The sequence below is a fragment of the Lampropedia aestuarii genome (assembly GCF_004803635.1).
In the GTDB taxonomy this organism is placed as follows: Bacteria; Pseudomonadota; Gammaproteobacteria; order Burkholderiales; family Burkholderiaceae_C; genus Lampropedia; species Lampropedia aestuarii.
The window spans coordinates 288,358-331,795 of sequence record NZ_SSWX01000001.1 but is presented as its reverse complement, the minus strand read 5'-3'; the positions used below and the strand labels follow the sequence as shown (position 1 = coordinate 331,795).

Annotated in this window: 46 protein-coding genes and 1 riboswitch (1 of these 47 cut by a window edge); of the genes, 24 read left to right on the top strand and 22 right to left on the bottom strand. The window is 56.8% G+C overall.

Annotation, left to right across the window (positions count from 1 at the left end; genetic code table 11):
• From E8K88_RS01425 to E8K88_RS01415, 3 genes are all read left to right on the top strand, one after another.
• Positions 1 to 458: integrase core domain-containing protein (locus E8K88_RS01425; RefSeq protein ID WP_168797214.1), on the top strand; the 458-nt coding region annotated here is incomplete at its 5' end.
• A gap of 354 nt (positions 459 to 812) precedes the next feature.
• On the top strand, positions 813 to 1,517 hold the full coding sequence (locus E8K88_RS01420; protein ID WP_136404840.1) for a VIT1/CCC1 transporter family protein: 705 nt from the start codon (positions 813 to 815) through the stop codon (positions 1,515 to 1,517).
• Between the two features lie 182 nt (positions 1,518 to 1,699).
• Entirely contained in the window at positions 1,700 to 1,903 is a 204-nt protein-coding gene (locus tag E8K88_RS01415) for a hypothetical protein (RefSeq protein ID WP_136404839.1), read from the top strand.
• A 36-nt stretch (positions 1,904 to 1,939) separates the two neighbouring features.
• Here the strand turns inward: E8K88_RS01415 and E8K88_RS01410 are convergent, their stop codons facing one another.
• The gene (locus E8K88_RS01410) at positions 1,940 to 2,278 is read right to left on the bottom strand and encodes an AzlD domain-containing protein (RefSeq protein WP_136404838.1); all 339 of its coding nucleotides are present in this window, start codon (positions 2,276 to 2,278) and stop codon (positions 1,940 to 1,942) included.
• Positions 2,275 to 2,994 (bottom strand): AzlC family ABC transporter permease, encoded by a 720-nt coding sequence (locus tag E8K88_RS01405; RefSeq protein ID WP_136404837.1) that lies wholly within the window; start codon positions 2,992 to 2,994, stop codon positions 2,275 to 2,277. Before E8K88_RS01405 ends, E8K88_RS01410 begins: the two co-directional genes overlap by 4 nt.
• 777 nt (positions 2,995 to 3,771) lie before the next feature.
• Between E8K88_RS01405 and E8K88_RS01400 the strand changes: the two genes are divergently transcribed.
• Entirely contained in the window at positions 3,772 to 6,018 is a 2,247-nt protein-coding gene (locus tag E8K88_RS01400; protein ID WP_168797213.1) for a catecholate siderophore receptor Fiu, read from the top strand.
• 24 nt (positions 6,019 to 6,042) lie between these two features.
• Entirely contained in the window at positions 6,043 to 6,717 is a 675-nt protein-coding gene (locus E8K88_RS01395; protein WP_136404835.1) for a Fe2+-dependent dioxygenase, read from the top strand.
• Positions 6,718 to 7,069: 352 nt separating this feature from the next.
• Here E8K88_RS01395 and E8K88_RS01390 read toward each other — a convergent pair whose 3' ends face one another.
• Entirely contained in the window at positions 7,070 to 7,852 is a 783-nt protein-coding gene (locus E8K88_RS01390; RefSeq protein ID WP_136404834.1) for an AraC family transcriptional regulator, read from the bottom strand.
• A 104-nt stretch (positions 7,853 to 7,956) separates the two neighbouring features.
• Between E8K88_RS01390 and E8K88_RS01385 the strand changes: the two genes are divergently transcribed.
• Complete coding sequence (locus tag E8K88_RS01385) at positions 7,957 to 8,763, top strand: sulfite exporter TauE/SafE family protein (protein WP_136404833.1); 807 nt, start codon at positions 7,957 to 7,959, stop codon at positions 8,761 to 8,763.
• Between the two features lie 106 nt (positions 8,764 to 8,869).
• A complete protein-coding gene (gene mutL, locus E8K88_RS01380; protein WP_136404832.1) occupies positions 8,870 to 10,930 on the top strand; it encodes a DNA mismatch repair endonuclease MutL in 2,061 nt (686 codons plus the stop codon).
• A gap of 184 nt (positions 10,931 to 11,114) precedes the next feature.
• Here the strand turns inward: mutL and E8K88_RS01375 are convergent, their stop codons facing one another.
• The 8 genes from E8K88_RS01375 to E8K88_RS01340 form a co-directional block, all read right to left on the bottom strand.
• Positions 11,115 to 11,564 carry a GNAT family N-acetyltransferase gene (locus E8K88_RS01375; protein ID WP_136404831.1) on the bottom strand — a complete coding sequence of 150 codons (450 nt, stop codon included), beginning with the start codon at positions 11,562 to 11,564 and terminating at the stop codon, positions 11,115 to 11,117.
• Positions 11,565 to 11,591: 27 nt separating this feature from the next.
• Positions 11,592 to 11,780 (bottom strand): YqaE/Pmp3 family membrane protein, encoded by a 189-nt coding sequence (locus E8K88_RS01370; RefSeq protein ID WP_136404830.1) that lies wholly within the window; start codon positions 11,778 to 11,780, stop codon positions 11,592 to 11,594.
• Positions 11,781 to 11,988: 208 nt separating this feature from the next.
• Positions 11,989 to 12,318: a low molecular weight protein tyrosine phosphatase family protein gene (locus E8K88_RS01365; protein WP_136404829.1), complete on the bottom strand. Its 330-nt coding sequence runs from the start codon at positions 12,316 to 12,318 to the stop codon at positions 11,989 to 11,991.
• Between the two features lie 85 nt (positions 12,319 to 12,403).
• The gene (locus E8K88_RS01360; protein WP_168797212.1) at positions 12,404 to 12,760 is read right to left on the bottom strand and encodes a putative signal transducing protein; all 357 of its coding nucleotides are present in this window, start codon (positions 12,758 to 12,760) and stop codon (positions 12,404 to 12,406) included.
• Between the two features lie 254 nt (positions 12,761 to 13,014).
• A complete protein-coding gene (locus E8K88_RS01355) occupies positions 13,015 to 13,764 on the bottom strand; it encodes a hypothetical protein (RefSeq protein WP_136404827.1) in 750 nt (249 codons plus the stop codon).
• 107 nt (positions 13,765 to 13,871) lie between these two features.
• Entirely contained in the window at positions 13,872 to 14,636 is a 765-nt protein-coding gene (locus E8K88_RS01350) for a hypothetical protein (protein ID WP_136404826.1), read from the bottom strand.
• 373 nt (positions 14,637 to 15,009) lie between these two features.
• Entirely contained in the window at positions 15,010 to 15,570 is a 561-nt protein-coding gene (locus E8K88_RS01345; RefSeq protein ID WP_136404825.1) for a GNAT family N-acetyltransferase, read from the bottom strand.
• A gap of 1,016 nt (positions 15,571 to 16,586) precedes the next feature.
• A complete protein-coding gene (locus E8K88_RS01340) occupies positions 16,587 to 17,138 on the bottom strand; it encodes a nucleoside 2-deoxyribosyltransferase (RefSeq protein WP_136404824.1) in 552 nt (183 codons plus the stop codon).
• A gap of 243 nt (positions 17,139 to 17,381) precedes the next feature.
• Between E8K88_RS01340 and tal the strand changes: the two genes are divergently transcribed.
• The 6 genes from tal to E8K88_RS01310 all read left to right on the top strand — a co-directional run bounded on the left by tal (position 17,382) and on the right by E8K88_RS01310 (position 23,334).
• Entirely contained in the window at positions 17,382 to 18,332 is a 951-nt protein-coding gene (gene tal / locus E8K88_RS01335; RefSeq protein WP_136404823.1) for a transaldolase, read from the top strand.
• Between the two features lie 30 nt (positions 18,333 to 18,362).
• Positions 18,363 to 20,024: a glucose-6-phosphate isomerase gene (gene pgi / locus E8K88_RS01330; protein ID WP_136404822.1), complete on the top strand. Its 1,662-nt coding sequence runs from the start codon at positions 18,363 to 18,365 to the stop codon at positions 20,022 to 20,024.
• A 102-nt stretch (positions 20,025 to 20,126) separates the two neighbouring features.
• On the top strand, positions 20,127 to 21,134 hold the full coding sequence (locus tag E8K88_RS01325; protein WP_420813547.1) for a KpsF/GutQ family sugar-phosphate isomerase: 1,008 nt from the start codon (positions 20,127 to 20,129) through the stop codon (positions 21,132 to 21,134).
• Positions 21,135 to 21,226: 92 nt separating this feature from the next.
• A complete protein-coding gene (locus E8K88_RS01320) occupies positions 21,227 to 21,826 on the top strand; it encodes a KdsC family phosphatase (RefSeq protein ID WP_136404821.1) in 600 nt (199 codons plus the stop codon).
• Positions 21,823 to 22,437, top strand: coding sequence for an LPS export ABC transporter periplasmic protein LptC (lptC, locus tag E8K88_RS01315; RefSeq protein WP_136404820.1), 615 nt, complete (start codon positions 21,823 to 21,825; stop codon positions 22,435 to 22,437). Before E8K88_RS01320 ends, lptC begins: the two co-directional genes overlap by 4 nt.
• Before the next feature lie 63 nt (positions 22,438 to 22,500).
• Positions 22,501 to 23,334, top strand: coding sequence for an SDR family oxidoreductase (locus tag E8K88_RS01310; RefSeq protein ID WP_136404819.1), 834 nt, complete (start codon positions 22,501 to 22,503; stop codon positions 23,332 to 23,334).
• A gap of 18 nt (positions 23,335 to 23,352) precedes the next feature.
• Here the strand turns inward: E8K88_RS01310 and E8K88_RS01305 are convergent, their stop codons facing one another.
• Complete coding sequence (locus E8K88_RS01305; RefSeq protein ID WP_136404818.1) at positions 23,353 to 24,360, bottom strand: zinc-dependent alcohol dehydrogenase family protein; 1,008 nt, start codon at positions 24,358 to 24,360, stop codon at positions 23,353 to 23,355.
• Between the two features lie 164 nt (positions 24,361 to 24,524).
• On the opposite strand from E8K88_RS01305, the gene E8K88_RS01300 reads away from it, so the two are divergent.
• Positions 24,525 to 24,962: a winged helix-turn-helix transcriptional regulator gene (locus tag E8K88_RS01300; RefSeq protein WP_136404817.1), complete on the top strand. Its 438-nt coding sequence runs from the start codon at positions 24,525 to 24,527 to the stop codon at positions 24,960 to 24,962.
• A 9-nt stretch (positions 24,963 to 24,971) separates the two neighbouring features.
• Here the strand turns inward: E8K88_RS01300 and E8K88_RS01295 are convergent, their stop codons facing one another.
• The 3 genes from E8K88_RS01295 to E8K88_RS01285 all read right to left on the bottom strand — a co-directional run bounded on the left by E8K88_RS01295 (position 24,972) and on the right by E8K88_RS01285 (position 27,684).
• The gene (locus tag E8K88_RS01295) at positions 24,972 to 26,237 is read right to left on the bottom strand and encodes a multifunctional CCA addition/repair protein (protein WP_136404871.1); all 1,266 of its coding nucleotides are present in this window, start codon (positions 26,235 to 26,237) and stop codon (positions 24,972 to 24,974) included.
• A gap of 103 nt (positions 26,238 to 26,340) precedes the next feature.
• The gene (locus tag E8K88_RS01290; protein ID WP_136404816.1) at positions 26,341 to 27,042 is read right to left on the bottom strand and encodes a glutathione S-transferase; all 702 of its coding nucleotides are present in this window, start codon (positions 27,040 to 27,042) and stop codon (positions 26,341 to 26,343) included.
• A gap of 69 nt (positions 27,043 to 27,111) precedes the next feature.
• Positions 27,112 to 27,684, bottom strand: a complete 573-nt coding sequence (locus E8K88_RS01285) for a 5-formyltetrahydrofolate cyclo-ligase (protein WP_136404815.1) — start codon at positions 27,682 to 27,684, stop codon at positions 27,112 to 27,114.
• 15 nt (positions 27,685 to 27,699) lie between these two features.
• Here E8K88_RS01285 and E8K88_RS01280 point away from each other — a divergent pair, with 15 nt between their 5' ends.
• From E8K88_RS01280 to E8K88_RS01265, 4 genes are all read left to right on the top strand, one after another.
• Positions 27,700 to 29,694, top strand: coding sequence for a lytic transglycosylase domain-containing protein (locus E8K88_RS01280; RefSeq protein ID WP_136404814.1), 1,995 nt, complete (start codon positions 27,700 to 27,702; stop codon positions 29,692 to 29,694).
• Between the two features lie 951 nt (positions 29,695 to 30,645).
• On the top strand, positions 30,646 to 31,890 hold the full coding sequence (locus E8K88_RS01275) for a Bcr/CflA family efflux MFS transporter (protein WP_205879996.1): 1,245 nt from the start codon (positions 30,646 to 30,648) through the stop codon (positions 31,888 to 31,890).
• Positions 31,891 to 31,915: 25 nt separating this feature from the next.
• Complete coding sequence (locus E8K88_RS01270; RefSeq protein ID WP_136404813.1) at positions 31,916 to 32,527, top strand: TetR/AcrR family transcriptional regulator; 612 nt, start codon at positions 31,916 to 31,918, stop codon at positions 32,525 to 32,527.
• A 128-nt stretch (positions 32,528 to 32,655) separates the two neighbouring features.
• Positions 32,656 to 32,835, top strand: a riboswitch (FMN riboswitch).
• A gap of 139 nt (positions 32,836 to 32,974) precedes the next feature.
• Positions 32,975 to 33,655, top strand: coding sequence for a 6,7-dimethyl-8-ribityllumazine synthase (locus E8K88_RS01265; protein WP_136404812.1), 681 nt, complete (start codon positions 32,975 to 32,977; stop codon positions 33,653 to 33,655).
• Here E8K88_RS01265 and hmuQ read toward each other — a convergent pair.
• The 5 genes from hmuQ to ribBA form a co-directional block, all read right to left on the bottom strand.
• On the bottom strand, positions 33,625 to 33,933 hold the full coding sequence (gene hmuQ / locus E8K88_RS01260; RefSeq protein WP_136404811.1) for a heme-degrading protein HmuQ: 309 nt from the start codon (positions 33,931 to 33,933) through the stop codon (positions 33,625 to 33,627). The genes E8K88_RS01265 and hmuQ overlap by 31 nt on opposite strands.
• A 19-nt stretch (positions 33,934 to 33,952) precedes the next feature.
• A complete protein-coding gene (locus E8K88_RS01255) occupies positions 33,953 to 35,131 on the bottom strand; it encodes a pyridoxal phosphate-dependent aminotransferase (RefSeq protein ID WP_136404869.1) in 1,179 nt (392 codons plus the stop codon).
• A 232-nt stretch (positions 35,132 to 35,363) separates the two neighbouring features.
• Entirely contained in the window at positions 35,364 to 35,885 is a 522-nt protein-coding gene (nusB, locus tag E8K88_RS01250) for a transcription antitermination factor NusB (RefSeq protein ID WP_240754253.1), read from the bottom strand.
• Entirely contained in the window at positions 35,842 to 36,306 is a 465-nt protein-coding gene (ribH, locus tag E8K88_RS01245) for a 6,7-dimethyl-8-ribityllumazine synthase (RefSeq protein ID WP_136404809.1), read from the bottom strand. The genes nusB and ribH overlap by 44 nt, the downstream gene beginning before the upstream one ends.
• 3 nt (positions 36,307 to 36,309) lie before the next feature.
• Complete coding sequence (gene ribBA / locus E8K88_RS01240) at positions 36,310 to 37,434, bottom strand: bifunctional 3,4-dihydroxy-2-butanone-4-phosphate synthase/GTP cyclohydrolase II (RefSeq protein ID WP_136404808.1); 1,125 nt, start codon at positions 37,432 to 37,434, stop codon at positions 36,310 to 36,312.
• Between the two features lie 282 nt (positions 37,435 to 37,716).
• Between ribBA and E8K88_RS01235 the strand changes: the two genes are divergently transcribed.
• The 6 genes from E8K88_RS01235 to tatC all read left to right on the top strand — a co-directional run bounded on the left by E8K88_RS01235 (position 37,717) and on the right by tatC (position 41,977).
• Positions 37,717 to 38,133 (top strand): DUF4870 family protein, encoded by a 417-nt coding sequence (locus E8K88_RS01235; protein WP_420813550.1) that lies wholly within the window; start codon positions 37,717 to 37,719, stop codon positions 38,131 to 38,133.
• Positions 38,134 to 38,137: 4 nt separating this feature from the next.
• On the top strand, positions 38,138 to 39,187 hold the full coding sequence (locus tag E8K88_RS01230; protein WP_136404807.1) for a patatin-like phospholipase family protein: 1,050 nt from the start codon (positions 38,138 to 38,140) through the stop codon (positions 39,185 to 39,187).
• 171 nt (positions 39,188 to 39,358) lie between these two features.
• The gene (locus E8K88_RS01225) at positions 39,359 to 39,727 is read left to right on the top strand and encodes a histidine triad nucleotide-binding protein (RefSeq protein ID WP_136404806.1); all 369 of its coding nucleotides are present in this window, start codon (positions 39,359 to 39,361) and stop codon (positions 39,725 to 39,727) included.
• A gap of 415 nt (positions 39,728 to 40,142) precedes the next feature.
• Positions 40,143 to 40,379, top strand: a complete 237-nt coding sequence (tatA, locus tag E8K88_RS01220; protein ID WP_136404805.1) for a Sec-independent protein translocase subunit TatA — start codon at positions 40,143 to 40,145, stop codon at positions 40,377 to 40,379.
• 217 nt (positions 40,380 to 40,596) lie between these two features.
• On the top strand, positions 40,597 to 41,133 hold the full coding sequence (gene tatB / locus E8K88_RS01215) for a Sec-independent protein translocase protein TatB (RefSeq protein WP_136404804.1): 537 nt from the start codon (positions 40,597 to 40,599) through the stop codon (positions 41,131 to 41,133).
• A gap of 61 nt (positions 41,134 to 41,194) precedes the next feature.
• Entirely contained in the window at positions 41,195 to 41,977 is a 783-nt protein-coding gene (tatC, locus tag E8K88_RS01210) for a twin-arginine translocase subunit TatC (protein ID WP_136404803.1), read from the top strand.
• A 211-nt stretch (positions 41,978 to 42,188) separates the two neighbouring features.
• Here the strand turns inward: tatC and E8K88_RS01205 are convergent, their stop codons facing one another.
• Together E8K88_RS01205 and E8K88_RS01200 are read right to left on the bottom strand one after the other, a co-directional pair.
• Positions 42,189 to 42,518, bottom strand: coding sequence for a hypothetical protein (locus E8K88_RS01205; protein ID WP_136404802.1), 330 nt, complete (start codon positions 42,516 to 42,518; stop codon positions 42,189 to 42,191).
• 32 nt (positions 42,519 to 42,550) lie between these two features.
• A protein-coding gene (locus tag E8K88_RS01200) for a trypsin-like peptidase domain-containing protein (RefSeq protein WP_136404801.1) crosses the window boundary here: on the bottom strand, positions 42,551 to 43,438 show its 3' portion. It continues 258 nt past the right edge of the window; only the last 888 of its 1,146 coding nucleotides appear in the window; the start codon falls outside the window, past its right edge — the gene reads right to left on this strand; it ends in the stop codon at positions 42,551 to 42,553.

Genomic DNA, 43,438 nt, shown 5'->3' with positions numbered 1-43,438 from the left:
CCGGCAAGGATGGCTGGGCCTCATTGGCCCTAGTCATTGATTGCTACAGTCGCCAGCTACTAGGCTGGCATCTGAGCAAAAGCGGCAAATCTAAAACGGCTGAATCGGCCCTAGAGCAAGCGATAATCAGCCGCTATGGGTGTTTGGGTAAAGTGGCTAAACCCTTCTTGCTCAGATCGGATAACGGCCTTGTATTTACCAGCCGTAGCTACACCGCACTGGCTAAAAGCTACGGGTTGCAGCAGGAGTTCATTGCCCCTTACAGCCCTGAGCAAAACGGCATGGTCGAGAGAGTCATTCGTACGCTCAAAGACCAATGCGTACACCGCCACCGATTTGATAGCTTGCAGCACGCCAGTCGGGTCATTGCAGACTGGATTGGCTTTTACAACAACCAACGCCCACACCAAGCGCTGGGTATGAAAACTCCTGCTGAGGCTTATGCTTTAGCGGCCTGACCTGTGCAGAAAAGGCTGGGTCAATACAGGTGTCCATTAACAATATCTGGCGGCGATCAGCGCTCGCGTCGCCCAAGTCTGTGAATTGGTTCAAGATCGCCGCTCGCACATTGTGCTCCACAGCGTGTCTTTCAAAGGGCCGTGCTTTGACTTCTTTAGAGCCGACGAGCCCATTGCAGGAGCCTACTCTGCTTGTGAGGCGCCATTTGTACAACAAGGCGGTCTGCAAAAGACACCTTGCCAATACCGCACGCTTGCCCGCAAAGGTGGTGTCGCAGCGTTGCCCAAAACGCTATAACGTGGCTTATCGTGGTATTTTTCGATAATTTCATATCCTTACATGGGGCCTAAGCAATGCAAAACTACCAGTCCGCGCACGAGGAGCCGCATTTTGTCACCCGCAGCGGCTGGCTGCGAGCAGCAGTGTTGGGTGCGAATGATGGCATCGTGTCCATTTCATCGCTGATTGTGGGGGTCGCGATTGCCAATCCATCGCCCTCCGCTGTGCTGGTGGCAGGCACAGCAGGTTTGGCTGCAGGTGCCATGTCAATGGCTGCAGGGGAGTATGTGTCAGTCAGCTCGCAATTGGATCTGGAGCGCGCCGATATTGCGCGTGAAGCGGCGGCTATGCGTGAGGCACCTGAAGCTGAGCAGGCAGAACTGGCCTCGATTTGGGAAGGCCGAGGCCTTAGCCCAGCGACTGCCAGGCTTGTTGCACAAGAATTGTCGCAAGGCGACCCACTTGCTGCGCATGTGCGAGATGAGTTGGGCTTGTCAGAGGTGCATAGCGCCAACCCTTTGCAAGCGGCATTGGCATCTGGACTGACCTTCACGGTGGCTGGTGCGGTTCCGATGCTGGCAGCAGTCCTTGCGCCATCAGACAAGATTGCGCTTGTGGTGGTGGTGGCCACGCTCATCGCTCTTGCGCTTTTGGGCGCTCTTGGTGCGCGTGCGGGTGGCGCACAAATGCTACGGCCAACACTGCGTGTCGTTTTCTGGGGCGCGGCGGCGATGGCGATTACGGCGGCAATAGGTCGAATTTTTGGGGTCGAGCTCTAGGTTCGCTGTAAGCTCGCCCTTTGGGTCGAGAGTGAGTGGCTGCTGGCCTGGCATTGCCAAGCGCCAAGAAAATGCTGATCCCCAACTGAGTGCAATCGACGTGTTATTGCTGCGACGTTATGGCGCAGGCGAAGAGGGCGATGTGATTGCAAGCGGCCGTGTTGCACCATGCGCGCGCTACGATGGCTGCCCGCAAACCGAACTGGCCGGACACTATGGTCTGGCATGACGACCAGGTGCACGATGGTTGTTGGAAAAAGCAAGGCGTTGCGCATCTGCTCTGGGCCCAGCATCTGGCGACCCGTTTGGACAAGTTCCAAAGCAAGGGCGACAAGGGCTATGCACTCAGCCACCTCTTGCTTGATTTGGGTGTCCCGTTGCGTTGATACGCGCCGCTGGCCCATCGCGCAGCAAAGGCCTGCTTACAAGCCGAGGTAAGACAGCAGGCCATAGGCGATTGCGCCGACCAAGGTCGGCAAGGCAATGCCGCCGCCCGCCATGCGTCGGGTGATGGCGGTGCATGCCAAGGCGATGACCAGCATGGCCACGCGGCCTGGGCGTGCATCGGTGCTCAGCTGGCCCCACAGAGAGACAGTTAACAAGGCTGCAATGGCAGCTGGCCCCACACCGGTCAGCCATTTTTGCAGCCTGGCTGCATTGGGGGCTGAGCGCTGGTTTTTGCGTGCCTGCCAAAGTGGTAGCCAGCGCAGTAAAAAAGTGCCAATGCCACAAAGGGCGATGGTGATCAGCACGCTACTCATGGTGTGGTCCTGTGTGTGTCAATGCCTTGGCCAAGCGCACCCGCCACAATGGCTAGCGCCAGCGCGTGGTAGCTTTTGAGAAAGAAGCCCAGACCTAGTGCGGTAACGGCTGCGATCAGCACGGGCACGCGCCAGCGGCGGATGCCGGTCTCTAACAGCAAGGCAAAAAACAGGGCGGGTAGCACAAAGTCCAAACCATCGCGCACGGCGCTGGGCCAGTTGGCCACTTCGCGCACAAAGCTCACGCCCAGCACAGTGCCGCCCACCCATGTGGCATAGGCGCCCAGTTGCAGGCCTAACAGCCATAGGTCGCGCTGCTCTGGCGCAATCTGTGCTTGCTTGCTCATCGCTGTCGCAAAGACCTCATCGGTCAGGCCAAACGCCAACCAAGGGCTGGCCAGTTGGCCGTTGGACTTCTGTGCACAGGCCAAGTCCTGTGCCACGAGCGCAGGCCCATACAGCATATGGCGGGCATTCATCAGCAAAACAGTGGGCAAGGCGGTCCACAAGCCCGCGCCTGCTGCCAACAAAGAGATCAGCAAAAACTGGCTGGCGCCGGCATAGACCAATAACGAGGTCAATACGGCTACGCGGGCATCCAGTCCTGCTTGGACTGCGGCCACGCCAAAGGAGAATGCGATCGGCAGGTAGCCTGCGACAATCGAGAAACTGGCGAGCATGCCGGCTGAGATGGCTTGAATGTGGGGGCGCTTCATAGACAGGAGGTATCAAAACCACAATAGACATGCCATTGTCAGGCACAGAACGGCTGCTTGTAGCGCAATGTCTTCAACTGTTGTGATGGGTTTGGCGCCAGGACACACTGTGAATCCTTGATTGCGGTGTTTGCAAGAGCCGGCTCATAACCGGCGTGCAGCCGCGCAAGGCAAAAAAAGAGGCTGAGTAAGGCGTCTGCAGCAGGTTATAGGCCTGTTTGTGCACTACCGGTAATGCGGTTTTGCACGGAGATTTTTGAACAGGCTCTAAGCACTCTACCGAGAGCCATTCTCGACTTTGCATTGCATTGATTGTTAACTATGTTGAAGGTCGTGATTGGCTTGAAGCAAAATGCTAGGCATTTATTCTTAATGAGAATTATTAACAATCAAACGGCCTAACCCGATGCTATTCTTTTTGCTTACATGCAGGGAAGGCCCAGCCAAACTTCCACAATCGGCATGCAATCTACGATGCATGCCGATTGTGATTAGCCAGTAGTTCCCTGTCTTACCTACCTGTGCATTGTCTTGCTGCCTAGCGTTTAGGCGGTGCATGGGGTCTTAGAGCCTGTTTACGATTTTTCATAGTCGCGCAAGGCACAAAAAGAGGCAGTGCAAGGCGCCTGTTGCAGCTCAGACATGAGTATGAGCACAACGGGCAACGCTGCAATGCGCTTTTTTGTACTCCAACGCGGTCAGCGAAAAGATCGTAAACAGGTTCTTAACTATCCGCCCACTGAGGCGGCTATTTTTTTGATTGAAAGACTTGGTTCTATGGCTTACATCAAAGGGCGCAAACACCAGACTGTGCGCGGTGTAACGGGCTCAGCCGCCTATGGCTTGCTAACGGGGATGGCGCTGAGTTTGCCGGTGCTGGCGCAGCCAAATGCGGCAAATCCCAATGCGACGCAGGCCGAGCAAACTCTGTCGGAAGTCCAGGTCATAGGCGATGAAAATATTGGCTACAAGGTCAATGCGCTGTCCTCAGACAAGTTCACCCAGCCTGTGCTCGATACCACGCAAACGGTGACCATCGTGCCTCAGCAGGTGATGCGCGAACAAACGGCCAGTACGCTGACCGACGTGCTGCGTAATGTGTCGGGTATGGGCACGTTTTCTGCGGGTGAAGGAGCAGGCCCTCCATCGATGGGCGACGCAATCATCATGCGAGGCTTTGATGCGAAAGACAGCATCTATGTCGACAATGTGCGCGATACCGGTACTATTTCGCGCGATGTGTTCAATACCGAGGCGGTGGAGGTTTTCAAAGGCCCGGCTGGCACAGATGCGGGCCGCAGCGCGCCTAATGGCGCGATCAATTTGGTCACCAAGCAAGCCAGAAAGGGCAACTTCAGCGATCTATCGATCGGCGCTGGCACTGCGCGTTACAAACGCAGTACGCTCGATCTGAACCGCGAGCTCGATGGCTTGCCCAATGCCGCCTTTCGATTGAACCTGATGGGGGAGGATGCTGGCGTGGCTGGACGCGATCGCATCACCAACCGCCGTTGGGGCATTGCGCCAGCGCTGGCCATGGGGCTTGGTACACCCACACGCACCTATCTGAACGTGCAGCACGTGCGGCAAAACAATGTGCCTGATGCTGGCATTCCGACCGTGGGATTGTCCGGTTTTAGCGGCAATTACGCGCCGCTAGGGAACATGCCCGAGCCACGTCGAAAAAATTTCTATGGCTCCAGCAGTGACCGTGACAAGAGCGAGTCGACGATGGCGACCTTGCGCTTTGAGCATGATCTGGCTTCTGGCGCTGCGCTGCGCAACACCACACGCTGGGCCAAAACATCGCAGGATTTTTTGGCGACGTTCTCGGCGTTTCCGGTCATGCCTATCAGTCCCGATCCAAACGCGTTGATGCTGCAAAGACAGATGTTCAGCAAAGATGTGAGCAATGAGATCTATACCAACCAGACCAACCTCAATACCGAGTTTCAAACCGGGGCGCTAACGCACGAGGTCAGCATGGGGCTGGAGCTCACGCGTGAGCAGCAAATCAATTATGGCCAGCAGCGCACACCAACGGCTTTGCCACCGATCAATGCGCAAAATCCGTCGTATGGCCCAGGCGCGAACATTGTGCGCACTGGTGAGAACACGCGCGGACGCACCGATACACTGGCCTTGTATGCGTTTGATACCATCAAGCTCGATGCACGCTGGCAGCTCAATGGCGGGCTGCGCCTGGACCGCTACAAAACCACTTTCCGCTCGGTCAATGACAGCATTTCAGCCAGCGACAATTTGCTGACCTGGAAGGCCGGCGTGCTGTACAAACCCGCGAGTAACGGCAGTATGTATGCGAACTATGCGGTTGCCCAGCAGCCGCCTGGCAGCAGCACCTTCAGTTTGGTCAATAGTATGACGACGATGGATTTGGTGCGCGGCATTGTCACCGATGCCAATATGAAGCCGCAGAAAGCCAAAACTGTGGAGTTGGGCACCAAGTGGGAGTTGTTCAATCGCAGCTTACTGCTGACAGGTGCGCTGTTTCGCACCGATGTTGACAACGAGGTCGAGATCGACAGCAGCGGCGAATTCAACCAAATTGGCAAAAAACGGGTGCAAGGCCTGGAGCTGTCGGCCAGCGGGAGCATCACCCGGGACTGGGACATGTTGGCCAGTTATACCTACCAAAAAACCAAGGTGGTGCGCGGTGTCTCGGCGGTAGCCGACGGCAGCAGCGGCCTTGGCTATGCGCCGAAAAACTCCTTGTCGCTGTGGAGCACCTACCGCATTTCTGGTGCTGCGACGGTGGGCGCTGGCGGGCGCTATGACAGCGGTTTCAAACGCTGGGTGCGTGACTATCCATCGCCTGAGCAAACCCCCTCGTACTGGACCATGGATGCGATGGCCAGCTACCGTTTCAATGCGCAGACAGACCTGCAGCTCAATGTGTTCAATCTGTTTGACAAGCAGTATGTGGCAGCTATCAACCACCTGGGGCTGCGCTATATTCCGGGTTTAGGGCGTTCTGCACGCGTGACCCTGAACTTCCAGTTCTAACTGTGCCTGAAAGCGAGTACCCCGATGATGCTGCATATTGCGAATGTGCTCAGTGCTGAGCAGGTGCACGCGCTGCGTCAGACCATTGACAGCGGTCCTTGGTCGGATGGGCGTGCCAGCGTGGGCGAGCAAGGCGCGCGCGTCAAACACAACCGCCAGCTGCCGCTTGACCATCCAGTGGCGCAGCAGGCGGGCGCGACGGTGCTGGCAGCCTTGCAGGCAAGCCCCCATTTTTTTGCTGCCGCACTGCCGCTGCGCATTGGCGCACCATTGTTCAATCGCTACGAGGGCGGAGAAACCTATGGCCTGCATGTGGATGGCGCAGCCCGGCGTGAGCAAAGCGGCTGGTTGCGCACCGATGTGTCTTGTACGGTCTTTTTGTCCGAGCCTGACAGTTACGAAGGCGGCGAGTTGGAGGTGGTGGACACCTATGGCTCGCACTTTGTGAAGCTGCCTGCTGGCGATGCGATCTTGTATCCGTCCAGCAGCCTGCACCAGGTTCTGCCCGTAACCAGTGGCGTGCGCGTGGCATCGGTGGTGTGGTTGCAGTCGATGCTGCGTGACGACGCGCAGCGCCGTCAAATATACGAGTTGGACCAGTCGATTCAAAGTTTGCGCAGCCAATACGGTGATGGGCCGGAGGTTTTGTCGCTGACCAACCTCTACCACAACCTGCTGCGTATGTGGTCGCAGATGTAGGGGGCCGGTTCTACCGCGCGGGCCGACAGTGGGCAAGCTGCGCTCCACGATCAATCGGTGTGCTGCACGGGCAATGCACCTAAGCTGCAGGATGTTTCTCCACATTCGCAGTGGAAAAAGGTGTGGATAACTCGTTGTAGAACGCGGGATGTCCCTATAGAGCAGGCTGTCGTGCTTAAAGATTGGGCAATGCTGCGTGTATGGGCAATGCCTGGTACAGCAAAGGCCGCTTTTTCAGTTCCCTGGCAAGGTGCCTGCGCTGCTACCCAGCATGTCTTGGCTGGGTCAGAGCAGCCGTCCAATCAGGCTCTTAGATGTAGATGTGGTCTCTGCTTCGCGCAGATGCCAAAACTCAGCTGCTCGCCTGGTTTTCCGTGCGGATGAATTGGGCTGGGCTTTTGCCGAGTTTTTTGCGGAACATGGTCGAGAACGCGCTGGGGCTTTCGTAGCCTAACTCCAATGCAATGTGCGTGACCGAGGCACCTGCGCTGAGTTGTGGCAAGGCGGCTAGCAAACAGGCTTGCTGGCGCCATGCACCAAAAGCCATGCCGGTTTGTTGGTGGAAAAAACGCGTGAAGCTGCGCAGGCTTTTGTGCAGCTGCGCAGCCCAGTCCTGGGGACAGGACTGGATGTTCGGGGCTTTGAGAAAGGCTTTGCACAGCAGCGCCAGCTCAGGGTCATGGGGCATAGGCGCAAACAAGGGCATGGTCTGGGCCAAACGTATTTCATGCAGTAGCAAACTGATCAGCGCGCCATCGCGGCCCTGCTCGTCATACAGCGCAGGCAGCTCCACACAGGCCAGTAGCAATTGGTGCAGCAGTGGTGCCACCACCAGCGCCTCGCACTGCGCGCTGCTGCGCGGCGCACTGGCGGGCTCAATATACAGACTGCGGGTGCTGACGCCATGCATGCGCACGCGGTGGGGCTTGCCTGCAGGAATCCACACCCCGCTATAGGGCGGGATGGCCCAGCTGCCATCCTCGGTGTCGACCTCCATGACGCCGCGCATGCCATACAGCAGTTGAGCGCGCCGGTGTGAGTGGGTCTCTAGCAAGGTGCCGGGCGGGTAGTCTGTGCCAATGGCGAGGACACTGCGCGCCAGCGCATCGACGCTGGCCAATGGGGTGTTGAGCATTGGGAATGGTTTGGCCGAAATGAAAGGATGAATGGCATTTTATAGAAAGCAGGCCAATTCGCGATCGCCTATCGTATGCCTTTCAACAACGTAGCGGTGCTGGCATGTATTGGTTTTTGGTCTTGTTCGGTGTTTTGGCGGGGGTGACGACCGCGCTGTTTGGATTCGGTGGCGGTTTTGTTGCTGTGCCTGTGCTGTATGCGCTGCTGATGCTCAATAGCAATGCAGACAGCCAGGTGGCTGCACAGGCCATGCACATTGCGGTTGCGACTTCAACGTGCGTCATGGTGTTTGGTGCGGCACTGGCCACTTGGCGCCACCAATGCCATCACACGATTGTTTGGGGCCGGGTGCGTCCTTTGCTGATGCCAATAGCGCTGGGCGCTGGATTAGGGGCCTGGGGTGCGCTAGGTGTTGATGGCATTTGGATGCGCAGGGCGTTCATCGCTTATTTGGCCTTGACGATTCTTGATGGTCTATTGAGGCGCGGTTTTATGCACACGCGCAGCGACAGTCTGACCCCGCTGGGACCTGGGGCAACATGGGGGCTTGGGGCAGTCATTGGTGCCGTGGCAGCAGGCTTAGGGGTAGGCGGCAGTGTGATGACCGTGCCCCTGATGCGCCGCCGTGGTGCCAGCATGACTGCAGCCACCGCTGCGGCCAATCCCCTGTCATTGCCGGTGGCAATTGTGGGCACGATCACCTATGCCTGTCTTGCGCGGGGCGTGGGCGGGCTTGATGCCTGGCATTGGGGGTATGTTGATTTGCGTGCCTGCATGGCGATGGTGGCCGGATCATGGTTGGGTATTCGTGCCTCGTCGCGGTGGATTGGCGCCATTCCAGATGCTGTGCACGCCAAGGTTTACCTGGGCTTGTTATGCTTGGTTTTATGCGTCATGGTGTGGGCATAGAGCGCGGCTTGTCTCTAGGGCGGGCTGTTGTGCCGGCTTTGCGCGCAACCGATTGAGGGCGAGGTTCTACAATAGGCCTTTGCATTGGCCGAGCACTGTTTCTTTTATGCGCATTCCAACCTCTGTCTACCGCCCCATTCACGCATTGCCTGATACCTTGATCAGCCAGATTGCCGCAGGCGAGGTGGTGGAGCGGCCTGCATCGGTGGTGCGTGAGCTGCTTGATAACGCACTGGACGCAGGTGCTACACAATTGCAGCTGCGCCTGATGGCTGGCGGTATCCGCCACATTGTGATTGAAGATGATGGGCGTGGCATGCCCGAGGACGATCTGGCTTTGTCTATCCACCGCCATGCGACCAGCAAAATCCGCTCGCTCGACGATCTGGAGTCGGTGATGACGATGGGCTTTCGTGGCGAGGCGTTGGCAGCGATTGGCTCGGTCTCTGAGCTGCGCATCACCTCGCGCACGCCGCACAGTGAGACGGCCATGATGCTGGATGCCTCCAGTGGCGAAATGGAGCCGGCAGCCCGTGCAGTGGGCACCACAGTCGAGGTCAAAGAGCTGTTTTTTTCCACGCCAGCGCGGCGCAAATTCCTCAAATCAGAAGCCACTGAGTTTGCCCATTGCGTTGAGGCGGTACGCCGCCACGCATTGGCCAGGCCCGATGTGGGCTTTGCCATCTGGCATGGAGGCAAGCTGCAGCACCAATGGCGCGGCGCGGATTTGGCCAGTGCCAAGCAGCCGACAGCAGTAGATGCAGACGAAGCAGGCTTTTTTGAGGGGCTGGGCGATGCTTTTAAAGAAGTCGACCAAGCCCAGTGGGACCGGCGCATTGCCGATGTGATGGGCGCTGAATTCATGGAGTTTTCGGTGCCAGTCGACCACCAGGAGGCTGGTGTGCATGTGTATGGCAGGGCCGGTATGCCGACCCATTCGCGCAACCGGGCTGACCAGCAGTATTGCTTTGTCAATGGCCGTTATGTGCGCGAGAAAACCATCACGCATGCAGCGCGCTCGGCTTACGAAGACGTGCTGCACGGCCACCGCCAGCCAGTGTATGTGTTGTATATAGAGATTGACCCACAGCTGGTTGATGTGAACGTGCACCCAACCAAGATTGAGGTGCGTTTTCGCGATGGCCGCATCGTGCATGCGGCCGTGCGCCATGCGCTTGAAAAAGCGATTGCGCCCTCGCGCGCGGCTTCGGGAGCGTTGGACGGAGGCGATGCGGCCGACACAGCCGGCCACAGTTCTGCACTGGTTTCGGGCAATATAGGCTGGCAGGGCGGGGCCTCGCAGCAGGGGCTGAGCTTTGCCGCAGACATTGCCAAAACACGCCAAACACTGGATGCCTTGTGGGGCACAGGTGGGGCGGCCTCGCGGGCGGATGCGGGCCAGACGGCCGATTTTCAAGCGCAGCACATGGCAGCGAGTCCGTATGCCAGTTTCGGTGTGGCAGGCGATACGGCAAGGGCCGTGCAAGAGTCTGCCCAGCACTGGGGCGAGCAGGCGCAAGCCAGCGAGGCCGTGGCTTGGCCGACTGAGGCAGCGCACGATTTTGCCTCTATGCAAGCTCAGGAGTGGCCGCTTGGCAAAGCGCTGGCCCAGCTACACGGCGTTTATATTCTGGCGCAAAACCGCCTGGGTCTGATCATTGTCGACATGCATGCGGCCCACGAGCGCATCGTGTACGAGCGCCTCAAAACCCTGTTGCATGACGCCAGCATCCCCTGCCAGCCTTTACTGATTCCGGCGACCTTTGTGGCCACGGCTCTGGAGATGGCCACCGCTGAAAAGCATGCGGAGACCCTGTTGACCCTGGGGCTGGAAGTCACCGCCTTGAATGCGAGCAAACTGGCTGTGCGCTCGATGCCCTCTGAGTTGCGCGCGGCAGATCCGGCAGAGCTGGCGCGCAGTGTGCTGGCAGAGCTGGCACAGCATGAGCACACCACGGTGCTGCAGCGTGCGCGCGATGAGGTCTTGTCCACAATGGCCTGCCATGGCTCGGTGCGGGCCAATCGCCAGTTGACGCTTGAGGAAATGAATGCCTTGCTGCGCCAAATGGAGGCGACCGAGCGTTCAGACCAATGCAACCATGGCAGACCAACTTGGCGGCAGCTAAGCATGTCGGCGCTGGACCAATTGTTTTTGAGAGGCCGTTAAATGGCGACTGCAGAGCTGATTGCGGCTGGCCCGTTAGCCCTATAAGTTTGCCGCAGTCTGAACATCCGAGCGCTGATGAGGCCACTGTGGCGCAATGTAGCACAGTGGCAACTGCCAGTGGGGCGATGCCCTGGAGACGGCCGATGTTAAAGCCGTATGGGGCCTGCCAAGGCTGGGTGCATGGCTAGGCGCGGGAGGTGCCGCGCAAACGCAGATGCAGCAGCGGATACGGCTTGCCTTGCCCATCAAGCGCAGAGCGGCCAACCACTTCAAAACCCTGATGCAGGTAAAAACCCAGGGCCTTGGGATTGGCTTCGTTGACATCAACCTGCTCAACACCTGCATGGTCGATCGCATCTTGTAGCAAGGCTTTGCCTGCGCCTTGGCCGAATGCGTGTGGTGCGACAAACAGCATTTCCAGTTTGCCGTCCACGACGCCGCTGAACGCAATGATGGCATTGTGTGGGTCTGTCAGGACCCGCAGATTCACTGCAGGCAGCCAGTCATTGAGCAGTTGCGGGCGCAATGCCAATAGCTCTGCTTCGGGCAGGAAGTCGTGCGTGGCCCTTACGGAGTCTTCCCAGAGATTGGTGATGGTCTCGAATTCAGAGGGCAGGGCGCTGCGAATGGTCAAAGTGGTGCTCCTGGGTGCTGCGCTGGTTTATTTGCGCAGTGCAGCTTCAATTTTTTTATCTGTTTTGTATTGGCTCAATGAATACACGGCCCAAATAGCAGCAGGAATCCAGCCGATCAAGGTGATTTGCAGGATCAAGCAAATGATGCCTGCCAGTGGGCGGCCAATCGTGAAAAACACCATGAAGGGCAGAAAAATAGCGAGTAGCAAACGCATGAAAATGATCCTTAAGACGTATTTTTAAGATGCACAAAGGCACTGGCCTGTAGTGTAAAGCGTGCGTAGGCATCTGTTTGGATGCACCAAGCCGTCAAGTGTATTTCAAACACCAAAAGGGCAGTGGCGAGCGGGGGGAGGGCAGAACAAGGCGCTGTTCTACGCCCTGTTAGAGCGTAAACACGTTCTTAGAACCATTGCGCTGAATCTATTGGCGGCGTAAATGTGGTGTGACTTTGGCTTTCAGCAATTCGATCAAAGCCGGCTCCAGATAGTCGTAGTTATCGGCAATGTCCAGCGAGATGATGCGCTGGCCATTCAGATGGTTTTTGAATTTTTTCAGGAGCTTGCTGCGGTGCGCGCGCTCCATCACAAAAATCAGGTCTGCCCATTGCAATTGTTCGGGATGCAGGTAGACGTCGGCCGATTCATGTAAGCCCGCTGAGTCGCATTCGAGTCCGTCATACTGCGCAAACACATGCTCGGCAGTTGGGCTGCGCAAACGGTTTTGGGAGCAAAGAAACAGGATGCGTTGCATACATTCAGGGACAGGGACAGGGACAGGGACAGGGACAGGGACAGGGACAGGGACAGGGGCAAGGCTTGCGAGCGGTTTGGTGGTATCAGCTATTGGCTGACCACAGCACCCAGATAACGAGCAGGAGCAAGACCAAACAAACAGAGAAATTCATCACCCAGGTGGGCAGTGGGCTTGGCCCATTCTTGAGCGCTTCCCATTGCTGGTGGAAGGCGAGCGGGTCCTCAGGGTGCTGTACTTGGTAATGCGGATCTTGCAGCAGCGCGCGAGCCTCATCGAACTGGCTGTCGATGCCGACCCAGATGTCGACCGTCAGAAACGTGCCCATCATCAGGCGGTTGGAATCGACATTGCTGAGAACCAACGGAATGCCATTGCTTTCAAAATGCGTGACGATGTCCTCGGCCTCTTGCCGACTGTGGACAGAGCATAGGTGTTTCATAGGCAGGGTCGCATCAGTTAAGTATTTGCTCGGATGGCTATGCTTTGTAAGCAGTAGCCTATGCCCAAGCTTTGTTACTGTCAACAAAGGAGGCTTAAACAGCCTGCAGTGGGGTTGTATGCAGTGCAACATTCGCCAACATGGCTTGCCAGCTAGCGCGCAGCATGTCTTCTGATTGCATGGCCACTTTTGATTGAGGCTGGGGACATACAGCGTGTCTTTGCTGTGATGGCGCGGGCTTGATGGGCCGTGCTTTATTTTTTTGCTTTCTCTTCTTCTTTTTTGCCATTTTTGGCAGGGACGGGCAGTCCTTTGACCATCAAAATGCTTGCATCATCTTCGTCGAGAATGACGTCGATGCGCTTGCCTGTGCTCGCTCCGATATAAGGCGCAGCCGCCGCGAGCATCACGGGAAAAAGACGTTCAAGGTCGTTGACGGCGCTGGTCTGGCGCATGGCAATGCGCCAGATTTCAATGGGGTTGCCCATGGCGCTTTTTTCTTTCGCATCAAAAGCTGAAAGCACTGCATAGCTTGTGTAAGTAGTGCGCAGCTCTGTTTCCTGGCGGTAGCCAATCACGCCATACGCAGGTTTGTAGCTGGTGGTCGTGGAGGTTTCCCCCGATGGTGAGACCGAGGTGACGGTCGTGGATGATGCCTGCGCGCCGGTCTTGCCCTGAATCGGGCGGTCATGAATGATGGTCTCGGTCTGCGGCGCGCTGATGCCATAGCGCAGCTCAATGCGCAACGTGGCCTGGTCTGCGCTTGGAGCGGGCACAAAACCATGGGCTATGAGTGTGCGATTGGTATCCGCAATCGAGCCTGGCAGAGGCGCTTGCACTGGATCGTTTGGCTCATTATTGACGCCAAGCATATAGCTGGTGTGCTGCCCAGCCTGCGGCGAGGTCAGCGCATCGACTTGCACTGTGAAGCGCGGTATGCGGGGCGCGCAGGCAGACAGGGCCAACATTGTTGCGCAGTACAGCGCCAACCTCAAAAACAACATGTGGCCTCCTCAGCCGAATGACATGGCAGATTTGGCAACTGTGTGTGCCTGGCCAAGCTCTTGTTGATGCCTATGGATATAGCCTGCCGTATGCCATGCCTGATGCATTACTTGCGAGGTTTGTCTGCCTCACGCGGATCTTGCTTGTCCTGCCCAGGAAGTGGCAGTCCCTTGACTGTTAGCACTGCCAGATCGTCCTCCGTGAGGACTACGTCCATCTTCTTGCCTGTGCTGTTGCCGATATAAGGCGCGCCTGCTGCCAGCAGGATCGGAAATAGCTGCCGAATATCGTCTGTCACGCCTGTGTTGGCCATGTGGATGCGCCATAGCTCATTGGCTTTGGGGTTGACACTGGGGGCTTTGAGGTCATAGCCAATCAATTCGACAAAGCTTGCAAATGTGGTGGTTGTTTTGGTTGCTGTGCGGTAGCCAATGATAGCCTGGGCGGTGCGGTAGGTGGTGGTTGAGACAATCTCGCCCGTTTTAGAGACGCTGGTCTTGGTCTCAGAGGACTCCAGCACACCCGTATCGCCGCGCAATGGGATCTCATAGCTGGTTGTCTCCTGCAGAGGCTCGCTAATGCCATAGGCCAGGCCAATGCTTACACCCGCTTCTTTAGCGGTTTTGGCAGGCACAAAGCCCTGCGCCAGCAGAGCCCGCTGCACATAGCTGGCAAACTCTTGAAACTGCAAACTGCGCGGGTCCACCGCGTCGTTTTCAGAAACCAGAAGATAGGTCTTGTTCGTCGCTGCCTGAGGCGACGCAATCGCATCGACTTGAACGACAAAGAGTGGCTGTGACGGCTGAAAGCTGCCGCAAGCAGCCAGCGTCAAGCAGATTGCAGTACACAGCATCAATCTCACAAACGACATCGTAGACTCCGCAACGGTTCAAGGAATTGGAAGCGGCCATCGTACTGAGTTGAGCGCTCAAATGCAATCGAGCAGCTCTCAAAACCTCGATTTTGACAATATTTGTTGAATGAAATCAAGGGGCTGCAAGTGGTGGAGTCGAGTTTTTAGGGGTTATGAGAGGCTTTGTTCCACCAATTTTCGCTTGTTGCTGAGGTCAATTCTGCGCATGGGGGTAATCCCCCCGCAAAACCATCATTTTGAGAAGTAGAGCTATGGAGCCTTGGTCAACCGCTGTTTGGGGGTGATGCCGAAGCCATCGACACCACGCGTGTTTTCAACACCCAGAAATCCTGCTTGTTGGCAGGCCAACTCGCCATGCGGTGGTGGTGTTTCAAGGCATTGATGCCGCGCGATCACTGGCGAGCATGCCGTAGAGCGCTGAATCAGACACGACACCATTGACCTCCCAGCGCTGTCTTAAATAGCCTTCTTTGGCAAAGCCAAGGCGCTCTAAAGTTTTTCCAGATGCCACATTGTCAGGATCAATCTCTGCTTCGATTCTGCGCAAGCGCAAGCTGTCAAATCCATAGTTCAGCAAGGCTTGGCTAGCCTCTGGGACAAAACCCAAACCCCAATGCGCTGCGCCAATGGCAAAGCCAATTTCAGCCCGCTTGGAGGTAGCGGCATAGCTGAAAAGCATGCATTTGCCGATCAACTCTGCGCTGTCTTTGCGCACAATGCCCAAGGTCAAGGATTCTTGTTTGTCCATGGCTTCGGCACTGCTGTTGATGAAATCTTGCGCTGTCTTCAAATCGCTCCAGGGTCCTGTATTCCAGTAGCGCATGACTTGGGGGTCTGAAAAAATCGCCAACAAGGCTGGTGCGTCTTGTGGTGTAAGTGGGCGCAGTATTAGGCGTGCGGTGTGGATGTTGGGGGTAAACAGCGTGCTCATCGGTTGGTGATTTGGTTGCTCTCAATCTCCCTTAATGGGCCAAATGGATTGGAGCGTGAAGGGGTGGTTGCATCAATGGCAAATTGCGAGGCCGTCAGCAAACCGGGCGTGTTGAGTGCCTGGTTGCTATTCTGCCAATTCGTTATTCGGAACTTTAGACGATCCAGCTTGATTTACACATGCGTTGAGCATACCTTAGCCCACTCCAGGATTGATGCAACAAAGCCATTCAGTGGCATTGTTGTGCGCCCATACGGTGGGGCAAGAGCTGTCTTTGGAGACGCCCACAGTCCTTGTAGCGGATTGGCAATGGCGAGCTACACCGCGCTAGGCCGCTTGCGGGCCACACAGTAGTAAAGCAGGCAAGATGCAGCCAACAAGCCAAAATAGATGCAGCCGATAGTGAAGTTTTCTGTGCCCACGGACCGCATCAAGGTTGCGGCGTCTGGCGCAATACATAGGCCAAATACCAGCGAAGGAAAAAACACAAGCGCAGAGAAAATTGTGATGCTGCGCTTTGGTTTTAAAAAGGCCAGCACGAGTAGAAGCACGCAGACGAGTGCCAATACAGGGATGCCAACAACCAAGGTCAGCAGTCCATCGAGGCCTCCGCCGCTGCCGCCAGCATAAGCGGGCCAGCTTGCAGCAAGGATGGTCAGTGGTAATGGACGTAAAAGCAAGTGCATGGGGGCCTCGCAGTCATGGGAGGTTCATTATCGTCTGTGATGCACTATTGATCCGGCCTCTGGCAGTGTGAAGTCACGCCTTATTGGAGCAAAGCTCAAAAATCCCAGCTTTACTGGCTGGGCCAATCGGGATGTTCTGAGGGGAGGTTCTGAGGCTCCGGCTCTGCTGAGTTGGGCAGCAGGGATGCGGCCCAGCCATGTTGCCTAAATGCAGTCGACTTGTGCACAACTGCCGCATTGGCTGCAGCTCTCTCATTGCCATGGCTTACAGCAACGCGCAACGGGTAGGGCGCGCATGTGTTGGTCATGCCGTCTTTTGACTGATGGGGGTTAGCGCAGCGGCTGTGGTGCGGTCTGCAGGTGCTTGGCCAATGCGGCCACAGCCTGCGCAGCGGTTTCTGTGACCTCAATGCAAGCGCAGGCCAGCATCAGATTCAGCGGCAGGCCAAAGTTTTCTATTTCGGCTTGCTGTGCGTCGTGCACGGCATCAGTGGCCAAAGCCAATTGCTGTCTGACGCGCTGGCGGTAGTCTTGGGCCAAGCCTTGGCCCCAGGCCACGACCGGTTTGCCTTGGGCGATGGCATAGCCGACTTCAAATACGGTGCCAGCATCGGGCTCGCAGCCACGAAAATCTCCCAGGTGCGCAAGCACCGCATCACACTGGCCAATCAGTTGCACATTCGCTTGGTAAATGGCGTGGGCATTGGCACTGGCGCATGCGCCCAGTGCAAGCACATTGTCAAGCGGGCTGTGGCCCTGCAAACCGTGCTGTAGGCAAGCGGCTTTCAATGCGGCGTAACGCTGTGGGTGGTCGCTAAAAAAGACGTCCGGACCGGCCAAATAGACAGCGATGGCCTTGGGGGAGGGCTGGGCAGTGGGCATGGCTAATACATTTCGCAATAAGGTTGGCTGGGGGCGTCGGGGCTGTACGCAAACTGGTTTTGAGGTTGAGTGAAAGGGCAGTTGTCAAAAATCAGCGCAGCCCCATCACGCACTCAGTTGCCGCTGGGGTCTGTGCGGTGGCCCAAACTGGTGTCAAGGATTGTGACTCCATGGGAGAGATGGCCGTTTGCGGATAAACTTGGCGTTTTGTCACCTCAACGGCTTGGCCGTACCCATTGGCATATGTCTAATCAACTTCAGGCACTCAAACAATCAACTACCGTGGTCGCAGATACCGGCGATTTCCATCAATTGCAGGCCTTTCAGCCGCAAGATGCCACGACAAACCCGTCGTTGATTCTCAAGGCCGTGCAAAAACCCGAGTATGCCAGTCTGGTCGATGAGGTGATGGCCAAAACCCAGGGCCTGCCGATCGACGAGCGCATGGACCAGTTGATTGTGTGCTTTGGCACTGAGATTTTGAAGATTATTCCGGGCCGCGTGTCTACCGAAGTGGACGCGCGTTTGAGTTTTGATACCAATGCCACGCTGACACGCGGCGAGCGCATCGTGGAGCTGTACCGCGCAGCCGGTGTTGACACCTCGCGCGTGCTGATCAAGGTCGCCGCGACTTGGGAAGGCATTCAAGCCGCACGCTTGTTGGAGCAGCGCGGCATTCCGACCAATCTGACTTTGCTGTTCTCGTTTGCACAAGCAGTCGCTTGCGCCGATGCCAAAGTGCAGCTGATTTCGCCGTTTGTTGGGCGTATTTACGATTGGTACAAAAAACAAGCGGGCAGCCAGTGGGATGAAGCGGCCAAAGCCGGTGTCAATGACCCCGGCGTGCAGTCGGTGCGCGGTATTTATGAGTATTACAAACACTTCGGCATTAAAACCGAAATCATGGGCGCGAGCTTTCGCAACGTTGGCCAAATCGTCGCGCTGGCCGGTTGCGACTTGCTGACCATCAGCCCCGACTTGCTGCAACAACTTGCCGATAGCCAAGCGCCTGCACCTCAATTGCTGGATGTTGAAGCTGCCAAGGCGAAAACACACACATTCGTTCAGTACGATGAGGCGCAGTTCCGCTTTGCGTTGAACGAAGACGCAATGGCTACTGAGAAACTGGCTGAAGGCATTCGCGCCTTTGCCGCTGATGCGGTCAAACTTGAAGCCATTTTGCAAGCGCGTTGAATACGCGCTTATTGCCATGAGTGTGCATTCATGACTGCTCCCCAGCCTGCGCTGGCCGACTGTGTGCAACCGACTGAGGCTTTATTGAATCCATCGACCCCCCGTTGTGACCAAACCGCGCAGTGGCCCTTATTGGCCGCGCATTTCGCCAGTACTGGGCGTGGTTTTGATGTGCGCCAGGCACTGAGCGAAGACCTCAGCCGCTTCAAACGCATGGGTGTGCAAGCGCCGTTTATTCGCGCTGATTTCTCACGCAACCTGCTCAGTGCCAGCACGCAACAATTGTTGCTCGAGATGGCCCAGTCCTGCCGCTTGCAAGACTCGATTGAAGCCTTGTTCACCGGCGCGCAGCTCAATACGACCGAGCAGCGCGCGGCTTGGCATGTGCTGCTGCGCTGCCCAGCCGATTACGCCGCTGAAAATGGCGCGATGGCCGAGGCGCTGCAGGAAATGCGTGCCTCGCAAGCGGCATTTTTGGCGTTTGCCGAGCGTGTGCGCCATGACGACACGGTCACCGATGTGGTCAATATTGGCATTGGCGGCTCTGATTTAGGGCCTGCTGTGGTCGTGCAGGCTTTGGAGGCCTACTGCAGCCAAGGCAAGCGCATGCATTTCGTCTCCAATATGGATGGCGATGACCTGGGCTTGAAGCTGCGCCAGCTGGACCCGGATCGCACGGTGTTCTTGCTGGCCTCGAAATCGTTTGGCACGGCCGAGACGATCGTCAATGCACAGGTCGCCCGTGCCTGGATGTTGGCTGCACACGATTTTGACTGCGACCCACAGCAACGTGCCTTGCCCGAAGATGTGCCGGAAGCATTGCGCCAACTGGTTGCCCGCCGCTTTGTGGCGATGACCAGCAATGCCAGCGCTGCGCAGGCATTTGGTGTGGAGACCATTTTTCCGTTTGCTGACTGGGTCGGTGGGCGTTTTTCGCTGTGGTCCAGCATTGGCCTGTCGATTGCGATTGCCATTGGTGCTGAGCAGTTCCAGGCTTTGCTCTCTGGCGCGCATGCGATGGACCTGCATTTTCGCCATGCGCCGTTTGAGCGCAATTTGCCGGTGCAGTTGGCGCTGCTCGATATCTGGTATCGCAACTTTTTTGGCTTTACCTCGCGCTGCATTGCGCCCTATAGCCACGGCTTGCGCCGCCTGCCTGCGTATTTGCAGCAGCTGGAGATGGAGAGCAATGGCAAAGGCAGTGACTGGTCGGGCCAGCCCTTGTCTTTGCCTACCGCACCGGTGGTCTGGGGCGAGGCGGGCACAAACTGCCAGCACGCGTTTTTCCAGCTGATCCACCAGGGCCAGCAAGTCATTCCGGTTGAATTCATTGTGCCGCATGCCAAGGGCCTGGGGACTGAGGAGCAACACCGCGCCTTGCAAGCCAATGCCGTGGCACAAGCGCGTGCCTTGACGCAAGGCAAGCACAGCGGCGCCGCGCACACGCATTGCCCAGGCAACCGACCGAGCACGATGATGGTGATTGACCGTTTGGACCCTGCCTCGGTGGGTGCTTTGATTGCCTTGTACGAGCACCGCACCTTTGTCGCTGGCCGCTTGTGGGGTATCAACAGCTTTGACCAATGGGGCGTGGAGCTGGGCAAGAACCTGGCCAAAGACATCCTCAACGATGCTGACCCAGCCCGTTTGCAGGCTGATGGGCACCAGGACGTGATGGCCTGGTTGCTGTGAATGAGGGCGCAGGTGCTGCGGGCAGGGCCTGCAGCCTGTGCTTGGCAATGAACCTGGCCATGGCTTCGCGCTATGGTGCCCCTTCCCGTTAAAATGCACGCTATGAGTCACACCCCAACCCATGCTTCTTTTGCTTCTTTCGATGCCGCACGCGCGCTTGAAATGGGGCGCAATGCAGTCCAGATCGAAATTGAACAGCTGCAGGCAGTGCGCCAGCGCATGGGGGACGCGTTCACGCAGGCCGTGCAGACCATTTTGAATGGTCAAGCACGTGTGGTGGTCACTGGTATGGGCAAAAGCGGCCATATTGGCCGCAAGATTGCCGCGACTTTGGCCTCTACTGGCACGCCAGCATTTTTTCTGCATCCGGCCGAAGCCAGCCACGGCGATTTGGGCATGGTCACCGGCGCCGATGTGGTGCTGGCCATCTCCAACAGCGGCGAGAGCGAAGAGCTGGTGAATATTTTGCCGGTGATCAAACGCCTGGGGGCCAGGGTCATCGCCATGACGGGCAAAACCCAGTCAGCCTTGGCACGCCATGCTGACATCGTGCTCGACACCCAGGTCAGCCAAGAGGCCGACCCATTGAATTTGGCCCCTACGGCCAGCACCACGGTGCAATTGGCGCTGGGCGACGCTTTGGCCGTTGCAGTGCTGGATGCGCGCGGTTTCAGAGCTGAGGACTTTGCCCGTTCGCACCCAGGCGGCTCCTTGGGGCGGCGCTTGCTAACCCATGTGCGCGATGTGATGCGCCAAGGCGCCGATGTGCCCAGCGTGCCTGAGAGCGCCAGCTTTGGCGAGCTGATGCACGAAATCTCTCGCAAAGGCCTGGGCGCTACTGCGGTGGTGGGCGCGCAAGGCCAGTTGCTGGGCATTTACACCGATGGCGATTTGCGCCGCAATATTGAAGCGGGCATGGATTTGCGCACCCTGACGGCAGGCCAGGTCATGCATGCCAAGCCGCGCACAATTGAGGCTGATGCCTTGGCCACGCAAGCGGCGCAGATGATGGAGCAACACCGCATCACCTGCTTGCTTGTGACGGGTGAGGCGGGTGCCCTGGTTGGGGCTTTGCATGTGGGCGATTTGATGCGCGCCAAGGTCATTTAAGCTGCGCCAGAAGGCTTGGCCGCCAAGGCCACGCTTGCGTTTATGATGAGACGATTGCGATCTCGCCTGATTGAAAAAATACACTGACCACTATGCCAGCCATTAGCATTGCACGCCGCTTTGATGAAAACCTGTTGAACCGGGCCTTGCCGGTGCGCGTCGTTTTTTTTGATGTGGATGGTGTGCTCACCGATGGTGGCCTGTATTTCGGCCCAGAGGGCGAGGCGATCAAACGCTTTCATACGCTGGACGGCCATGGCATCAAACTGCTGAGCCAGGCCGGTATTACGCCGGCGGTGATCACAGGGCGCGACAGTGCGGCCTTGCGTTTGCGGCTCAAAGCCCTCGGCGTGGTGCATGCTGTTTATGGCACGGAAAACAAGCTGCCAGCCGCCCAGGCGCTGCTGGATCAGCTGGGTCTGACCTGGCAGCAAGCGGCGTGCATGGGCGATGATTGGCCGGATTTGCCAGTGCTCACGCACTGTGCGTTGGCCTGTGCACCGCCGAACGCCCATGTCGAAGTACTTGGCGTAGCCGATTACGTCACGCAAGCCGAAGGCGGGCGCGGTGCCGTGCGCGAGTTCTGTGACTTGCTGCTGATGGCCAGTGGCCATTACGGCGCAAGCTTGCAGCAGGCCTTGGCTGGCCATGCGGCCGTGCCTGTGGCCACGGATGCGCAAGGAGCAGTATGAGCCAGAAACCCAAGCGGAGTTTGCGTTACCGCTTAGACCGGTTGTCGGTCTATGGACCCGTGCTGGTGATGGCCGCGCTGGCGCTGGGCACGTATTGGCTGGCGCGCAGCGTGCCTTCGGCCGCACAGCCCAGCGTCGAACCAATACCGGTTGACGAGCCCGACTACACGATTACCGAATTTGCCACCCGCAGCTACGATGGCACTGGGCGATTGACGGTGGAGTTGTTTGGCGATACGGCCAAGCATTACCCAGCCAAGGATTTGTTGGTTGTAGACCGCCTGCGTATGCGCGCGGTGACCGAAGATGGCCGCATCATCACCGCGACGGCCAATTCGGGCACCACCAATGGCGATAGTTCAGAAGTGCAATTGCATGGCAATGCCGTGGTGGTGCAATTGGCCACGGCCACCTCGCCACGCCTGGAGTTCAGGGGCGAAGAATTGCAGGTCTGGCCTGATGAGGAACGGGTTGTCAGTGATTTGCCGGTTGAGCTGTTTCGCGGTGCTGATCGCATGACAGGGCAGACGCTGGTGTATGACAAAAAACAGCAGACGACCGAAATTGATGGCCGTGTGCGCAGCACGATTCAACCGGCTGCACGGCCCTGATGGTGGCCAGTGCCGCTTCTGGCCCCATTGGTGGCCTGTCTGCTCGATAAAGGCTTGTGATCTATGAATACTGCTTCCGCTTCTGCCCACGTTTCGTCCGCACTGAGCCCCAGCAAGCAGCGCAAGCCGCTGGTGTTCATCACGGGTGCCTCCAGTGGTTTGGGTCAGGCATTGGCGCAAGAGTACGCGCAGCGAGGTTGGCGTCTGGCTCTGGTGGCTCGGCGCCTGGAGGTGATGGAGCAATGGCGCACGGCGCACGGTTTGTCTGCAGACCAGTGCGTGCTGTATGCGGCTGATGTGGCCCAACCCGACAGTATTCGCGCTGTGGCCTTGCAATGCATCAGCGACTTGGGTTTGCCTGATGTGGTGATTGCCAGCGCCGGCATTAGCCACGGCATTGATACCGCGGAATGGGACGATCTGGGCGCTTTTGAGCATATCTGGGCGACCAATAACCGGGGTTTGGCAGCGACTCTGATTCCTTTCATGCAACCGATGCGTGCGCGTAAAAGTGGCAGCTTGGTAGGCGTAGCCAGTGTCGCAGGCGTGCGTGGTTTGCCAGGTCATGCAGGCTACTGCTCAAGCAAGGCTGGAGTGATTGCGTATTGCGAGAGCTTGCGCGGAGACTTGCGCGGCAGCGGCGTGTCGGTGGTGACGCTCAGTCCCGGTTTTATCCGCACAGCGATGACGGCCAAGAACCCCTTTTCGATGCCTTTTTTGATGGATGCCGACCGCTTTGCTGCCAAGGCTTATCGGGCGATCGAGCAGCGCCGCAGCTATGTGGTGATCCCTTGGCAAATGGGCTGGCTGGGGCGTTTGCTGCGCATTTTGCCCGATTGGGTATTTGATCGGGCTTTGGCAGGGCGCGGCAAGAAGCCGCGCCACCATTCGTCTTAATTGCCCGCTTGTAAGCGTTTAAAACTCAACGCAGATCTTGCCAAAGTGCGCGCCTGAGGCCTGGTACTCAAATGCCTGGGCCAGCTCTTGCAATGCAAAGCTGCGGTCAATCACCGGCTTCCAGGACATTTGGTCCAGCGCGCGCACCATGTCTTGCTGGTGTTCTCGGCTGCCGACAATCAAGCCTTTGAGGGTTTGCTGCTTGCGCATCAACTCCACAGTCGGGATGTCACCGGCAAAACCGGTTAGCACGCCAATCAGCGCGATATGCCCGCCGACACTGGCAGCACGAATCGATTGCGGCAAGGTATTGGGGCCACCCACTTCCACGACAATATCAGCGCCACGGCCTTCAGTGGCTTGCAAGACCGCATTGCCCCATTCGGGTGTGTCGCGGTAATTGATCACCGCATCGGCACCCAAAGCGCGCAGTTTGTTGGCTTTGGCGCTGCTGGATGTCGTCGCAATCACTTTGGCGCCCATGCTTTTGGCCAGTTGCAGCGCGAACAAGGACACGCCGCCGGTGCCCAGCACTAGCACCGTGTCGCCAGCCTGGATGCCGCCATCGACTACCAGTGCGCGCCATGCGGTCAGACCGGCCGTGGTCAGTGTGGCTGCCTCGGCATGGCTCCAGCCTTTGGGGGCGTGGGTAAACGCCGTGGCTGGCATGGTCACTTGTTCACGGGCAAAGCCATCCACGCCATCGCCTGGCACCAGCGCGAAATCAGAAGGCACGTTGCGGCCAGACAGCCATTGCGGGAAAAAGGTCGAGACCACCGCATCGCCCACTTTGAATTCGGTCACGCCCGAACCAATGGCAATCACGCTGCCTGCGCCATCAGCCATCAAAATGCGTTTGTCGGCCGTGGCCTTGGGGTTCGTGGCCACCAGCAAGTCGTGGTAGTTGAGCGAGCTGGCGTGGATGCGCACCTGGATCTCTCCGGCCTGTGGTGCGACGGCTGCTGGCAAGTCGACCTGGCGGATATTGCTCAGTCCACCAGGGGCGGCTAATTCAATGGCTTTCATGCTTGTTCTCTGTTGTAATAATCGATGGCGTTATGGTGCCATCGCTAAAACGATAATGCCAGAACCAACATATTTGTGCGGTAGTATTAAAAATGTAAGCATTGAGCCAGTTGGTACTTTGCGCTAGTATGCTTGGAACCTGTTTTTCGCCCACACTCTATCCAATGAAACGACTCAATAGCAAAAGCGGCTGCGCCGTCGAGGTGACGCTGTCGGTCATGGGCGGCACTTGGAAGCCGATTGTGCTGTTCCATTTGCTGCATGGCAAAAAACGCTTTAGCGAGCTTGCGCGCAATATCCCGGTGATCACGCAGCGCATGTTAACCCTGCAACTCAGAGAGCTTGAGGGGGCTGGAATTGTCGTGCGCACAGTGCATGCCGAAGTGCCGCCACGGGTCGACTACGAATTGACCGAGCTGGGCCGCAGTCTGAAGCCGATTTTGATTGCGATGCGCAACTGGGGCACAGAGTACGCCAAAGACCATGGCGAGGGCCTTGCTCAGCCGCTGACGCAGGCGCAGTGCGATACTGCAACTGTTCCTGCAGCGCAGCAGGCTGCACCGCGCAAAAGCCGCAGTACAGCGGTGGCCAGTACTTTTTAAGCGGCGGTTTTAAGTCTGCTTCGCTTCTAGCGCCAAGTACTGGGCGATGGCCTCTGTGCGCGCTTGTTGAATGCACTCGCCAATCTTGTCGCCTTTGAGTCCTTGTTCAAAGGCTTTTTGGGCAATGGCTGCAGTGGGCACTTGCTGTGCGACTTGCAACGATGCGCGCAGGCGAGCTAGCGTAGTTTGGATTTTTGCGTGCTTTGCTGTGCTGGCACAGTCTGCGTCCAGCCACTGGCAGGCGGTCAGGATCTGCTCAAACCGTTCAGGGCGGCGAAATGCATCGCAGCGCTCAAGCAAATGCAGGACTTCGCCAGCATCCAGGTGCGCTGGCAAGCAGATAATGCCAGGCCCTTCTTCTGCGACCAGGACCGACAGGTCGCGTATATCGCTGGGCACACGCAGCCGCTCGGCCAGCGCATGCAAGGCTGCTTGTTTGCGGCACTTGGCGTTGGTGTGCGCGCTGGCAGCAACATGGTCGTTGCGTGCATAACGCCCGACATCGACTGCCAGTACCGCCCAGCGCTCGGCCAGGCTGAGGCCTGCCTGCGCGGCGGTGGCCAGTCTGTGCATGCTGCGCATGCCTGCGCTTGCGCCCGCATCCGCGCCTGCATCTGCGTCGATGTGCCATAAATTGTCGATCTCTGGCAGCACCACCGCCAGCGCACCGCAATGGCGCAGCACGTCGAACATGCGTGTGGGTGCTCTCTCCATCAGGCCTTTGGCAAGCTCTTGCCATACCCGCTCTGGCACCAGGTGCGCGGCTTCGCCTGCTTGTACCATGGCCTGCATCAGCGCCATGGTTTCGGGCGCGACTTCAAACGCTGTAAAACGGGCGGCAAAGCGGGCAATGCGCAAAATGCGCAGCGGGTCTTCGGCAAAGGCCTCTGTGACATGGCGCAATACTTTGCGTTGCACATCGCCTCTGCCGTCGTAGGGGTCGACCCATTGCTGGCTGCCATCAGCCAGCGTGCGCAGGGCGATGGCGTTGATGGTCAAGTCGCGCCTGGCCAAGTCTTCTTCAATCGTGACGGCCTGATCGGCGTAGACGGTAAAGCCTTTGTAGCCGTGGCCGCTTTTGCGCTCGGTGCGCGCCAGCGCATATTCCTCGTGGGTTTGTGGGTGTAAAAAGACCGGAAAATCTTTGCCCACAGGTGTGAAACCATGCGCCTCCATGACTGCGGGGCAGGCACCTACCACCACCCAGTCGCGGTCATGCACAGGCACGCCCAATAGCTGGTCACGTACGGCGCCGCCGACCATGTAAACCGCCATGTCTGCGGGCAGTGTTGGAGTGTTTTTGGCGTGGCGGTGGCTCTGACTGGGCTTGATGGGCATGGCGGCAATAGTGAATAACCGGTGGTGTTCAAACGGCAGCTTAGCCACTGGCGCGCAGGCGGTAGGGCTCTTCAAAGGCGAGGAAGTCCTTTTCCTGCAATGCGTTAGCTATCCATGCTTGCACGCTGGGCAATTGGGTGATGTGCTGCATGTATGCAGCCAGTGGCGCTGAGACGGGCAGGGCGTAGCTGTTCAAGCGCATCACCACCGGCGCATAAAACGCATCGGCAATGCTGAATTGCTGGCCAAACAGAAATGGGCCGCCGTAACGCTGCAGGGCATCTACCAACAGGCCTTCCAAAACATGCATGTCAGCGCGCAGCGCAGCGTTGTCGCGCCAGGCAATGGCACCCACTTCGGACAGGTCGGCCTCAATATTCATTGGGCAGGCGCTGCGCAAGCCCCGAAAGCCGCTGTGAATCGCAGCGCACAGGCTGCGGGCGCGGGCACGTTGGGGCAGTCCATCGGGCCAGAGCTGGCGTTCTAGAAATTTTTCATTCAGGTACTCGGCAATCGCCAGCGAGTCCCAGATCACCAAAGTGTTGTCTACCAGTACCGGTACGCTGCCTACGGGGGTGAGCGGCGTGATGGCCTTTTTGAATTCGGAGTTCGGCTCAAAACTGTCAAAGCGGACTTTGATTTCGCGAAAGCCGATCTCGAACTGTGTGAGCAGCACGCCAATACGCATTGACCAAGAAGAATAATTCTTATTGCCAATGTAGAGGGTGAGGTCTTGAGGCATACGATGCTCCAGGAGCTGGTTGAAGAGGGCGCTGGCCTTTGCCGCTGCTGGGCTGGCAGCGGTCGCGTTTCAGACGGGCCAGACAATGCCATTGTTATTCAAAATTGCATCGAGCGGAATGTCGTGGGCCTCGTGTTCAAACTCGTCTACATAACCTTCGCCATAGCCCAAGCCGACGGTGTAGGGGCGTGGCGACAACTCCGCCAGGGTACGGTCGTAAAAGCCCCCGCCATAGCCCAGGCGATAGCCGCCTGCGCTATAACCCACGCATGGCACAAACAGCAAGCCAGGCTCTAAAATCTCAGTGTCTTTGGGCTTGGGGATACCATAAGCGTCTTCTTCCATCGGGCAGCCGGGGTGCCAGGCATGAAAACGCAGTGTCTTATTGATCTTGTCGACCACGGGCAAAGCAATGCGGCGCATCACAGGCTCCTCCTGTAGCTCACCATCTTCTTTCCAGCGGTGCAGTGCAGGCAGTGGATCGAACTCGCCTTTGATGGGCCAGTAGGCACCGATAATGGTTTCAGGCCGACTGACAAGCCAAATGCGCATGACTTGCTGCAGCTGCGCATTTTTTTCGACGCGATTGGTCATATTAACCCGTCGCTCAACCAAAGTTTTTCTCAGCGTGGCTTTGTTCATTTAATAATTCCAGACATGCGATTGACCACCATTCTGACACCACTTTGTGCCGCTTTTGTGGCTCTTTTCACCAACGTGCATGCACAGCAGGCCGCTTTGCCCAAAGAACAGGGTGATAAAGCCTTGCTGGATATGCGCGCGGCCTATGCGGCCAAGAATCAGGCGCGCCTGAGCCAGTTGCTGCCCAGCGTGCAAGGCCATGCCTTGGAGGGGTGGGGGGCGTACTGGGAGTTGAACAACCGCTTGCAGACCGCATCGCGCGCCGAGGTTGATGCGTTTTTGGCACGCTACCGCGGCAGCTATTACGAGGATCGTTTGCGCAACGACTGGATGCTGTTGTTGGGTCAGCGCAGGCAATGGGCTGAGTTGGCGTATTACGCGCCCGGCTTTCGCATGCAGGATGATCCCCAGGTGCAATGCTATGAGCTGTTGATCGATGATATTCAGGGCAAGGCTGCTGCGTCGACACCGCAAAAAGTTCTCTCACTATGGTATGGGCAGCGCAATAGTGACGATGGCTGCACCCATGCTGTCTCGGAGATGTATGCCGATGGCCGCATCAGTGCGGCTGAGATTTGGCAGCGCGCGCGCGTCGGTGCGCACCACAACCGCCCAGGCGTGGTGCGTGGCGCAGTCGGCATTGTTTCTCCCCAGTCCTTGGTGCATGTGAACAATGCGATGGGCAAATCTGCCGCTTTTCTGAACAATAGCGCCACTGCCACCGATCCCGCCCGCCTGGCTTTGGTGCCTTTGGCGCTGGCGCGTTTGGCCAGCTCGGATGCCGCTGAAGCGGCCGCGCAAGTGCAAGGCAAGTGGGCCAAGCATTTGTCGGCGCAAGACCGCGATTTTGTCTGGGGCGCGATTGGCCGCTGGGCCGGTATTCGACTTGCTCCTGAGGCCAATGCCTATTTTTCCAATGTCCAAGACGACCGCAATTTGATTGATGAGCAGTTGCACTGGAAAGTACGCGCTGCTTTACGTGCTGGCCAGTGGCCTGTGGTGGCCAAGACGATTGCCGCGATGAGTGCTGACGACCAGCAGCAGCCGACCTGGGTGTATTGGCGCGCCCGTGCGCTGCAAGCTGAAGGCGGGGCAGACAACCAGGCGCTGGCCAGGCAGATGTTTGCAAGCATCGCAGGTAACGTGGGTTTTTATGAGCAGTTGGCCAATGATGAGTTGGGCGGCAAAGTGACGCTGGCACCTGAGCCACAAGCGCTCAATGCCGATGAAAAGGCCAGGGCTCGCACGAACCCAAGTTTGCTGCGCAGCATATACGCGATCAATTTGGGCTTGCGCAGCGAGGGGGTGCGGGAGTGGAATTACGCAACCAACTTGCACGACGATGGGGGGATGGGCGATCGCGACTTGCTGGCCGCGGCTGACTTGGCCTGTGAATACCAGGTCTGGGACCGCTGCATTAATACCAGCGAGCGCACCAAGGATTTCATGAGTTTCAGCCAGCGTTATCCGATGCCTTTTCACGATGCAGTGGTCGAGCGCACGGCCATGATCCAGCTTGACCCCGCTTACGTTTACGGTCTGATTCGCCAGGAAAGCCGCTTCATCATGGATGCGCGCTCTAATGTCGGAGCATCGGGCTTGATGCAAGTGATGCCTGCGACCGCCAGTTGGACGGCAAAGAAAATTGGCCTGACCGACTTCAAGGCCAGTGATATCAATGACAAGCAAACCAACATCCAGATTGGCACTGCGTATTTGAAGCTGGCTTTGGACGAGTTCGCTGGCTCCATGCCGCTGGCTGCTGCTGCCTACAACGCTGGTCCTGGTCGTCCGCGCAACTGGCGCAATGGCCCGGTCTTGGAAACTGCTATTTGGGCCGAGAACGTACCGTTCAATGAAACGCGCGATTATGTGCAAAAGGTGCTGGCCAATGCCACCGTGTATGGTGCAATTTTGACTGGCCAGCCCCAGTCGCTGAGCCAGCGACTGGGGCCGACAATTGGGCCAAGCAAAGAAGGCGAGCCTGTGGCGACTGCCGATTTGCCGTAATGGCGGCGGCTTGTTAGCCTGCCAAGCCTTGGCCAAGGCAGTTTGAAAACGCCTTGCCAGGCTCCTGGCCACACAAGCGCAGGTGTCAAAACCTGCGCTTTTTCGCTGCATGCTCAGTATGGAGATGGCGATTGTTGCATGGTAGTGGTCTCCGAACTAGACCAGGGTTCGTCGCTAAATCGACATTGTGGCTCGGACGCTGCTAAGCTCCAATGCGAGCATTTGTGCGGCTTTTCGGGACGTAGGGCGTTCAAAAGGCGCTTCATACGAATACTTTTGTGCACCTTCACCGCCATCGTCGCCGCACAGGTGGCGCGCTCGCTCGGCTATTGTGTGGTTGGTGACTGCCAATCTTGTGTTGGCCTGTAGCGCAAGGCGCAGCCGCTTCATAGCGAGGCGAGTCGACTTGTGCATGGGTCTTGCAAAGACGCGCAAGAAGCGATCGGTCCGCTCGATTGCAGTCAATTTCAAGCGTGTATGGCATGCACATGGCTTGGGCCTGCAACCCAAAGCCCCGGAGCTAGCTCCTCATCCCCATGCCAGCCGTGTTGGAGGTCAAAAGGCCGCGAAGCGTAGATGCCTTGATAAAGGCCTTAAGCCAGAACATCAACCACCACCGCTGTGAGACTGCACGGGCAGGCTACATGTGATCGTGGAGATCGTTTGTGCGGTTGCGTTTTTTTTTTTTTTTTTTTTTTTTTTTTTTTTTTTTTTTTTTTTGGCGACCAATCGTTAGTTGGTTGAATTTGCGTGGTTTGGCGTGTCTTGCTCTCCTGAGCGGCTGGCCTTTGCAGTGCACGGCTGTGCTGTAGCTGCATGAGTCACATTGGGTTGGCTGTCTCCTTTTATGTGCGGTCTCTGCGTGAAAAGCCTTGACGGTTTACTTTGAAGTCATACAATTTCCTTCTTTTATAAACTACCGGTAGGTAGTAATTGTTTTGGAGTTTGGATATGACTATGGCGAAGGCTGATTCACAGCGCGATGCCCAGCAGCTGCCCCTGGGCATCGCGCTGTCACTGGGCCTGATCATGCTGCTTGGGCCCGCGTCGATTGATATGTATTTGCCCTCGATGCCCGAGATGGCGCGTCAGTTCAATACACCGTTTGCCTCGGTGCAGCTGACGCTGACCATTTTCTTGATGGCAATGGGGATCGGGCAGCTGTTTTTTGGCCCCGTGGTGGATGCTTGCGGTAGGCGCAAGCCGCTGCTGCTGGCGCTGCTCGGTTTTGTATTGGCCACGGTCTATGCCGCACTCGCACCTTCGATTGAGAGTTTGATGTTGGCGCGTCTGCTACAAGGCCTGGCGGCGTCTTTGGCGATTGTCACCGTCATGAGCAGTGTGCGGGATGTGGCCGAAGGCATTATTGCGGCGCAATTGTTTGCAATACTGATGACCATTCAGGGCATTGTGCCTGTATTTGCCCCGGCTGTTGGCGGCCTGATCGGCGCGCAATGGGGCTGGCGCATGGTGTTTGTGGTGCTGGCTTTGCTTGGCGTGCTGGTGTTTCTCAATACGTTGCTGTCGTTGCGTGAAACCTTGCCCGTGCACCGGCGCAGCCCTTTGCGTTTGAGGACGGTCTTGGCAAGTTATGGCGAAATCCTGAGCTCACGCAGTTTCATCCTCCCGGCGCTGTCATTGTCCTTGGTGTTTTTCTTGTTGTTCTTCTACATTGGCGGGGCGTCGTATGCCTACCAAACGCATTTTGGTTTGACGACCCGCGCGTTTGGTGTGGTGTTTGGCGCCACCGGCATTGCCATGCTGCTTGGGGCGATGGGCAGTGCCCGCTTGGTGACACACTGCCGTGTCGAGCTGTTGGCCCTGTTGGGCGTGTGTGGCCTGGTAGTGGGGGCGGTCATTAGCACTTTGAGCGCGCTGCTAGGCTTGGGCTTGATGGGCGTGGTTGCCGGCATGTTCATTGCAATGGCCGCCCTGGGGGTGGCAGAGGCGACCTTGATGGCGCTGGCCCTGGCATCACGCACTACCGCTTTGGGGGCGAGTGCCGCGATATTGGGCGCGGCACCCTTGCTGCTGGGGGCTGCGGCCACGCCTCTGGCGGCAGTAGCCGTGCAAACAAGCACGCTGTATTGGTTAGGCTCGCTGATTGTGATTGGCATGTCCGCATTGTTTTTCACGGTGTTGAGTTTTTTGCGTGTGCAGCGAGCGGGTGTGCAAGTAGACTTACGGCATCACTAACTTCAATATCAAGGGGCAAGGCCATATGACAGTGAAATCGGCTGCATTTGAACGGGTGTGTGAAGCTGCGGTGGCCCACTTTGCGGTGGCGGGTTATGACGGCGCCTCTCTCAATGAGATCGCATTGATGGTGGGCATTAAAAAGGCGTCTCTGTACTCGCATGTGGCCAGCAAAGATGCGTTGTATTTGCAGGTGCTGCATGATGCGGCTGAGCAGGAAATGGCCTTTGCTGCCAATGCTTTGCAAAAAACGGCGAAGCCGCGTGGTGCTAGCGCGCTCGCAGGGCCAGGGGCGTCGTTTATTTACAGCATCGCCAAGCGCTATGAAGATTCGGTGCACTTGCGTTTTTTGCTGCGCGCGGCGTTTTTGCCCCCAGTTGCGCTCAAAGCTGACGTTGGCAAAGTCTATGACGGCTTTTTGCATGCCGTAGAGCAGGGCTTTAAAGTGCAATTGCGCCAAGCAGCCCCTGAGGCGACGACTGCACAGATGAACCTCTTTGCTACCGCTTACGTGGGTGTTGTTGATAGCTTGTATGTGGAGTTGGTGTATGTTGATAAGGCCCGTATGACCAAACGAGCCAAGGCTTTGTGGCAGGTGTTTGTGGATTCCTTGCAGTACCAGGGCTTGCTAGCTTAAATCGTAAACCGGCTCTTAAACCAAGGATGTTGAGCGCTGGGAAGGGGCGTGCAGGGGAGGCGATAGCTGCTTATAATGGCTGGCACTGGATTCAGCCATTCTTCAAGATGTGAAGGTCGCTGTGTTCGGTAGTTTCTCAGGGCGGGGTGTAATTCCCCACCGGCGGTAATGGTGCTGCTTGCGTATTGATACGTGGTCTGCTGCCTAGCCCGCGAGCGCTTGATGGTGGGCTGCATGCTCCCTCAAGGTCAGCAGATCTGGTGCGATCCCAGAGCCGACGGTCATAGTCCGGATGAAAGAGAAACGCACCCATTGAATGGTTTGGGCATCCAGCACCTGTGTGTGTTGGTGCGCTGCTTTGTGCTTTTGCACAGTTACAGTTCGATGCCTTTGATGGGGGCGAGCTCAGCCCTGATTCTGTATTTCCACCAGGTTTAAAGGAAAACCATGAATCAGTTGTCGTCTTTGATTACTCCCCGTTTGGCCCCTACGCAGCACTCTGGCCCGCAGCCGCGCATTGCGCTGTTGGCCGCGTCCTGGCATGCGGACATCGTCGCGCGCGCCACGGGCTCGTTTGTGGAAAGTTTGGCCGCTCAACTGCCACAGGCCCAGTGCGATCTGATGCACGTGCCAGGGGTGCTTGAGATTCCGCTGCAGGCCAAGCTATTGGCCCAGTCTGGCCAGTATGACGTGATCGTCGCGTTTGGCTTGATCGTCGATGGCGGCATTTACCGCCATGATTTTGTCTCAACCGCAGTCATTGATGGGTTGATGCGCGTGCAGCTCGACACCTTGGTGCCGGTCTTGTCTGTAGTGCTGACGCCTCACCACTTCCACAGCAGCGAGGAACACCACCACTTTTTCTACGAGCATTTTGTTGTCAAAGGCCGTGAAGCGGCGAACGCCTGTGCGCAAGTGCTGCAAGGCTGGCAAGCACGCGCAGAGGAGGGGCAGTCCGCTGCAAATTCGCATTGGACCCAAGCCTGCGCTGTGGTCAAGCCGCTAAAGCCTCAGTTGCAGCAAGCCCAAGCCGTAGCAGATGAGGCCTTGCGGGCTGCTGAAGAGAGCAAGCCGGCGGTGTGGTCTGTGCGTGGCGCTCAGAGCACGACCTTGAACAGCTCCAACTGAGGCGGGCCTGCATAGATATCGCGTGTGCCTTTGCCAGCATTGGCATGCGCTTTGCGAAATGCCTCAGATTGTGTCCAGTCGATAAAGGTCTGCTCGCTCTCCCACTCAGTGTGGGAGATGAACAGCGTGTGCTCTTCGGTTTGCTTGCCTTGCAATAATTGGAAACGCACAAAGCCGGGCACGGTGTCCAAATGGCTGTCGCGGTTTTTCCAGTGGTTGAGGAAGGTGTCTTCGTGGCCGCGAAGTACACGGAAACGGTTCATGGCGAAATAAGGCATGGCATCACTCCCGGTTGGATCAGCGCAGCAGTTTACGCATGCGCGCCAGTGCTTCGTTTAAATTGTCCATTGAGTTGGCGGTAGAAAAGCGCACATAGTGCTCCATCCCCTGGCCGCCAAAGTCTTTGCCAGGCGCAATGGCGATACGGGCTTGCTCCAGCAGGCCAAAGGCAAAGTCCCAGCTGCCTTGTACGCCCAAGCGTTGGGCCGCTTCACGGCAGTCGGCCCAGATGTAGAACGCGCCATCTGGCACGACTGGTACATGCAAGCCCAATTCGGCCAACTGTGGCCAGAACATGTCGCGGCGTTCACGGAACAGCGCGCGGCGGCGTTCATATTCGGCCAGGCTGTCTGGGTGAAAGCATTCCAGCGCGGCTTGCTGGGCAATTGTGCTGGGGCAAATGAAGAGGTTTTGTGCCAAGCGCTCGATGGGCTCGACCAAGTCGCGCGGCACAACCAGCCAGCCCAGCCGCCAACCGGTCATATTGAAGTATTTGCTAAAGCTGTTGATGCTGATGATGTCATCGCCCAAGGCCAATGCCGATTGGCCGTAGGCCTCGTCATAGGACAGGCCCAGATAAATTTCGTCGACCAAGGTGATGCCACCTTGTTTGCGCACCTCGCTGACAATGGCTTTGAGCGCGTCGGTGGCAATCGATGTGCCGGTTGGATTCGAGGGCGAGGCCAATAGCACGGCGCGGGTTTGCGCTTGCCAGTGCTGGGCTACTTGTTCTGCAGTGAGTTGGAAGCGGCTGCTGGCATCGACAGGAATGCGTTTGGCCTCAGCACCCGTGACTTGCACAAACTGCTGGTTGCACGGGTAGCCGGGATCAGGCATCAAGACTTCATCACCTTGGTCGAGCAAGGCCATGCAGGCCAGGTGCAGGGCTGCGGATGCGCCGGCGGTGACGATGATGCGCTCTGCCTCAATGTTCAGGCCAAAGCGCTGGGCATACCACTGGCTGATCGATTGCCGCAAGGCGTCCAGTCCCAGTGCTTGGGTGTACTGGGTTTTGCCGCTCTCAATCGCGGCGATGGCTGCGCGCTGAACCCGCTCGGGCGCACCAAAATCGGGCTCGCCAATATTGAGGTAGATCATCTCCGGTGCGTTGCCCAGCTGGGCCAGTTGGGCCGCTGCTTTGCCTACTTCCATCACATAAAAGGGATTGGTGCGTTTGGCGCGGGCGGAGAGTTCAATGGTCATGGCTGCATGGGCTGCTCTATCAGCAGCGTTGTCAAGAAATGGGAGGGTGGGCACAGAGTGCTGCCCTGTTGTTGCATGGCGATCAAGTGGTCACGGAGGCCACCTGAATTGTGCAACCCAGGCCCATCCGCTGCGGGTGGGCTACTGGCTTTTGCGCAGCTTCAGTGTGAGCGCGCAGCTATTAGGGAGTGGGAGGGAGTGGGCTGGGCCTCCCCAAACTGTCCAATTAGCCTTTGGTGGCGTTGATCTCGGCGGCGCGGTATTGCGGCGCCAGGCCATTCAATACAGCGTTGACGTATTTGTGGCCATCTGTGCCACCAAAGGACTTGGTCAGCTCGACATACTCGTTGATGACTACTTTCCAAGGCACATCCAGCGCATTTTTGAATTCGTAGACGGCCATCCACATTGCCGCGCGCTCAATCGGTGAGAGCTCCTCAAGTGGGCGATCCAGCAGCGGGGTGATGGCTTCGTCCAGTGTTTGGGATTCCTCTGCGCAGCCATACAGCAGTGCGTCGTACAAGGCCGAGTCGGCTTTGTGAAAACCGCTGAGGTTGCGTGTGAACATGTCAATGTCACGTGGGTCATTTTTGCCAACAATGCGTTGGTAGAGCGCTTGCAGCGCAAATTCACGCGCACGGCTACGCGCGCTTTTTTTGCTGCTTGGTGTTGGGGTGTTTTCTGGCGAGGTCATGGTGTTGTTCTTAGGCAATCTGCACGAACAGGTTGGCCATCTCGACCGCGACACGGGCGGCATCACGGCCCTTCTCGGTTTGACGGGCAATTGCCTGTTCCATATTCTCAACCGTGAGAATGGCGTTCGCAATCGGAATGCCATAGTCAAGGCTAACGCGGGTTACAGCGGCGCCCGATTCATTGGCGACCAGCTCGAAGTGGTAGGTCTCGCCGCGGATAATGCAGCCCAATGCAATCAAGGCATCGAAGTTTTCAGTATCAGCCAGCACTTGCAGTGTGGAGGCCACCTCCAAAGCACCGGGGACCGTGATGTGGGTGATGTGCTCGGCGGGCACGCCCAGTTGCAGCAACTCTTGCTGTGTGGCCTGCCACAGTGCGCCTGTGACGTCTTCGTTAAAACGTGCTTGCACGACCGCAATGCTCAGCTTGCTGCCATCTTGCAGGTTGGCAGCGCCTTTGTTGGCTCCAAACATGGTTTATTCCTTATTGATAAAGCCGGTGATTTCCAGGCTGTAGCCGGCAGTTATGCTGGGCAGGCGTCTTGGTTGTCCTAATAAACGCATGCGGCCAACGCCGAGGTTGCGAAGAATTTGTGCGCCGATGCCGTAAGTGCGTAAATCCATGCGTCCGCGTGCCGGGGCATGGCTAGGCTGGGCCCGGCCTTCGAATTGCTCCAGTAGCTGCTCGCCCGATTCGCCGCAATTGAGCAATACCACTGCGCCCTTTCCTTGGCGATCAATGTATTGCAGGCTCTCGTGCAGGCTCCAGGAGTGCAGGCCGCGCTGGGCGTCCATTGCATCGAGGAGTGACAGCGGCTCGTGCACGCGCACCGGAATTTCTTCGCTGGCATCCCACTGGCCTTGTACCAAGGCCAAATGCAGGGCTTTGCTCATGCTGTCCTGGAACGCATGGGCTGTGAATGTGCCCCAGTGCGTCACCAATGTGCGTGAGCTGACGCGCTCAACCAGCGACTCGTGGCTGCTGCGGTAGTGAATCAAATCGGCAATGGTGCCAATTTTGAGGCCATGTTCGGCAGCAAAAACCTGCAAGTCGGGCAGACGGGCCATCGTGCCGTCGTCTTTCATGATCTCGCAAATCACGCTGGCAGGGCTCAGGCCAGCCAAACGCGTCAGGTCGCAACCCGCTTCCGTGTGGCCAGCGCGCATTAACACACCGCCATCGACGGCTTGGACTGGGAATATGTGGCCTGGCTGCACCAAATCTGTGGCTTTGGCGTTGGGCGCGACCGCTGCAGCAATCGTGCGGGCACGGTCGGCGGCAGAAATACCGGTTGTCACACCTTCTGCTGCTTCGATCGAAACGGTGAAGGCCGTGTCAAACTGGGTGCCGTTTTTCTTGGCCATAGGTGGCAAGTTCAGCAACTGGCAGCGCTCACGTGTGAGAGTCAGGCAAATCAGGCCACGTGCGTATTTGGCCATGAAGTTGATGGCTTCGGGCGTGACGTGGTCAGCAGCCAAGACCAGATCGCCTTCGTTTTCGCGGTCTTCTTCATCAATTAAGACCACCATCCGACCTGCTCGCATCTCTTCAATGATGTCTTCGATGGGCGAAATAGGGGCAAGACTGGCGAGGTGATTCATGGCAAAGAGCGGGTAGTTAATCACTCTATTGTAGCGGCTTCAGCCTGCCCACTAAGCGCTGGTGCATGGTGGGCGGGTCTGGTCACTAATTGGCATGGATCACGTGCTGCTTCAGATGGCGTTTCAGCGCATTACCCATGACCGCACGCAAGGCATGCGCAAGGCCTTGCAATGGATTGGGGCACAATGCCCCTCATGGTCAGGCATGGGCTCGCAGCGGTTGTGGCCGATGTCCTTGATGAATTCATCCACATAGACGCCAAGCAGGCAGAGGGTACGATGATGGCTCAAAATCAGAAGCATGATGTGATTGATGTGCAGGCACGTGAATTTGCCAATGACCCGCAGCAATTGATGCAACTCAAGCAATTGGGCTGGGTGAGTTATGGCATGCACTTGGTCGTGGCCGTTTGCGCTGTAATTCCTGGCTTGGAGCCCAGCATGCTGCTGCTGTTGCTGGCCTTGATTTTGGATTTGGTTAAGCGCTCGGATGCAGTCGGGACTTGGCAGGAGAGCCATTTCAAGTGGCGCATTGCATCGGTTGGCTGGGCATGTTTTTGGTATGTGATTACGCTGCCTTTGTATTTCCCCTTGTACTTTCCCGGCAAATTGGCATGGTTTGTAGTGTCAGTGTGGTTTCTGATTCGCATCGTGCGCGGCATGGTTGCGATGAACCAAGAAAAACAAATCGGGGTGTAGTTGCATGGCCGATAGCACGAACAACAATCCTGCAGCACCCATCGTGCTGAACTTGGCTTTGCAAGGCGGGGGCTCTCATGGCGCTTTCACATGGGGGGTGCTGGACACCTTGCTGGAGGATGGCCGTTTTGTTTTTGAGGGGATCAGCGGCACCAGTGCTGGAGCCATGAATGCCACGGTATTGGCTGCGGGTTTTGCCAAGGCGGCAAGTCTTGATTTGACCGATCAGGCCCAGGTGCATGCCAAAGGTTGTGAGCTTGCCCGCCTGGCGTTGCGCAACTTCTGGGAGGCAGTGGGCACGATGGGGGCGTTTCTCAATGTCTCGCCCTCGCGTTTGGCGGCGCAATGGATGCCTTGGCTCAAGCCCTTGATGTTGCCCTCCCATCTCTCGCCCGCGCAAAGCAATCCTATGGATATCAATCCGCTGCGGGACTTATTGAGACGGCAGATCGATTTTGAGTTGATCAAGCAATACCAGGGGCAAGGCGTGGTGCCGCGCTTGTTCATTGGGGCAACCAATGTGCGCACCGGGCGCAGCAAAGTATTCCAGGAAGAGGGTATCAGTCTGGATGCATTGATGGCATCCGCTTGTTTACCCCAGGTATTCAAAGCCGTGGAAATTGACGGCGAGCATTACTGGGACGGCGGATTTTCTGGTAATCCGGCCATTTATCCGTTGATTTATAAAACTGAATCGGACGATGTTTTGCTTGTTCAGATCAACCCGATTGAGACAGAGTCGGTACCGCAAACCATGCCCGAGATTCAAGAGCGCATCAATGAAGTGACCTTCAATGCCAGTCTGTTGTCGGAATTGCGTGCGATTGAGTTTGTGCGCCGTTTGCTGCAAGAGGGGCGCTTGGACTCACAGTTCTATAAGGACATCCATATGCACCGCATTGATGGCGGGGCTTTTTTGCATACTTTTGGCAGTGAAAGCAAAATGCGCGCGGATATCGGTTTTTTGCAGCAATTGTTTGAGAAGGGGCGTGAGTCTGCATTACAGTGGCTGCAACTGCACGCTGCCGATGTGGGGGTGCGCTCCTCGATGTAATTGCTGGCGCGCGCATAGGCTGTGAAGCGCACTCAATACAGCCTGTAGTTGCCACTTATCATGGTGCTATGCCCAGCTAGTTGGCCAAGACTGGCCGCTGTTCCTTGGTTGGCGCCAAGCTCGCTTATAGTTTAGCCGTCAGGTGGTTTGGTACTTAATTGGTTGGAATGTATGTCTTCTGTTTCGCATGATCCTCAGTGCATTTTTTGCAAAATTATCGCTGGTGAAATTCCGTCTAAAAAGGTGTATGAGGACGAGGATATTTTCGCTTTTCACGACATCAACCCTTGGGCTCCCGTGCATTTTCTGATGGTGCCCAAGCGCCATATTGCATCAATGGCTCAAGTGCAGGCATCGGATGCGCCATGGCTGGGAAAAATTATGGCCAAGGCGCCAGAACTGGCGCTACAGATGGGCTGCAACCCTTATCCAGAGGGTGGTTTTCGGATCGTCGTGAATACGGGTGAAGAGGGCGGGCAGGAAGTGCATCACTTGCATGTGCATGTGATGGGCGGGCCCCGTCCGTGGCTCAAGGGCTGAGTTGGGGTTGCTCCGGTCCGACCTGAGAATCTTGTTAACGATCTTTTCGCAGACCGCGTTGACGCCCAAAAGGAGGCGATGCACAAGATAAGCCTATTACTGCGTTGCCGCTATGTTGTGCCCTGCGCGAGTGCGAAAAGACTGTAAACAGCTTCTGAGGACAATGGCTGCTGGGGGGCTTATGGGAATTGTTTTTGAAACCCAGTATCCATATTGTGTTGGCCTGACTGGTTGCTGGCTTTGAATGGGTGCTGACGAGCTTGTTGGTGGCGCTTTGATGGTGTGTCTGGCCCCATGCCTGTAGCGGCATACAATGATTTCAGTGCTGCGTGATTGTTCGCAGTCTTGTGCTGTGATGCAATAGCCAGTCAGATGTTTTTGAACGGTATGCGTTTTTTGGTTTGAGGAGTTGAATATGGGTGGTTTATCGATTTGGCACTGGTTGGTGGTGTTGCTGGTGGTGGTTTTGATTTTTGGCACCAAAAAGCTGCGCAATATGGGCAGTGATTTAGGTGGGGCTGTCAAAGGCTTTAAGGATGGCATGCGCGAAGGCGGCGAGGCACCACAGGCTGCCGAGAGTGCTAAGGTTGCGGCCCAGCCGCTGCCGGACGACAAGGAAACGATTGACGTCCAAGCCAAGCAAAAAAACTGATCATATGCAGTTCGGCTCGATGCTGTGCTGTGTGAAAAAGGCCTGTTTCTTTGCGTAGGTGTGCATCGGCGATGACGCACGCCGCGTCGCGGGCTTTGCCAGGCGGCTTGTGGCGCACCAGGCCTTTGGGTCTATTGGTTCTGCCCGATTGAGCATCCTGTATGCAGGGTTGTTAGGATTTGTTGATTGCATACCGCAATGGAAGTTGGTTGAACCGATGTTTGATCTAGGTATTTCAAAATTGGTCATGATTGGCATTGTTGCCTTGATTGTCATTGGGCCCGAGCGCTTGCCTAAAGTGGCCAAAACTTTGGGCACTTTATTGGGCAAAGCCCAACGTTATGTGAACGATGTCAAGCGTGAAGTCAACCAAGCCATGGAGGTTGACGAGTTGCGCAAAGTCAAAACGTCGATTGAAGGCGCTGCGCGTGATTTGCAGCAGACCGTACGTACGCATGCAAGTGACTTCCAAAAGGGTGTTAACCAAGTCTCTAGTGAGTTGAATGCACTCGATGCAGATGGCGCTGATCAGGCTGTATCGCCGCCATTGGAAGAGTTGCAGGATGCTTCTAAGCGCGAATTTGTCTCTGCTGTAACGCCTGTGGTGTATGCACCAGTGCGCAAAGACTGGCGCGCCCGCCGCACGGCTGTACCGAGATGGTATAAAGCACGCCACCAAGTGCGTAAGAATGTGCAATCAGATGCAGCTCGCGTGGCGCGCTTGCGTCTGCCCACTGATAAAGAATTGCATTGATCGCTTGGCAGTGGTGCGACTGTTAGCGAATCAACCACAGCACTTGTTTGCTTTTTAAAAAATGGCCTACTCCCCCTCTCCTGACAATGAACTGGCTGGCACTGAGCAGCCTTTTGTGCAGCATCTGATTGAGCTGCGCAACCGCATTATTTACTGCATCGTAGGGGTCTTGGTGGCGATTGTCGGCTTGGCCATTTGGCCCGGCCCCAGCGCTTTGATTGATGTGATTGCGATGCCGATTCGCGCGCATATGCCGCCAGATGCCAAATTGATTGCGGTGGGCGTGTTGTCACCGTTTTTGGTGCCCTTGAAAGTCATGATGATGACGGCGGTGTTGATTGCGCTGCCATGGTTGATTTTCCAGGTTTGGGCATTTGTTGCGCCAGGCTTGTATAGCCACGAAAAACGTTTTGCGCTGCCTATGATCATGCTGGGCAGCTTGCTCGCATATGTCGGGATCGCGTTTGTGCAGCTGTTTGTGCTGGATAAGATGTTCGAGTTCATCCAGAAATTCGCTCCTCAAAGCGTGGCGGCAACGCCCGATGTGGCCTCCTATGTCAGTGTGATTTTGTCACTTTATATCGCTTTTGCTTTGGCGTTTCAGGTGCCTATTGTGGTGATGCTATTGGTGCGCTTTGGCATTGTGAGCTTGGAGAAATTGCGTGGTTTCAGAGGCTACTTTATTGTGTTGGCCTTCGTGATTGCGGCCATTGTGACGCCGCCAGATGTGATCTCTCAGCTGTCATTGGCGATACCGATGTGCTTGCTCTACGAGGTGGGGCTGTTTGCATCGCGTTGGTTTGCCAAGAAAGAGCCAGAAGGCGAAGAAGCAAGCAACTCTTAAACGATTGCACCGCTGCGTGGAGATAATGAGCAGGCGATAACAGGCAATAAGAGCGAAGTGATCTTACGCCCTGTTATGAGCACCATTGGACACGGGGAAGGCCAGTATTGGTCTGCCAATACACATGGCAGACCGTGCATACCGTGCAAGACTGCGCGGCCCAGACCGCAGTTTTGTGAGAAAGGTCGCTGGCCGCGCAGACCTAGTGCAGTCACCCGTGCTGATTATTTGCGCTTTTGTGTATTCTGCGCACCAGTACAAGCATTTCTTTTTCTGCTTGCTTGTCGCCTTTGGTCTGAGCCGCAGCCAGGCCTTGAGTCCATGCGTCAAGCGCAGCAGCGGTATTGTGTGATTGCAAATACGCTTTGCCTAACAATTTCCAGGCGGCTGAGTAACCGGGGTCAAATTGTGTACACGCAAGCAAGTGGGTGACCGCTTGGCTGGCCTGGCCCTCGTCGAAATAGGCTTTGCCTAAACCAAATCGCAATAAGGCATTGTCTTTGCCATTTTGCAGCATGGCTTCTAGTGCGGCGATGTTCATGGTGAGTCGGTGTGGTTGCAGAGTGGGCCGTTTCAGCGAGGATTGCGTATGGTGGCAGGCTTCACATCGGGCGTGATGCTGATGGTTTGCAGCTCGCCATGGCGCTCCATTTGGATATCCACTGGGACATTGGGTGTCAGGCCTGCAATCGTACTCATCAAATCTCCAACACTTTGCACTTGGTGCTTGCCAACCAAGGTGATGACATCGCCTGGGCGAATGCCCGCTTTGGCGGCAGGGCCGCCTTGCAGCACGCCTGTGACGATCACGCCAGAGGTGGCTTTCACTCCGGCTGCTTCGGCCAGCTCAGGGGTTAAGGGGTCAGAAACCAGGCCTGCCCATGCCCTGATCACCCGGCCATCACGAATGATGCTGTCCATGACGAATTGCGCGGTTTTGGTGGGGATGGCAAAGCCAATGCCCATATTGCCACCTGACTGGGAGAAGATGGCGGTGTTAATGCCAACCAGATCACCGTTGATATCAACCAATGCGCCGCCTGAGTTGCCTGGATTGATGGCCGCATCGGTCTGAATGAAGTTTTCATACATATTCAAACCCAAGTGGCTGCGGCCTAATGCACTGATGATGCCACTGGTGACGGTTTGACCGACCCCAAACGGATTGCCAATGGCCAGCACTGCATCGCCAATGGCAATTTTCTCGGAGTTGCCAATCTGAATGGCGGGCAAGTTGGGTGCATTGATTTTGAGGACGGCCAAATCGGAGTCAGGGTCAGTGCCCACCACTTTGGCGCTGAATTCTCGGCCATCGTTGAGGGTGACATTGATCGCATCGGCGCCTTCGATCACATGGTTGTTGGTGAGCAAATAACCGTCTTCATTGACAATAACTCCGCTGCCCAGGCCACTTTGTGCACGGTTGGGGGATTCGCCAAAAAAATATTGAAAAAAAGGATC

Excerpts from the sequence above, each read along its gene's own strand:
- E8K88_RS01275 (WP_205879996.1), top strand. The coding sequence starts at position 30,646 with ATGACTATGGCGAAGGCTGATTCACAGCGCGATGCCCAGCAGCTGCCC.
- E8K88_RS01290 (WP_136404816.1), bottom strand. The coding sequence starts at position 27,042 with ATGCCTCAAGACCTCACCCTCTACATTGGCAATAAGAATTATTCTTCT.
- E8K88_RS01320 (WP_136404821.1), top strand. The coding sequence starts at position 21,227 with ATGCCAGCCATTAGCATTGCACGCCGCTTTGATGAAAACCTGTTGAAC.
- tatB (WP_136404804.1), top strand. The coding sequence starts at position 40,597 with ATGTTTGATCTAGGTATTTCAAAATTGGTCATGATTGGCATTGTTGCC.
- pgi (WP_136404822.1), top strand. The coding sequence starts at position 18,363 with ATGACTGCTCCCCAGCCTGCGCTGGCCGACTGTGTGCAACCGACTGAG.
- E8K88_RS01295 (WP_136404871.1), bottom strand. The coding sequence starts at position 26,237 with ATGGCGGTTTACATGGTCGGCGGCGCCGTACGTGACCAGCTATTGGGC.
- E8K88_RS01280 (WP_136404814.1), top strand. The coding sequence starts at position 27,700 with ATGCGATTGACCACCATTCTGACACCACTTTGTGCCGCTTTTGTGGCT.
- E8K88_RS01355 (WP_136404827.1), bottom strand. The coding sequence starts at position 13,764 with ATGTTGTTTTTGAGGTTGGCGCTGTACTGCGCAACAATGTTGGCCCTG.
- E8K88_RS01390 (WP_136404834.1), bottom strand. The coding sequence starts at position 7,852 with ATGCTCAACACCCCATTGGCCAGCGTCGATGCGCTGGCGCGCAGTGTC.
- E8K88_RS01235 (WP_420813550.1), top strand. The coding sequence starts at position 37,717 with ATGGCTCAAAATCAGAAGCATGATGTGATTGATGTGCAGGCACGTGAA.
- E8K88_RS01285 (WP_136404815.1), bottom strand. The coding sequence starts at position 27,684 with ATGAACAAAGCCACGCTGAGAAAAACTTTGGTTGAGCGACGGGTTAAT.
- E8K88_RS01270 (WP_136404813.1), top strand. The coding sequence starts at position 31,916 with ATGACAGTGAAATCGGCTGCATTTGAACGGGTGTGTGAAGCTGCGGTG.
- E8K88_RS01370 (WP_136404830.1), bottom strand. The coding sequence starts at position 11,780 with ATGCGTTTGCTACTCGCTATTTTTCTGCCCTTCATGGTGTTTTTCACG.
- E8K88_RS01405 (WP_136404837.1), bottom strand. The coding sequence starts at position 2,994 with ATGAAGCGCCCCCACATTCAAGCCATCTCAGCCGGCATGCTCGCCAGT.
- E8K88_RS01305 (WP_136404818.1), bottom strand. The coding sequence starts at position 24,360 with ATGAAAGCCATTGAATTAGCCGCCCCTGGTGGACTGAGCAATATCCGC.
- E8K88_RS01360 (WP_168797212.1), bottom strand. The coding sequence starts at position 12,760 with ATGAAACACCTATGCTCTGTCCACAGTCGGCAAGAGGCCGAGGACATC.
- tatA (WP_136404805.1), top strand. The coding sequence starts at position 40,143 with ATGGGTGGTTTATCGATTTGGCACTGGTTGGTGGTGTTGCTGGTGGTG.
- ribBA (WP_136404808.1), bottom strand. The coding sequence starts at position 37,434 with ATGAATCACCTCGCCAGTCTTGCCCCTATTTCGCCCATCGAAGACATC.
- tal (WP_136404823.1), top strand. The coding sequence starts at position 17,382 with ATGTCTAATCAACTTCAGGCACTCAAACAATCAACTACCGTGGTCGCA.
- lptC (WP_136404820.1), top strand. The coding sequence starts at position 21,823 with ATGAGCCAGAAACCCAAGCGGAGTTTGCGTTACCGCTTAGACCGGTTG.
- E8K88_RS01325 (WP_420813547.1), top strand. The coding sequence starts at position 20,127 with ATGAGTCACACCCCAACCCATGCTTCTTTTGCTTCTTTCGATGCCGCA.
- tatC (WP_136404803.1), top strand. The coding sequence starts at position 41,195 with ATGGCCTACTCCCCCTCTCCTGACAATGAACTGGCTGGCACTGAGCAG.
- E8K88_RS01395 (WP_136404835.1), top strand. The coding sequence starts at position 6,043 with ATGATGCTGCATATTGCGAATGTGCTCAGTGCTGAGCAGGTGCACGCG.
- E8K88_RS01205 (WP_136404802.1), bottom strand. The coding sequence starts at position 42,518 with ATGAACATCGCCGCACTAGAAGCCATGCTGCAAAATGGCAAAGACAAT.
- E8K88_RS01350 (WP_136404826.1), bottom strand. The coding sequence starts at position 14,636 with ATGTCGTTTGTGAGATTGATGCTGTGTACTGCAATCTGCTTGACGCTG.
- E8K88_RS01265 (WP_136404812.1), top strand. The coding sequence starts at position 32,975 with ATGAATCAGTTGTCGTCTTTGATTACTCCCCGTTTGGCCCCTACGCAG.
- E8K88_RS01345 (WP_136404825.1), bottom strand. The coding sequence starts at position 15,570 with ATGAGCACGCTGTTTACCCCCAACATCCACACCGCACGCCTAATACTG.
- E8K88_RS01420 (WP_136404840.1), top strand. The coding sequence starts at position 813 with ATGCAAAACTACCAGTCCGCGCACGAGGAGCCGCATTTTGTCACCCGC.
- E8K88_RS01385 (WP_136404833.1), top strand. The coding sequence starts at position 7,957 with ATGTATTGGTTTTTGGTCTTGTTCGGTGTTTTGGCGGGGGTGACGACC.
- E8K88_RS01230 (WP_136404807.1), top strand. The coding sequence starts at position 38,138 with ATGGCCGATAGCACGAACAACAATCCTGCAGCACCCATCGTGCTGAAC.
- E8K88_RS01340 (WP_136404824.1), bottom strand. The coding sequence starts at position 17,138 with ATGCCCACTGCCCAGCCCTCCCCCAAGGCCATCGCTGTCTATTTGGCC.
- E8K88_RS01415 (WP_136404839.1), top strand. The coding sequence starts at position 1,700 with ATGGCTGCCCGCAAACCGAACTGGCCGGACACTATGGTCTGGCATGAC.
- E8K88_RS01310 (WP_136404819.1), top strand. The coding sequence starts at position 22,501 with ATGAATACTGCTTCCGCTTCTGCCCACGTTTCGTCCGCACTGAGCCCC.
- E8K88_RS01410 (WP_136404838.1), bottom strand. The coding sequence starts at position 2,278 with ATGAGTAGCGTGCTGATCACCATCGCCCTTTGTGGCATTGGCACTTTT.
- ribH (WP_136404809.1), bottom strand. The coding sequence starts at position 36,306 with ATGTTTGGAGCCAACAAAGGCGCTGCCAACCTGCAAGATGGCAGCAAG.
- mutL (WP_136404832.1), top strand. The coding sequence starts at position 8,870 with ATGCGCATTCCAACCTCTGTCTACCGCCCCATTCACGCATTGCCTGAT.
- E8K88_RS01400 (WP_168797213.1), top strand. The coding sequence starts at position 3,772 with ATGGCTTACATCAAAGGGCGCAAACACCAGACTGTGCGCGGTGTAACG.
- hmuQ (WP_136404811.1), bottom strand. The coding sequence starts at position 33,933 with ATGCCTTATTTCGCCATGAACCGTTTCCGTGTACTTCGCGGCCACGAA.
- E8K88_RS01300 (WP_136404817.1), top strand. The coding sequence starts at position 24,525 with ATGAAACGACTCAATAGCAAAAGCGGCTGCGCCGTCGAGGTGACGCTG.
- E8K88_RS01225 (WP_136404806.1), top strand. The coding sequence starts at position 39,359 with ATGTCTTCTGTTTCGCATGATCCTCAGTGCATTTTTTGCAAAATTATC.
- E8K88_RS01365 (WP_136404829.1), bottom strand. The coding sequence starts at position 12,318 with ATGCAACGCATCCTGTTTCTTTGCTCCCAAAACCGTTTGCGCAGCCCA.